The organism is Methylocapsa aurea (assembly GCF_000746085.1).
GTDB classification, from domain to species: domain Bacteria; phylum Pseudomonadota; class Alphaproteobacteria; order Rhizobiales; family Beijerinckiaceae; genus Methylocapsa; species Methylocapsa aurea.
Window position 1 is genome coordinate 113,328 of record NZ_JQKO01000012.1, and the last position, 47,202, is coordinate 160,529.

At 60.7% G+C, this 47,202-nt stretch carries 47 protein-coding genes (1 of these 47 cut by a window edge); 27 read left to right on the forward strand and 20 right to left on the reverse strand.

What is annotated here, in order from left to right; genetic code table 11:
* The 4 genes in view from DL86_RS09935 to DL86_RS09950 are tightly spaced (at most 57 nt apart) and all read left to right on the forward strand, a layout consistent with a single transcriptional unit that may run on beyond the window.
* Positions 1-763, forward strand: the end of a protein-coding gene (locus DL86_RS09935) for a cbb3-type cytochrome c oxidase subunit I (RefSeq protein WP_036260780.1). The gene continues 1,004 nt to the left of window position 1, outside the view; only the last 763 of its 1,767 coding nucleotides appear in the window; the start codon falls outside the window, past its left edge; its stop codon occupies positions 761-763.
* Positions 763-1,485, forward strand: coding sequence for a cytochrome c oxidase subunit 3 (locus DL86_RS09940; RefSeq protein WP_051953122.1), 723 nt, complete (start codon positions 763-765; stop codon positions 1,483-1,485). The genes DL86_RS09935 and DL86_RS09940 overlap by 1 nt, the downstream gene beginning before the upstream one ends.
* A 57-nt stretch (positions 1,486-1,542) precedes the next feature.
* Positions 1,543-2,265 (forward strand): heme-copper oxidase subunit III family protein, encoded by a 723-nt coding sequence (locus DL86_RS09945; RefSeq protein WP_036260781.1) that lies wholly within the window; start codon positions 1,543-1,545, stop codon positions 2,263-2,265.
* 10 nt (positions 2,266-2,275) lie between these two features.
* Complete coding sequence (locus DL86_RS09950; protein ID WP_036260782.1) at positions 2,276-2,611, forward strand: cytochrome C oxidase subunit IV family protein; 336 nt, start codon at positions 2,276-2,278, stop codon at positions 2,609-2,611.
* Positions 2,612-2,647: 36 nt separating this feature from the next.
* On the opposite strand, the gene DL86_RS09955 is transcribed toward DL86_RS09950, so the two are convergent.
* Together DL86_RS09955 and DL86_RS09960 are read right to left on the reverse strand one after the other, a co-directional pair.
* Positions 2,648-3,178: a hypothetical protein gene (locus DL86_RS09955; protein WP_051953124.1), complete on the reverse strand. Its 531-nt coding sequence runs from the start codon at positions 3,176-3,178 to the stop codon at positions 2,648-2,650.
* Positions 3,179-3,298: 120 nt separating this feature from the next.
* Positions 3,299-4,516 (reverse strand): polyhydroxyalkanoate depolymerase, encoded by a 1,218-nt coding sequence (locus DL86_RS09960; RefSeq protein ID WP_036260784.1) that lies wholly within the window; start codon positions 4,514-4,516, stop codon positions 3,299-3,301.
* A 277-nt stretch (positions 4,517-4,793) separates the two neighbouring features.
* Here DL86_RS09960 and DL86_RS09965 point away from each other — a divergent pair, with 277 nt between their 5' ends.
* The gene (locus DL86_RS09965; RefSeq protein ID WP_036260785.1) at positions 4,794-5,447 is read left to right on the forward strand and encodes a glutathione S-transferase family protein; all 654 of its coding nucleotides are present in this window, start codon (positions 4,794-4,796) and stop codon (positions 5,445-5,447) included.
* 61 nt (positions 5,448-5,508) lie between these two features.
* Here DL86_RS09965 and DL86_RS09970 read toward each other — a convergent pair whose 3' ends face one another.
* Together DL86_RS09970 and DL86_RS09975 are read right to left on the reverse strand one after the other, a co-directional pair.
* Positions 5,509-6,270 carry an ABC transporter permease gene (locus DL86_RS09970; RefSeq protein ID WP_036260787.1) on the reverse strand — a complete coding sequence of 254 codons (762 nt, stop codon included), beginning with the start codon at positions 6,268-6,270 and terminating at the stop codon, positions 5,509-5,511.
* Complete coding sequence (locus DL86_RS09975) at positions 6,267-7,193, reverse strand: ABC transporter ATP-binding protein (protein ID WP_036260788.1); 927 nt, start codon at positions 7,191-7,193, stop codon at positions 6,267-6,269. The genes DL86_RS09970 and DL86_RS09975 overlap by 4 nt, the downstream gene beginning before the upstream one ends.
* Before the next feature lie 355 nt (positions 7,194-7,548).
* On the opposite strand from DL86_RS09975, the gene DL86_RS09980 reads away from it, so the two are divergent.
* Complete coding sequence (locus DL86_RS09980; RefSeq protein WP_036260790.1) at positions 7,549-8,373, forward strand: uroporphyrinogen-III synthase; 825 nt, start codon at positions 7,549-7,551, stop codon at positions 8,371-8,373.
* 158 nt (positions 8,374-8,531) lie between these two features.
* Here DL86_RS09980 and irrA read toward each other — a convergent pair whose 3' ends face one another.
* Complete coding sequence (gene irrA, locus DL86_RS09985; protein ID WP_036260791.1) at positions 8,532-9,002, reverse strand: iron response transcriptional regulator IrrA; 471 nt, start codon at positions 9,000-9,002, stop codon at positions 8,532-8,534.
* A 240-nt stretch (positions 9,003-9,242) separates the two neighbouring features.
* Positions 9,243-10,514, reverse strand: coding sequence for a cytochrome-c peroxidase (locus DL86_RS09990; RefSeq protein ID WP_156964567.1), 1,272 nt, complete (start codon positions 10,512-10,514; stop codon positions 9,243-9,245).
* 166 nt (positions 10,515-10,680) lie between these two features.
* Between DL86_RS09990 and DL86_RS09995 the strand changes: the two genes are divergently transcribed.
* A complete protein-coding gene (locus DL86_RS09995) occupies positions 10,681-12,249 on the forward strand; it encodes an acid phosphatase (RefSeq protein WP_051953126.1) in 1,569 nt (522 codons plus the stop codon).
* A 207-nt stretch (positions 12,250-12,456) separates the two neighbouring features.
* On the opposite strand, the gene DL86_RS10000 is transcribed toward DL86_RS09995, so the two are convergent.
* On the reverse strand, positions 12,457-13,155 hold the full coding sequence (locus tag DL86_RS10000; protein WP_036260792.1) for a pirin family protein: 699 nt from the start codon (positions 13,153-13,155) through the stop codon (positions 12,457-12,459).
* Between the two features lie 110 nt (positions 13,156-13,265).
* Between DL86_RS10000 and DL86_RS10005 the strand changes: the two genes are divergently transcribed.
* The 5 genes from DL86_RS10005 (at position 13,266) to DL86_RS10025 (ending at position 19,090) form a co-directional block, all read left to right on the forward strand.
* Entirely contained in the window at positions 13,266-14,180 is a 915-nt protein-coding gene (locus DL86_RS10005; protein ID WP_036260793.1) for a LysR family transcriptional regulator, read from the forward strand.
* Positions 14,181-14,520: 340 nt separating this feature from the next.
* On the forward strand, positions 14,521-16,110 hold the full coding sequence (locus DL86_RS10010) for a CYTH and CHAD domain-containing protein (protein WP_162180416.1): 1,590 nt from the start codon (positions 14,521-14,523) through the stop codon (positions 16,108-16,110).
* A gap of 411 nt (positions 16,111-16,521) precedes the next feature.
* Positions 16,522-17,550, forward strand: a complete 1,029-nt coding sequence (locus DL86_RS10015) for a glycosyltransferase family 4 protein (RefSeq protein ID WP_036260795.1) — start codon at positions 16,522-16,524, stop codon at positions 17,548-17,550.
* Between the two features lie 64 nt (positions 17,551-17,614).
* Positions 17,615-18,301 carry a class I SAM-dependent methyltransferase gene (locus DL86_RS10020; RefSeq protein ID WP_051953129.1) on the forward strand — a complete coding sequence of 229 codons (687 nt, stop codon included), beginning with the start codon at positions 17,615-17,617 and terminating at the stop codon, positions 18,299-18,301.
* A gap of 180 nt (positions 18,302-18,481) precedes the next feature.
* Positions 18,482-19,090 (forward strand): hypothetical protein, encoded by a 609-nt coding sequence (locus DL86_RS10025; protein ID WP_036260796.1) that lies wholly within the window; start codon positions 18,482-18,484, stop codon positions 19,088-19,090.
* 212 nt (positions 19,091-19,302) lie between these two features.
* Here DL86_RS10025 and DL86_RS10030 read toward each other — a convergent pair whose 3' ends face one another.
* Positions 19,303-20,973 carry an aminotransferase class III-fold pyridoxal phosphate-dependent enzyme gene (locus tag DL86_RS10030; RefSeq protein ID WP_036260797.1) on the reverse strand — a complete coding sequence of 557 codons (1,671 nt, stop codon included), beginning with the start codon at positions 20,971-20,973 and terminating at the stop codon, positions 19,303-19,305.
* Between the two features lie 35 nt (positions 20,974-21,008).
* Between DL86_RS10030 and asd the strand changes: the two genes are divergently transcribed.
* Positions 21,009-21,872 carry an archaetidylserine decarboxylase gene (gene asd, locus DL86_RS10035; RefSeq protein ID WP_036260799.1) on the forward strand — a complete coding sequence of 288 codons (864 nt, stop codon included), beginning with the start codon at positions 21,009-21,011 and terminating at the stop codon, positions 21,870-21,872.
* Between the two features lie 99 nt (positions 21,873-21,971).
* Here the strand turns inward: asd and DL86_RS10040 are convergent, their stop codons facing one another.
* The gene (locus DL86_RS10040) at positions 21,972-23,519 is read right to left on the reverse strand and encodes an esterase-like activity of phytase family protein (protein WP_051953131.1); all 1,548 of its coding nucleotides are present in this window, start codon (positions 23,517-23,519) and stop codon (positions 21,972-21,974) included.
* A 365-nt stretch (positions 23,520-23,884) separates the two neighbouring features.
* Positions 23,885-24,277 (reverse strand): carboxymuconolactone decarboxylase family protein, encoded by a 393-nt coding sequence (locus tag DL86_RS10045; protein ID WP_036260802.1) that lies wholly within the window; start codon positions 24,275-24,277, stop codon positions 23,885-23,887.
* 602 nt (positions 24,278-24,879) lie between these two features.
* Here DL86_RS10045 and DL86_RS10055 point away from each other — a divergent pair.
* The 5 genes from DL86_RS10055 to DL86_RS10075 all read left to right on the forward strand — a co-directional run bounded on the left by DL86_RS10055 (position 24,880) and on the right by DL86_RS10075 (position 29,063).
* A complete protein-coding gene (locus DL86_RS10055) occupies positions 24,880-25,239 on the forward strand; it encodes a septal ring lytic transglycosylase RlpA family protein (protein WP_036260928.1) in 360 nt (119 codons plus the stop codon).
* A gap of 265 nt (positions 25,240-25,504) precedes the next feature.
* The gene (locus tag DL86_RS10060; protein ID WP_036260806.1) at positions 25,505-26,194 is read left to right on the forward strand and encodes a Crp/Fnr family transcriptional regulator; all 690 of its coding nucleotides are present in this window, start codon (positions 25,505-25,507) and stop codon (positions 26,192-26,194) included.
* A 3-nt stretch (positions 26,195-26,197) separates the two neighbouring features.
* A complete protein-coding gene (locus DL86_RS10065; RefSeq protein ID WP_036260808.1) occupies positions 26,198-27,328 on the forward strand; it encodes an ABC transporter ATP-binding protein in 1,131 nt (376 codons plus the stop codon).
* Entirely contained in the window at positions 27,325-28,251 is a 927-nt protein-coding gene (locus DL86_RS10070; RefSeq protein ID WP_036260809.1) for an ABC transporter permease, read from the forward strand. The genes DL86_RS10065 and DL86_RS10070 overlap by 4 nt, the downstream gene beginning before the upstream one ends.
* Entirely contained in the window at positions 28,248-29,063 is an 816-nt protein-coding gene (locus DL86_RS10075; protein WP_036260810.1) for an ABC transporter permease, read from the forward strand. The genes DL86_RS10070 and DL86_RS10075 overlap by 4 nt, the downstream gene beginning before the upstream one ends.
* Here DL86_RS10075 and DL86_RS10080 read toward each other — a convergent pair.
* From DL86_RS10080 to DL86_RS10095, 4 genes are all read right to left on the reverse strand, one after another.
* Entirely contained in the window at positions 29,060-30,982 is a 1,923-nt protein-coding gene (locus DL86_RS10080; RefSeq protein ID WP_051953133.1) for an AsmA family protein, read from the reverse strand. The two genes, DL86_RS10075 and DL86_RS10080, sit on opposite strands and share 4 nt — an antisense overlap.
* A gap of 159 nt (positions 30,983-31,141) precedes the next feature.
* Complete coding sequence (locus DL86_RS10085) at positions 31,142-31,501, reverse strand: response regulator (RefSeq protein WP_245276330.1); 360 nt, start codon at positions 31,499-31,501, stop codon at positions 31,142-31,144.
* 234 nt (positions 31,502-31,735) lie between these two features.
* On the reverse strand, positions 31,736-32,125 hold the full coding sequence (locus DL86_RS10090) for a DUF423 domain-containing protein (RefSeq protein WP_036260813.1): 390 nt from the start codon (positions 32,123-32,125) through the stop codon (positions 31,736-31,738).
* A gap of 56 nt (positions 32,126-32,181) precedes the next feature.
* A complete protein-coding gene (locus DL86_RS10095) occupies positions 32,182-32,901 on the reverse strand; it encodes a hypothetical protein (RefSeq protein ID WP_245276331.1) in 720 nt (239 codons plus the stop codon).
* Positions 32,902-33,136: 235 nt separating this feature from the next.
* Between DL86_RS10095 and mepA the strand changes: the two genes are divergently transcribed.
* Positions 33,137-34,066, forward strand: a complete 930-nt coding sequence (gene mepA, locus DL86_RS10100) for a penicillin-insensitive murein endopeptidase (RefSeq protein ID WP_036260817.1) — start codon at positions 33,137-33,139, stop codon at positions 34,064-34,066.
* A 178-nt stretch (positions 34,067-34,244) separates the two neighbouring features.
* Here mepA and DL86_RS19790 read toward each other — a convergent pair whose 3' ends face one another.
* The 3 genes from DL86_RS19790 to DL86_RS10115 all read right to left on the reverse strand — a co-directional run bounded on the left by DL86_RS19790 (position 34,245) and on the right by DL86_RS10115 (position 36,174).
* Positions 34,245-34,532, reverse strand: a complete 288-nt coding sequence (locus DL86_RS19790; RefSeq protein ID WP_156964569.1) for a hypothetical protein — start codon at positions 34,530-34,532, stop codon at positions 34,245-34,247.
* A gap of 389 nt (positions 34,533-34,921) precedes the next feature.
* The gene (gene msrA / locus DL86_RS10110) at positions 34,922-35,581 is read right to left on the reverse strand and encodes a peptide-methionine (S)-S-oxide reductase MsrA (protein WP_036260820.1); all 660 of its coding nucleotides are present in this window, start codon (positions 35,579-35,581) and stop codon (positions 34,922-34,924) included.
* A 272-nt stretch (positions 35,582-35,853) separates the two neighbouring features.
* Positions 35,854-36,174, reverse strand: coding sequence for a hypothetical protein (locus tag DL86_RS10115; RefSeq protein ID WP_036260822.1), 321 nt, complete (start codon positions 36,172-36,174; stop codon positions 35,854-35,856).
* A 308-nt stretch (positions 36,175-36,482) separates the two neighbouring features.
* Here DL86_RS10115 and DL86_RS10125 point away from each other — a divergent pair, with 308 nt between their 5' ends.
* Positions 36,483-37,199: a DUF1013 domain-containing protein gene (locus tag DL86_RS10125; RefSeq protein ID WP_036260932.1), complete on the forward strand. Its 717-nt coding sequence runs from the start codon at positions 36,483-36,485 to the stop codon at positions 37,197-37,199.
* Between the two features lie 160 nt (positions 37,200-37,359).
* Entirely contained in the window at positions 37,360-37,683 is a 324-nt protein-coding gene (locus DL86_RS10130; protein ID WP_036260825.1) for a hypothetical protein, read from the forward strand.
* A 121-nt stretch (positions 37,684-37,804) separates the two neighbouring features.
* Here DL86_RS10130 and DL86_RS10135 read toward each other — a convergent pair whose 3' ends face one another.
* Both DL86_RS10135 and DL86_RS10140 read right to left on the reverse strand, forming a co-directional pair.
* Positions 37,805-39,508, reverse strand: a complete 1,704-nt coding sequence (locus tag DL86_RS10135) for a mucoidy inhibitor MuiA family protein (RefSeq protein ID WP_162180418.1) — start codon at positions 39,506-39,508, stop codon at positions 37,805-37,807.
* Between the two features lie 584 nt (positions 39,509-40,092).
* Positions 40,093-40,605, reverse strand: coding sequence for a DUF2244 domain-containing protein (locus DL86_RS10140; RefSeq protein ID WP_036260827.1), 513 nt, complete (start codon positions 40,603-40,605; stop codon positions 40,093-40,095).
* 59 nt (positions 40,606-40,664) lie between these two features.
* Here DL86_RS10140 and nth point away from each other — a divergent pair, with 59 nt between their 5' ends.
* Together nth and DL86_RS10150 are read left to right on the forward strand one after the other, a co-directional pair.
* Positions 40,665-41,423, forward strand: a complete 759-nt coding sequence (gene nth, locus DL86_RS10145) for an endonuclease III (protein WP_084572828.1) — start codon at positions 40,665-40,667, stop codon at positions 41,421-41,423.
* Between the two features lie 312 nt (positions 41,424-41,735).
* Positions 41,736-41,999, forward strand: a complete 264-nt coding sequence (locus tag DL86_RS10150; protein WP_036260830.1) for a hypothetical protein — start codon at positions 41,736-41,738, stop codon at positions 41,997-41,999.
* Between the two features lie 167 nt (positions 42,000-42,166).
* Here DL86_RS10150 and DL86_RS10155 read toward each other — a convergent pair whose 3' ends face one another.
* Positions 42,167-43,258: an ATP-dependent DNA helicase gene (locus tag DL86_RS10155; RefSeq protein ID WP_036260832.1), complete on the reverse strand. Its 1,092-nt coding sequence runs from the start codon at positions 43,256-43,258 to the stop codon at positions 42,167-42,169.
* Between the two features lie 392 nt (positions 43,259-43,650).
* Between DL86_RS10155 and DL86_RS10160 the strand changes: the two genes are divergently transcribed.
* The 4 genes from DL86_RS10160 to DL86_RS10175 form a co-directional block, all read left to right on the forward strand.
* Positions 43,651-44,157 carry a DUF3455 domain-containing protein gene (locus DL86_RS10160; protein ID WP_036260834.1) on the forward strand — a complete coding sequence of 169 codons (507 nt, stop codon included), beginning with the start codon at positions 43,651-43,653 and terminating at the stop codon, positions 44,155-44,157.
* Between the two features lie 202 nt (positions 44,158-44,359).
* Positions 44,360-45,388: a hypothetical protein gene (locus DL86_RS10165; protein WP_036260836.1), complete on the forward strand. Its 1,029-nt coding sequence runs from the start codon at positions 44,360-44,362 to the stop codon at positions 45,386-45,388.
* Between the two features lie 230 nt (positions 45,389-45,618).
* Entirely contained in the window at positions 45,619-46,599 is a 981-nt protein-coding gene (locus tag DL86_RS10170; RefSeq protein WP_156964571.1) for a hypothetical protein, read from the forward strand.
* A 314-nt stretch (positions 46,600-46,913) separates the two neighbouring features.
* Positions 46,914-47,202, forward strand: a 289-nt coding sequence (locus tag DL86_RS10175; protein WP_036260840.1) for a transposase, incomplete at its 3' end; no start/stop codon positions are given.

A 47,202-nucleotide genomic window follows, 5' to 3' on the forward strand; every position in this document is an offset into this window, starting at 1 on the left:
CCCGCCGTTCGGATTCTTCTTCGCCACATCGACGCTGATCATCGCCGTCCCGACCGCGATCAAGGTCTATAATTGGGTGTTGACGCTGTGGCGCGGCGATATCCACTTCACCGTCCCGATGCTGTTCGCGCTTGGCTTCATCGTCACATTCGTGAATGGAGGAATCACTGGCCTCTTTCTCGGCAATGTGATCGTCGACGTACCGCTTTCGGCCACTATGTTCGTCGTCGCCCACTTCCATATGGTGATGGGGGTGGCGCCCATTCTCGTCGTCTTCGGGGCGATCTATCATTGGTATCCGAAGATCACTGGGCGGATGATGAACGAGACTCTCGGAAGAATCCATTTCTGGATCACCTTTCTCGGGGCCTACGCGATCTTCTTCCCGATGCACTATCTGGGTTTCATGGGCGCGCCGCGCCGCTATTATGAGATGGGCGAGACGGCCTTCATGCCGGCCTCGGCGATGACGCTCAACATCTTCATCACCATAGCCGCGCTGATTGTCGGCGCCGTCCAGCTGGCGTTCGCATTCAATCTGATCTGGAGTCTTTTCAAGGGCAGGGAGGCCGGCGGCAATCCGTGGCGCGCCACGACGCTGGAGTGGCAAACGCCGCAAACCCCGCCGGGCCACGGCAACTGGGGCAAGGAATTGCCCGTGGTCTATCGTTGGGCTTACGACTACAGCGCGCCGGGCGCCGATGGGGGCTTCCTGCCGCAAAACCAGCCTCCCGCCGCGCCAGCCAGCCGGGCGGCCGCGTGATGAGCATCATGTTCGTCTTCCTCGGCGTCATAGGAACCATCGCGGCGTGGTGGTTGTCGCGGCAAAGGCTGGCGTCGAAGCCCTGGCTGGAGGTCGGCGCGATCGATGACGCAGGCGCATCGAGCCTACCCGCCGCGAAGATCGGCTTAGGCGTCTTTCTCGCTGTCGTCGGCGCTTTATTCGCGCTGTTTTTCAGCGCTTATGTAATGCGAATGCACATGGTGGAGACGAACCTCGCCGATTGGAAGGCGCCGCCTTTGCCAGGCCTGTTGTGGCTCAACACCGGTGTGCTGATCTTGAGCAGCGGCGCGCTGCAATGGGCGCGCGGCGCCGCCCGCCATAGGGAGATGGAGGCGCTTAAAGCGGGGCTGATCGCGGGAGGCGTTCTGTCTCTCGCCTTCCTCGCCGGCCAGCTGCTGGCGTGGCGGAACCTCGTCGATGCGGGCTACTTCCTGGCCTCGAACCCGGCCAACGCCTTCTTTTATCTGATCACCGGCGTGCATGGGCTGCATGTGCTGGGTGGTCTGGCGGCCTTAGGCGCAACCCTCGCCAAGGCGTGGGATGGCGTCGCCTTTGACCAGATGCGCTTGAGCGTCGAGCTATGCGCCATCTATTGGCACTTCCTCCTCTTGGTCTGGCTGGTTTTTTTCGGTCTGCTGTTGCTGACCGATCCAATTCGATCGGAGAGTGGCCTTATCGCCGCGATTTGCCGCGTTTTCTGAGGGCTGTTTCGCCGCATGACTTTTGGAAGATTTGCAGTTGGAGAGGACTAAGATCCCATGACCAAAACCGCGTTGACCAACATGGGAGAATCCATCGCGCGGCCGACCGGCTGGGCGGGCTTTTCCGCTGACTGGACCTCGGACCAGCGGGCGTTCAAGAGCGCCTCTTGGGGCAAGGTCATGATTTGGATCTTTCTTCTCAGCGACACCTTCATCTTCAGTTGTTTTCTGATCTCCTACATGACGGTGCGCATGTCGACGACCGCGCCTTGGCCCAACCCCAGCGAAGTCTTCGCCTTGACGATCGGCGGTCAGGAAATCCCGCTCATCCTGATCGCCATCATGACCTTCATCTTGATCAGCAGCAGCGGGACCATGGCGATGGCGGTCAATTACGGCTACCGGCGCGATCGCGTCAAAACCACCGCTTTGATATTGGCGACGGCGGCGTTCGGAGCCTCATTCGTCGGAATGCAGGCTTTCGAATGGACCAAGCTGATCACCGAAGGGGTCCGCCCCTGGGGCAATCCCTGGGGCGCGCCTCAGTTCGGCTCCAGCTTTTTTCTGATCACCGGCTTCCATGGGACCCATGTGACGATCGGCGTCATTTTCCTGCTGATTATCGCGCGAAAGGTTTGGCGCGGAGATTTCGATCACGAAAGGCGCGGCTTTTTCACCAGCCGAAAGGGGAGCTACGAGAACGTCGAAACCATGGGCCTCTACTGGCATTTCGTCGATCTCGTGTGGGTCTTCATCTTCGCGCTTTTCTATCTTTGGTGAGGAGAACATCATGGCGCAGGAAACGACGCATGCCGAAGCGCATCAACCTCCGATCAAGCTCTTTCTGATCGTATGGGGATGGCTGTTCGTGCTGAGCACATGCTCCTATCTCGTCGACTATTTTGGCTTCGAAGGCTATCCAAGATGGTCCTTGATTCTGCTGTTCATGTTTGCGAAGGCAGGCCTGATCGTCGCGGTCTTCATGCATATGGCTTGGGAGCGCTTGGCGCTGGTCTACGCGATCCTGGTCCCGCCGGGCGCGGTGCTGGTATTTGTGGCGATCATGATATTCGAATCGGATTACACGCACGCCGCCCGGCTGATGTTTTTTGGCGCGGGATCTTAACCGCGAGCGGCGCTAAATCGCGAATTCGGAGCCGCGCTATTTTTGCGCCGGCGCGAATTTTTGATCGCTGAAAGGAGAGGATGTTGGGGTCTGAATCGCGATAAAGCCGATTCCCGCCGCCTGGTGGCAGCTATTGCAAGCTGTTGTGAGATCGGTGAAGCCTCGTTTGACCTTGCCTAGATCGTTTGCCTTGACGGCCTCTTGCAGGGCGAGGAGCGGCTTCACCACCGACCCAATATATTCCACCGGCAGATTGCGGTAGAGCACGGCCGCCTTGTCGAAACTGTCCTTGAGCTGGCTTAGTTCATAATTCAGCAGCTCCCAATTCTTCGACCTGATAGCGTGCCAAAGTTTGATATGCCGCCATTGAACGTTCGCCATAATATCGCCGAGGCTGGTTAAATAGGTCTCGCTCGACAGTCCCGCGCCGGAAGGGGGCGGCGCGGCGAAGAGCACATCGTCGCCCAGGGCGGGCGGAGCCGAAACAATTGGCGAGACGCCGGCGAATAAGATGCCGCCGAACAAGGCCGCGCGCAATAAGACCGCTCGCGATGTAGGTTGCGTCATTATGTCCTCTCCAGAGCATGATCCCAAAAGGGTGTAGACCTTTTTGGATTAGATCATGCCTCGAAACAACAAGATAGAGAGCTGTCAAGAACATCCGCTCGCCGGCGCCGCTCTAAGCCTTCAGCTCGTCATCTGAATCATGTCGCGTAGTTTTGGGTAGATTTCAGTGTTCCAGCGCCGGCCATTGAAGACGCCGTAATGGCCGACTCCTGTCTGCACATGGTGCGCCTTCATATATTGCCTCAGCCCCGAGCAAAGCTCCTGGGCGGCGAGGGTTTGGCCAAGGCCGCAAATGTCGTCGCGCTCGCCCTCGACAGTCAGCAGCGCGGTGCGTTTAATGGCGCGCGGGTCGACCCTGCGGCCATGCACTTCGAGTTTGCCGAGCGGCAAGACATGGTCTTGAAAAACCATCTTCACCGTTTCGAGATAGAACTCCGCCGGCAAGTCCATGACCGCGAAATATTCCTCGTAGAATGTCTGCAGGACTTGAAGCTTGGTCAGGTCGCCGTCGGCGCGGGCCTCCGCCATATCCTTGAAGGAGCGAAGATGGCGCTCCAGATTCATTGAGATGAAGGCCGCGAGTTGCATGAATCCTGGATAGACGCGGCGACCCGCGCCCTTGAAGCGCCGGGGCACTTTGGCGGTCAGATTCTGCTCGAACCAGGAAATCGGCCGTTTGGCGGCCAATTCATTGACCTTCGTCGGGTTGACGCGCGTATCGACCGGCCCGGCCATCAAGGTCATGCTGCGGGGCTGGGCTTCGTCGCGGTCTTCCGCCATCAGTGCGGCTGCGGCGAGAACCGGGACGCAGGGCTGGCAGACCGCGACGACATGCGCGCCAGGGCCCATGACCCGCAGGAATTCGATCACGTGATCGACAAAGGAATTGAAATCGAAGCGGCCCTCGGCGAGAGGCGCATCGCGAATGTTGCCCCAGTCGGTGATATAGACATCATGGTCCGCGAGCATTGTCTTGACCGTCGCCCGCAATAAGGTCGCGAAGTGGCCTGACAAGGGCGCAACCACCAGGACCCGTGGCTGCGCGGTCTCGAGGTCCTTCTTGAAATGGAGCAGCGTGGCGAAGGGCGTCGAATGGACTGGTTCTTCGCGCACCGGGACCAGACGATCGCCAACGCGGGCTGAATCGATCGCAAAGGGCAGCCGCGCATGGGTCACCGTTAGATTGGCGAAGGTGTCCAAGGCGCCGGCGAGATTGCGGATCGGCCAACCTGGCGCAAGCAGGGGCCAGGGCAAGCGCAGAGCGGTTCCGGCAGCCGCGGCGAGCGGGCGCACAAGATCGAGGAAGTCCGCTTGCGCTCCATAAGCTTGATAAATCATTTCGGCCGCACCAAAATCAGAGACGATTCAAGCACGATGTCTTGAATCGGAATCAATCATACGCTCCGCCTCGTTGTTTCGTTTGTCGTCTCGACGCGTGATATTGCGTCAGTTGGAGCGATTCCCGATCAGGTGGAATTATCTGATCGGGAATCGCTCAGAGTCATAAAGGGTTGGAGCATGATCTGATCGAAAAAGTCGGTCAACTTTTTTAAGAACATGCTTTAGGCTATGCAGGTTTGGTCCGGTTCACAAGTCGGCGGCGAAGGGGCATGCAGTGGACGACGCCACCCTCACGATCAGCAGCAAGAATTATTCCTCATGGTCGCTGCGCGGCTGGCTGCTGACCAAATTTTCGGGGCTCGCCTTCTCGGAGAGGATCATCTCGCCGGACGATCCCGCGATGCGCGCCGAACTCCTCCTGATGTCCTCGTCCTTTCTGGTGCCTTGTCTGAACCATGATGGGATGAGCATTTGGGACACTCTGGCCATCGGCGAATATCTGAACGAGATCAAGCCCGAGGCGCGTTTGCTGCCGGAAGGCCGAGCCAGGCGCACCTATTGCCGTTCGATCAGCGGCGAGATGCATTCGGGCTTTGGCCCCATGCGCTCGGCTTTGCCGATGAATCTGCGCGGCGATTTTCCCAACTTCAAGGTCTGGACGCGGGCGCAGGCCGATATCGATCGCATCGCCGCGATCTGGCGGGACTGTCTCGATCGCTATGGCGGGCCTTTCCTGTTGGGCGAGCGCTCGATGGCCGACGCGATGTATGCGCCCGTCGTGACGCGATTCCTCACCTATCACGTCGCGGTGGACCCGATCTGCGGAGCCTATTGCAAGGAAATCATGGCCATGCCCGAGATGGTCGAATGGAGCGAGGCGGCCAGGAGCGAACCCGACGACGTCGAGGAACTCGAAGTCGAATTTTGAGCGCCGTGATCGCCTTCGGCGTCTCGGCTCGCGAGGGCAAGGGCGATCGCAAGCGCGGCCCTCAGGCTCTGAGCTTGTAACCTGTCTTGAAGATCCACCATACCATCGTAAGGCAGGCGATGAGGAAAGCTGCGGTCATGCCGAGGCTGATGGCGACGCTGACATCGGAGCTTTCATAAAAGCTCCAACGGAACCCGCTGACCAGATAGACGACGGGATTGGCCAGCGTAACCGTTCGCCAGAATGGCGGGAGCATGTCGATGGAGTAGAAACTGCCGCCAAGGAAGGTCAGCGGCGTGATGATCATCATCGGCACCAGCTGCAGCTTCTCGAACCCGTCGGCCCAAATGCCGATGATGAAGCCGAACAGACTGAACGCGACGGCGGTGAGGACGAGGAAGGCAAGCATCCACAGCGGGTGGGCGATCTCGAACGCCACGAATAATCGCGCGGTGGCGAGGATGATCAATCCCAGCAGGATCGACTTGCTGGCCGCCGCCCCGACATAGCCGACGACGATCTCGACATAGGAAACCGGAGCCGAGAGGATCTCGTAGATCGTGCCTGAGAATTTCGGGAAGAAGATGCCAAACGAGGCGTTGGAGAGGCTTTGCGTCAGAAGCGATAGCATGATCAGTCCCGGCACGATGAAGGCGCCATAGGCGATTCCGTCGATCGCCGTCATGCGCGAGCCGATGGCTGCGCCAAATACGATGAAATAGAGTGAGGTCGAGATGACCGGCGAGACGATGCTTTGCAGCAGCGTGCGCCAAGTGCGCTCCATCTCGAAAAAATAGATCGCGCGGATGGCGTGGAGGTTCATGGGCTGGCCCTCACCAGGCTGACGAAAATTTCCTCCAGCGAGCTTTGGCTTGTCTGGAGGTCCTGAAAATCGATTTTGAGGTCGCTCAAACGCCGCATCAGCGGGGCGATTCCAGTCCCCTCTCCTTTGGCGTCGTAGGTGTAGACCAGTTCGCTTCCGTTTCCTGAAAGCTCCAGCCGATAGCCGGCGAGTTCGTCTGGAATGGCGTCCAGCCGATCCAACAAATGGAGGATCAGCTGTTTCTTGCCGAGCTTGTTCATCAGCGCGGCCTTATCCTCGACGAGGATGATCTCGCCCTTGTTGATCACCCCGATCCGGTCGGCCATTTCCTCGGCCTCCTCGATGTAATGGGTGGTCAGGATGATGGTGACCCCGGTCGCGCGCAGCGATCGCACCATCTCCCACATGTCGCGCCGGAGTTCGACGTCGACGCCCGCCGTAGGCTCGTCAAGAAACAGTATTTTCGGCTCGTGCGAGAGCGCCTTGGCGATCATCACGCGGCGCTTCATGCCGCCGGACAGCGTCATGATCATGCTGTCCTTCTTGTCCCATAGCGAGAGGTCGCGCAGCACCTTCTCGACATAGGCCGGGTTCGCGGGCCGCCCGAACAGGCCGCGGCTGAAGCTGACGGCGGCGAAGACCGTTTCGAACGCGTTGGTGGACAATTCCTGCGGGACCAGTCCGATCTTGGCGCGGGCGGCGCGATAATCCTTGACGATGTCGCAGCCGTCGGCCCTGATGACGCCGCTGCTCGGATTGACGATGCCGCAGATTATATTGATCAGCGTCGTCTTGCCGGCGCCATTTGGGCCCAGCAGGGCGAAAATCTCGCCCGGCCGAATCTCCAGATTGATCGTCTTGAGGGCCTCGAAGCCAGAAGCGTAGGTCTTGGTGAGACCGGAAACGGAAATGATCGGCTGCACGGGGGTCCTCGATTGAGAGGGTCGACGGCGAAGACGGATTTGTCGGCCTGTCCTGAACCTGCGGGACGAAGTCCTCGGGGGTTGCGCCCGGACGGGCGGCGGCGGGTCATGGCGAGAGAAGGATTTGCAGGTCTCCGACGCTCCCTTTGATGAATATCCCGATTGCGAAGAAAGGTCAGCCACCTTGCGCGCCGGCGACCTCATGGGCGCCGCCGCGGAGCCATTGCCTTTAATCCTTTTTCCCGGCGCTCCCTGCTTCTGTCGCCGAGCAATTCGCCTATAGTAAGGATATTGCATCAATTTTCCGGGAGCAGCCGTCCGCCATGCAGATCATTTCTTTCGCTAAGGGCAGGCCATGACGCAGGAACTGCTTGGCCGGCGCGTCCTCGTTCCAGAATCCCGGGAGCAGGCCGTGTTCGTGCGGATGCTGGAAGAGCGCGGCGCGATCGCCGTCACCTGCCCGATGTTCGCGATACGGGACGCGCTCGATCCGGCGCCCGTCGCGGACTGGCTAAACCGCTTTATCGTCGCGCCCTGCGACGACCTGGTCATTCTGACCGGCGAGGGATTGCGGCGCCTGGTGAGCGCGGCGGATCGAACCGGGGCGAAGGACGCTTTCATCGCCGCGCTTGGACGCGTCCGCACCTTTGTTCGCGGTCCGAAGCCCGTCCGCGCATTGCGCGAAATCGGGCTCGAAGCGGGCGCCATCGCCCCGACGCCAACCACGGCCGGAGTGATCGAACTCCTCGCCGGCGTCGTTCTCAAGGGCCGGCGCGTCGGCGTTCAGCTCTATCCGGAGCAGGATCCCGGCGCGCTTTTCGCGGCGATCTCGGCCGGCGGCGGCGCCGTGGACCCGGTGCTTCCCTATTCCTATGATAGGGAGGCAAGCGATGGCAGCATTCTCGAAGCCATCGCCGGGATGGCGCAGGGCCGGATCGACGCGGTCGCCTTCACCAATGCCGGGCAAGTCCGTCGGTTCGTCGAGGTTGCGCGCGCCCACCTCAAGGAGACGGAGCTTCGCGAGGGTTTGACGCGCGCGGCGATCGCCGCGGTTGGGCCTTTGGTGGAGGAGGAGCTCGCCAAGGCGGGCTTTCATGCCGCCATCGTCCCTGCCGGCGGCCTCTTTTTCATGAAGCCGCTGGTCAAAGCCCTGGCGGATGCAATGGGAAACTCGGTTTAGCGTCGCCGCGCCATTATTTTCGAAAACCGGCGCCCGCCTTTCGAAAATAATGCCTCAACTCATGTCTTGCTGCGATTGCCTCTCCGCCAATCAAATCCGGTGCGCCGCCGAGCAGGAAGGCTGGCGGTGGAGCCGGCTGTAACGATCAGCGAATGCGATCAGGCGCTAAAGGGGACCGATCCGGATTTCGGACGCAGGCGGACAACGACATCGACCGCGACGATCTCATAACCCTCGGGCGGTTCGAGATCGCCCGCGAATTTAATTTCGTCCGTGGCTATATCGCAAACTTCGCCGGTATCCTCAAAGAAGAAGTGGCCATGATCGCTGGTATTGGTGTCGAAGATCGTCTTCGTGCCTTCGATCGCAAGACTGCGAATCAAGCCGACCTGGGCGAACAGATTGAGCACGTTGTATACGGTTGCGAGTGAGGCCGTCATGCGGGCGGCATGCGCCTCCACGGCCAAGGCATCCGCCGTCACATGCCTGTTCCCCTTGCTAAAAAGGAGCTTGGCGAGTCCGATGCGCTGCCGCGTTGCCCGAAGGCCATGCTTTTCAAAAAGGGAGCGACTCCGACGGACCGCCGGTTCTGACGCCGTCGGGCGCTCTTCGTCCATGGAATCAAACATAAGCCCCTCGCTTTCCCCTCTTGACCGGCTATAATAAAACTATTGTCGCGGCGGGCACAATGATAAAAGCATATTTTAGACTAATTCTAATCTATGCAAAAGCCTTCCAGGCCGCTTCCCATCCTTAGCCTTGGCTTCCACTTCTTGCGGCCGAACCTTGGCCGCGCAGGATTGGCGGCGGATGGGGGTTTTCTCCGCACTCGATGGCCGTCCGCGCATCCCATCGCCATGACTTGTCGGTCAGCGGCCCGCGGCCTCGCGGCTCGGCGATGCAAATCCATCGGTCAGGGTTTCGAGGAAGGCGGCGATGTCGTCGATCTCCGCCTTCGAAAGCGCCGGGGCGTCGCCCGGATTGCCGCCGAATGGCGGATCATTATTGATGTTCTGATGATATTGCGCGGGCAGGTCGTCGAATTTGGCGATGGCGCCGTCGGCGCGGCGCGGATACCATTTTTCCGGCTTGACGTCGCGCTCGACATAGAAGGCAATCGCTTCGCGAAGGCTTTGCGCGCCGCCATTGTGAAAAAACACCTGGCGCAGGGCGACATTGCGCAAGGTTGGCGTTTTAAAGAGGCCGCAATAATCAGCGCGGTCACGGAAATCGGCGCGCTCGGGTCCACACAGGCCAAGATCGAAAAAGTCCGGATCCTGATTGGCCGGGATGTCTATATTGCGCGGCGCGCCTAACGCGATCAAGCCGTCGTCGGTGAATTGGGGAAGCGTGCCGGGCTTTCTCGGCGCACTGATGTGGCAGCTCGCGCAATTGCCTTTTGCGGGATCCTCGAAGAGCGCGAGCCCGCGTTTTTCGGCTGCGCTCAACTCGGCTTTTCCTCTCAGGAACGCATCATATTTGCTGCTATAGGGAAAGAACTCTTCGGCGGTCTGCTGATAGGCCTCGAGCGCCTTGGCGGCGGCCGTAAGCGCGCCTTCGGGACCCTGCGGCATTCTCTGGCCCAAAATGCCGCGCAGCGCCGCGCCGTAGTTCGCCTCCAGCGCTGCGACAAGCGCGGCGCGATCATCGTTCGCCATTTCGATTGGCGAGAAAAGCGGAATCAGAGCCTGCTTGCTCAATTGGTCGACGCGTCCGTCCCAGGTCAGACCGCCGGTGGGTCCGGCGTCGACGCTCTCGTCGCCTTCGTCGTCCGAATCGTGAAAATGCTCGGTGAACTGCGGCGTCGCCTGTTTGTAGGTGAGGGTCGGAACGGCGCGAATGCCGGATCGGTCGAGGTTCCTCCCGCCCAATTGGACGCTAAGCGCATTGGCGGGCGCAAAACCATGCGCGGGGTCGTGACAGGCGGCGCATGACATCTTGCCCGAGCCCGAAAGCGCCGGGTCCGCAAACAATCGCCGTCCGAGGTCGGCGAGCTCCTTGACCTGCCGATAGACTTCGGTGCGCGTCAGGCCGCTGGAGGCGTTCGCATCCGGGCGCTCGCCCGCGCCCGCGCCGCGGATCGGCGCAAGACAGATGAGGGCGAGCATGATGGCAGGCGTCGAAGCGCGCCAGAAAGGCATTCTCATTGCCGCCTGTTTCGAAGTCCGACGATCAGTTTCACCCGACGATAGATCGCGCCGCATGACAGCGCGATGACGGCGCGATCCCTCGCGCTTTGTCAAAATGCTGTAATGCGCGGCTTCTAAGTCCAACGCATCGTTCAGGCTTGCGTTGGGGGAAACCGCGATGAAGATACGGCTTTGCATATTGGCGGTCGCCGCCGCCGGGCTGACGTCCTTGGCCTTTGTCAGCGAGTCCAACAGTCAGAGCGTCACGGAGCAATCGATCGTTTCCCGTCGACTTCGTGAGATCAACACCGTCGTTGTAATTTACGCGGAAAATCGCAGCTTCGATAATCTCTATGGCAATTTTCCCGGCGCCAACGGGTTGAAGACCGCTTTTCAGCAGATGACCTTGAACCGCCAGAAGGATCGCGACGGCTCGGTGCTGAAGGAATTGCCGCCGATCTGGAACGGCCTCACCGCCCCGGGCGTGGTTCCCCCAGTGACGCAGGCGCAGACCGAACATTTGCCCAATGCCCCCTTCGGGATCGACGATCCGCAAGGCTTCAACCAGCCTTTGAGCGTCGCGACTCGGGATCTTGTGCATCGCTTCTATCAAAACCAAATGCAGATCCATGGCGGCAAGAATGATCGTTTCGCCGCCTATGGCGATTCCGGCGCTCTGGTCATGGGGTATTACGACGGCTCGAAACTGCCGCTCTGGGCGGTCGCCAAAAAATATACGCTCGCCGATAATTTCTTCATGGGCGCTTTCGGCGGCTCGTTTCTCAACCATCAATTTCTGATTTGCTCATGTGCTCCGACCTATCCACATGCCGATCAAAGCCCGGCGAGCGGTTCGGTCTCGGTCGTCAACCCGGATGGCGTCTCGCTGACCTTGGCGGCGAATTCACCCGCGTCGGCGATCGATGGGACGCCCAAGTTTGTCAAAGACGGCGCCCTCACCCCCGATTTCTATGCGGTGAATACGATGCAGCCGGCCTATCAGCCGAGCGCCATTCCGCCGGCGCCCGGGGGCGATCCGGCCTATGCCGACCCGGCCAGCGCGTCGAGGCTGCCGCCGCAGACCAGCAAGACCATCGGCGAACTCCTCAGCGCCAAGGGCGTCACCTGGGCTTGGTATGCGGGCGCGTGGCAGACTACGCTCGATGGCGCCAATGCGTCGCCGACGCCGAACTTCCAATATCACCACCAACCGTTCAATTATTTCGCGGCCTACGCGCCCGGCACGCCTGCGCGGGCCGAGCATCTGCTGGATGGCGGCGTTGCCGGCGCTAAATTCATCGCGGCGATCGACGCCGGCGCGCTGCCCCAGGTCAGCTTCTACAAGCCGCAGGGCAATCTGAACGAGCATCCCGGCTATACAGACGCCCTCTCCGGCGACCAACATATCGCCGACGTCATCTCGCATCTGGAGAAAAGCCCGCAATGGGGCCACATGCTGGTCATCGTCACCTATGACGAAAACGGCGGATTTTGGGATCATGTCGCGCCTCCCAAGGCGGATCGCTGGGGCCCGGGCAGCCGCATCCCGGCTTTGATCATCTCGCCATTTGGCAAGAAGAACTACGTCGATCACACCCGCTACGATACGACCTCGATCTTGCGCTTTCTCACTAGACGCTTTGATCTGCCGGTTCTGCCTGGCCTGCTGGCCCGCGACCGAGCCATGTTTCGCCAGGCCGGACAGCCGATTGGAGACTTGACTCGCGCGCTCGACTCCTCACGCTGAGCCGACCTTCAGGAGGCCCGGCGAAGGGCCTCCTTTTCGTTTCATGGAAGCTCCTGCGCCTGGTCCGCGAACCCATGCCCGACGCCCGCGGAAAAAGCGCTAGCGCGCTTTCAGTTTCGGCGGAATCAGAAAGCAGCTTTAGGTCTTTGTCTTGTCGCATTTTCTTAACGCGAACCGGCATCCACTTCGCTCGAAAATGCTCTAAATTCAGGCTGCGTCGACCAAAACGATCTCAGCATCTTCGAGCGCGCGCACCCGCAGAACCGCCTCCCCATGAGCCGCCGCCCCGTCGCGGGCGTTCAGTTTCACCCCATTGACTTCGATGGCGCCCTTGGCGGGCACCAGATAGCCGTGGCGGTCTTCGCCAAGCGGATAGTCCGCCGTTTCCCCAGCTTTCAAGGTCGCGCCGAGAACGCGGGCGTCGGTCCGGATCGGAAGGGCCTCGGCGTCGTCCTCGAAGCCGCTCGCCAAGGCCACGAACCGGCCGGAGCGATCGCCCTTCGGAAACGGCTTGGCGCCCCAGGAGGGACTGCCGCCGCGCCGGTTCGGGAGAATCCAGATCTGAAACAGGCGGGTCGCGTCCCGCTCCTGATTGGATTCGGCGTGGCGGATGCCGGTCCCGGCGCTCATCACCTGGACGTCGCCGGCCTGCGTGCGGCCCTTGTTGCCCAAGCTGTCCTCATGCGTGATCGCGCCTTCGCGGACATAGGTGATGATTTCCATGTCGGCGTGGGGATGCGGCGGGAAGCCGCTATCCGGGGCGATGGTGTCGTCATTCCAAACCCGCAGGGCGCCCCAGCCCATCCGGCTGGAGTCATGGTAGCCTGCGAAGGAGAAGTGGTGCTTGGCGTCGAGCCAGCCATGATTCTCGCCGCCAAGGCGCTCGAAAGGTCTGCGTTCGATCATCGTAGGTCTCCGTTGCGGAGGATCGAGGCGTCCGCCGCGCAGACAAATATTGTATCCATCGCGTCGATCTGAAATAGAAATGATGGAAACGGACCGTTTCCAGTTTAGCGATGACCAGACTTCCAGATTTTGAGGCATGGGCAATTTTCGCGAAGGCGGCCGAGCTTGGCTCTTTCGCCGGCGCGGCCATGGATCTCGGCGTGTCGAAAGCCACCGTCTCGAAAGCCGTGGCGCGGCTCGAAGCCAGGCTGGGCGCGAGCCTCTTCCACCGCACGTCCCGGCGCATGTCGCTGAGCGAAAGCGGGCGCGCCTGCCTTGAGCGCGCCGCCCTGATTCTCGCCGAGGGCGAGGCGGCCGAGGCTGAGGCCATGGCGCAAGCTGGGACGCCAAGGGGCCTCGTTCGCCTCGCCGCGCCGATGTCCTTCGGGGTCGCTCATCTCGCGCCGGCGCTGCCGGAGTTCTTCGCCCTCTATCCGGAAGTCTCGATCGAACTCAGCCTCGACGACCAGCTCGTCGATCTCGTTGGCGAAGGCTTCGATCTGGCGCTGAGGATCTCATCGCTTGCCGATTCCACCTTGTTGGCGCGACGCCTTTGCTCCGTCCGGATTGTTCTGGTCGGGGCGCCCGCCTATTTCGAGCGGGCCGGCCGCCCCCGCCATCCCAAGGATCTCTCCTCCCACGCTTGTCTCATCTATACCTATGCGCGCGGCCGCGACGTCTGGCGCTTCGTCAACGAGACCCGAGAGGAATTTGCCCTGGTTGCGCGCGGACCTTTGCGCGTCAACAACGCCGATGCGGCGCGACCCGCGCTGTTGGCTGGCCTCGGGATCGCGCTGCAGCCGGAATTTCTGGTCTGGCGCGATCTCGCCGAAGGCCGGCTGGAGCGGGCGATGACGGATTGGGCCGCGCCCGCCATCGCGCTGCATCTCGTCGCGCCGCCCGGCCGGCTGCGCCCGGCGCGCGTGCAGGTCTTGATGGACTTCCTTGGCCATCGCTTTTCGCGCGCGCCATGGGCCGTAGCTTAGCGAATGGCGAGCGCCTTCGGCGGAGGGCGCGGCAAGAAATAAAAGCGCGAGCTTGATGCGAAGGCTGCTGTTTTCGTTTTCGAAAAGCTTTCAAAGGCCTTGCGTTTTGCCTTCCTGCGCGTCATCATTTTTTAAGAACCTGCGCGCCGCCGGTTGATTTCAGCGCTGCGAAACGTGGTTTCTGCACTCGCGCCGGACTCAAAGGCCTGCGTCGAATTACGTGGCAATGCCGATATGACGCCTCTACCGCGCGCGCTGGCTTTACCCGGCGAGTAGTCTTGACAAGACTGTCATGGACTTGTCACAATTTGCAGCGCAAACCTTCCAACATGGCCTTGAAATGAACGCGTCGGACAGCGAGGCGGCAACCGGCGTTTCCACGGCCTCGCTCGCCGCCGAGCCCGGCCGAGAGTTGGAGATCAAATTCAAAACCGACGCGGCCGGCCTGAAGCTCGCGCTCCGCTCGGAGCTGCTTTCGACCGGCGCGGCGGATGCGCCAAGCCGGACCCTGCGGTCAGTCTATTTCGACACGCCTGCCGGGGATCTCCGCAAGCAGAGAATGGTGCTGCGGGTGCGAACGATTCGCGCCTCGCATGTGATTGGCTTGAAATGGGCCGGACCTCTTGCAGACGGGCCGTTTTCCCGCGGCGAGATCGAGGTTCGCGCGCCGGGGCTCGATCCCGACATCGCCCTGTTCGACGCCGAAATCGCGGGCGAGGTGAGCCGCATCATCGATGGGCGCCCGCTCGAGCAAAAATTCGAGACGCGGATCAGGCGGCGGGTCCGTCAACTCGATCTCGGACGCGCGCAGGTCGAGGTCGCCTTCGACGACGGATTCATTATCGCGGGCGACCGTAAGCAGCCGCTGACGGAAGTCGAACTGGAATTGAAGGGCGGCGAGGAAGGGCCGCTCTATGAGCTCGCGCTCCAGGTCGCGGCGGCCTTGCCGTTGCGTCTCGACATGATGAGCAAGGCCGAGCGCGGTTTCATGCTTGCGGCGGGAGACCGGCCGATGCCGGTCCGCGCGGCGGCCTTGCGCTATCCCGAGGAGGCGACGCTGGACGACGCCGTCGAGATTGTGACCGCCAGCGCCCTTGGCCAATTTGCCGCCAATTGGCCTGCGTTGACGGAAACGCGCGACCCCGAATCGATCCACCAGATGCGCGTCGCCCTTCGCCGCTTGCGCTCCGCCCTGGCCTTCTTCAATCGCGCGCTTCCTTGCGCCGAATTCGAGCTCTTTCGGGGCGAGGCCAAGCGAATCGCTTCGGCCTTCGGCCCCGCCCGGAACTGGGACGCGTTCCTGGATCTCGTCGAAAAAGGGCCGCTCACGCATCACCCGCGGGACGAGAGTTTCACGGCGCTCTTGACGGCGGCGGAAGATCGGCGCCTGGCGGCCTATGCGATCGCGCAAGGCGTGATCGCCGATCCCGCGACGACCCGATTCGTTCTGAACTTGCGCGCTTTCGTGGCCCGGCGCGCCTGGCGCAGCGGCCTCTCCGGCGCCGAGCTGCCGCGCCTGACCGAGCCGGCCAAGCGCTTCGCCGCCGAAACCTTGGAGCGCCTTCACAAGCGCGCGCTCAAACGCGGCCGAGGGCTTCTGGAAATGCCGCCAGAGGAGCGCCATCAGCTCCGAATCGCGCTGAAAAATCTTCGCTACGCGGCGGAATTCTTCAGCGTTCTATTCGGCGGTGGGGCAAAGTCCCGCCCCTACATCCGGGCGGTGGCGCAACTGCAGGATGGGCTTGGCGCCTATAATGACGAGGCGAGCGCGGCGCAGCTCCTGCAAGACCTCGACGCGGCCGCCGGTTCCCAGGTTGCGAAAGCGTCGGGCGTCATTCTTGGGTGGTGCGGGCGAGGCGCCGTCATCGGCGACGCCAATTTAGGAAAAGCATGGAAATCTTTCAAACGAACGCGCTTATTCTGGCGCTGACCGGATTGGCGACTGGCGCTCAGGGCCAGCCCTTGCGGATCAACATCCGATCGAAAAAGTCCATCTCCCCTTTGCTCCTTTGCTCCCCGATGCATCGCCGCGGCCTCTGGCGACATCGCTGATTTTAACAAGTCAATGGATTGAGCGCACGCGTCAAAACCCGGACATAAGAATAGCGCGGCATTGTCATACGGTTGAAATATGAAGTTGCGATTGTTGCCGCCTGCCATTCGGCAACGAGATGGAGACGCTTGGCGGCCGCGGATTTGGGGCCGGCGTTCCCACTCAGTCGATTATCCATCTCGGCTCCCGAGCGTGTCGCAGCGCCAAGGTTCGTGACTTTCCTGGCTCCCGCGATCTGGGAGCAATTGACTTCGTTGGGGCATCGATGAACGAGGCGCGCGCCCGCTAATGAGAGTGCTTATCGCAACCGATGCTTGGCATCCCCAGGTCAATGGCGTGGTGCGCACCTTGACGTCGCTCGCTCGCAGCGCGCGCAGTCTTGGCGTCACGATCGATTTCCTGTCGCCGGAGGGATTTCCTTCGGTTCCTTTGCCGACCGATCCCGGTTTGCGCTTGGCTCTGCCCGGACGCAGGGAGGTTGCCCTGCGCATCGAGCAGGCTCGGCCGGACGCGATCCATATCGCGACCGAAGGGCCGATCGGCCATGCCGTGCGCGCCTATTGCATCAAGAACAAACTGCCCTTCACGACAAGCTACACGACGCGGTTTCCCGAATATATCTCCGCGCGGCTTCCGATCCCGGAGAACTGGTCCTACGCTGTCCTGCGCCGCTTCCATTCGGCGGCCACCGTCACGATGGTGTCCACTCCTTCGCTGATGGTGGAGCTCGCGCAGCGCAATTTCAAGAACCTCGGCATGTGGACCCGCGGCGTTGACACGGATGTGTTCAACCCGGAGCATGCGATCGATCTCAATCTTCCGCGCCCGATCTTCATCAGCGTGGGACGAATCGCGGTCGAGAAGAACCTCGAAGCCTTTCTCTCGCTCGATCTGCCTGGCTCGAAGGTTGTGATCGGGCAGGGGCCTCAGGAGGCGGAATTGCGGCACCGCTTTCCGGACGCAAAATTTCTCGGCCTGATGGAAAACCGAATCCTGGCCGCTCATATGGCCGCCGCGGACGCCTTCGTGTTCCCCAGTCGGACGGACACGTTCGGCCTCGTGCAGCTCGAAGCCCTTGCCAGCGGCGTTCCAATCGCGGCATTTCCGGTGGCCGGCCCGAGGGACGTTGTTCAGAACAATCCGATCGGGGTGCTGAACAACGATCTTCGCGCCGCTTGCATGGGCGCGCTTCAAATTTCGCGGGAAGCGTGTCGCGCCTTCGCGCTGACCCGCTCTTGGGAAAATAGCGCCAAGCAATTTATCGGCCATATGAAGCAATTGTTGATCGGCAACGCGCGCAAGCCGCGCTCGGCATAGAGCGCAAAGCGCCGGTTTTGGCGCAGAGGAAATTGGCCCCGGGCGCAATGGGGCGGGAGGGGAAATGGGGACGGAATTCAATAAGGATGCGGTCGAGAAGGCCTATGCGCGCTGGGCGCCGATCTATGATTTCGTGTTCGGCGCATTGTTCGCGCGCGCGCGTCGGGCTTCGATCGATGCGGCCGAGCGCGTCGGCGGACGCATCCTCGAAGTCGGGGTCGGCACCGGCATTTCACTTCCCGACTATGCCCGGACGACGCGCCTCGTCGGAGTCGATCTCTCCGAGCCGATGCTGCGCAAGGCGCAGGCGAAGATCAAGGAATTGCGCCTCACCAATGTTGAGGGACTGGCGCTCATGGACGCCCAGCGGCTGGCGCTCCCGGACGAATCATTTGACGTCATCGTGGCGCAATTGGTGATCACCACATGTCCGGATCCGGAAGCCGCGCTCGATGAGCTCGCCCGCGTGCTCAAGCCGGGGGGCGAGATCGTGTTGATCAGCCGCGTCGGCGCCGATAAAGGGCTGCGCCATATTGTCGAGCAAGGGCTGACGCCGATCACCCGGCTCCTCGGCTGGCGGTTGGAATTCCCCTGGGCGCGCTATGAGCGCTGGGCGGCAAAACCGCACGGGGTGCATCTGATCGAGCGGCGCGCCATGCCACCCTTCGGTCACTTCTCGCTCATCCGCTTCGGCAAGGTTGGGGCGAGCGCCAAGCAGGAGAATCGCTTGGAGGCGCCCGTCGCAGGCTGAACCCAGCATTCCGACTGCGCTTCGTAGCGATGCGCCGCTCGGACTTTGCCCAACAGCGCTTGTTTCCACCGCTTGATAGCCAGCGGGCGGGACTTTCGCATCCCTCTTTCAGAGGTTGGGCAAGCGTTCCGGAACGATCACATTGAGTGAGTTGACCATAAGTAGAGAATGGGGAGGATAATGGCTGGATTTCTTGAGGTTCTCAGAACGCAGCGGTGGGACGATCATCGCTATTATCACCACAGCCGGATCAACCAGTCGCTGCATCTGGTCAGCGCGATCAGCTTCCTGTGCGCCTATGTGCTGGTGTTCACGGATCCGGTGGCTGCCGCATTAGCTGGTTGGCTGGCCGCGATGACCACCCGGCAAATCGGGCATTTCTTCTTCGAGCCGGATGGCTACGACGAGGTGAATCAAGCGACCAACGAATACAAGGAAGAAGTCAAGGTTGGCTATAACCTGAAGCGCAAGGCCGTCCTGCTGACGATATGGGCGCTGTCGCCGGTCGCGCTCTACTTCTATCCTACCTTGTTCGGGATCTTTACGCCGCCGGTCAATATGGAAGAATTCGTGCGGCACGTCGCTATGGTCTGGCTTTTCCTCGCCGCCGCCGGACTCATCTACCGGACCGTGCAGCTGTTCTTCATCAAGGACGTCCAGACCGGCCTAGTGTGGATGACGAAAATCCTGACCGATCCTTATCATGACATCAAGCTCTACCACATGGCGCCGCTCTACCTGCTGCGTGGCGAGCTGTTCGATACGATGACGCCTGAGCAGCATGTGTAAGACGGGCGCATTTTTTTGAGCGACGCCGGCAGAGGCCCGTCCGGTTCTCGCTGAGAAAATGCCATAAAGCAAAGAGCCTAGGCCATTTTCCGATTCGAGAATCGGAAAATGGCCTAGAGCGTTTTTCGATCGAATGAAATCTTCCGATCGAAATGTGGACGTGCTCAAATTCAAGGAATTTGAGCACGTCGCCCTTGATATAAGCCGGCCCGTCAGCGATTTCGCGTAAAGCGCCGCGCGATCATCTCTCGCAGGATTTGGCGTTTGATGGATTTGTTCGTCGCCGCCGGATTCGTCCACCACCAGCCGTCTTGCAGCATCGCTTTGGCGGCGGCCGCGAAGCGATCCACGACAGCGTCGAAGTCTGAGTCGGAATAGTTCAAACTGAAGATGAGCCGCCCGGTTCCGACCCAACTCAGGGCCAATCCCTCGGCGCGCAGGTAGTATTGAAACATCCAGTTGTAGCGCGAAGGCTGGGTGTAGCAGACAGTCCAAATCGAAGACATATTTTCCACCCGCACAGGCGCGCCGTCCTCGCGCAGCCGCTGATTGAGGCGTTCCGCGCGATCATTCCAAAGCTGATCCAGATTCTGGTACAGCGCGCCGAACGCCGGGGTTTCGATCCGCTCCAAGAACTCGCACATGGCGCCCATGACATAGGGATGCGAGTTGAAGGTCCCGCGGGCAAAGCAGATATCGACAGGCCGGTCGTCGCGGTAACGCTTCATCAAATCCTTGCGACCGCAGAGCGCTCCAACCGGCAGGCCGCCGCCGAGCGTCTTTCCATAGGTGACCATATCGGCTTGGACGCCGAAATATTCCTGCGCCCCGCGGGGCGCGAGACGAAAGCCGACGAAGACCTCGTCGAAGATCAGCGCGATGTCGCGCTCGGCGCAGACAGCGCGCAGCTTCTTCAACCAATCGGCATAGGCCTCCTTGTCGAAATGCGCGCTTCGGGCGCTATCGATCAGGCTTGAATCCGCGGGCGCGCCAGCATTCGGATGCAGCGCCTGCAGCGGATTGATCAGCACGCAGGCGATGTCGCGGCGATTGCGCAGGACCCGCAAGGCATCCTCGGACATGTCGTTCAACGTGTAGGTTTCATGCGTCGGAGTCGGGTTGCCAAGTCCCGGTTGGACGTCGCCCCACCACCCGTGATAGGCGCCGCAAAAGCGCACCAGATGTGATCGGCGCGTGTGGTAGCGGGCGAGCCGCACCGCCTGCATGACCGCCTCGGTTCCGGACATGTGAAACGATATTTCGTCGAGCCCGGATATTTCCTTGAGCCGCCTGACGTTATAGGCGATCACCGGATGGTAGCTCCCAAGAACGGGACCGAGGTCGCGCACCCGCTGGCTGCCCCGCTCGATGCACTCCTTGTAGAAGTCATATCCGAACAGGTTGACCCCATAGGAACCGGTCAGATCATAGAATCGATTGCCATCGAGGTCGGTCACGGTCACGCCGGAAGACGCCTGGACGAAGGCGCCGGCGGAGAGGTGTTGGCGCACAAAGCGGCTGTACTGGAATGGCGCCCGATAGACGTCGGTGAATTGCAGGTCGGAGATGCTTTCCTTGATTTCCGCGGTGAGCTTGTTGGTCTCCTTAAATCGCTCCTGATAGAGATTGGAGAGACGCATGAAGCCGGCGCGGCGGCGAGCGGCGATTTCTTCCGGCGGCTCATCCGAGCGGAAGAAACGCTCCTCGTCATACTCATAGAATGGTATGAGCGAGGCGACTCGTCGCGCCATCCGAGAATGACCCGTCAACGACCGGTGCTTTGCCTTTGAGAGCTCGAGCCGCGTCTTCAATTTTGTCAGGGCGACCGTCAATGCGGCTGCGCCAAGCGCGGACAAGCCCAATGTTGTGTAGCTGACTTCCATCCGTTCAAACCCTTTTGAGGCAAAGTAACCGCATCATGACCATTCGCTCCCTGATTGCCACGCTCAGCCAGCAGGAGAATCTCAATTTTCTCCTGACCAATCGGATTCCGCGCCGTCTGGCGACCCAATTCATGGGTTGGTTCAGCCAAATTGAGCAGCCATTCGTGCGCGATCTGTCAATTGGCGTCTGGCGGCTTTTTTCCGATTTGGATCTGAGCGAAGCGAAGAAGACCCAATTCAAAAGCATGCACGATTGTTTCGTCAGGGAGCTGAAGGACGGAGCGCGGCCCATCGACCCGGATCCGGCGGCGCTAATCAGCCCGTGCGACGCAATCGTTGGCGCATCCGGTTCGATTGTTGGCGTCGAACTGATGCAGATCAAGGGATTTCCCTACACGTTGCAAGATTTGCTTCGCGATCAGGCGCTGGTCGATCTCTACCGCGACGGGTTGTACGTCACGCTGCGGCTCACGTCCAGCATGTATCATCGTTTCCACGCGCCGCACGACTGCCGCGTGGAGCAGGTGACCTACATTTCAGGCGATACGTGGAACGTCAATCCGATCGCCCTCAAACGAGTCGAAAAGCTCTTCTGCAAGAATGAGCGCGCGGTGATTCGAACCCGGCTGGCGGCGACCGGGCATGTCGTCACTTTGGTCCCGGTCGCGGCCATTCTTGTCGCCAGCATCCGGCTGAATTTCCTAGGCGCCCGGCTCGATCTCCGGCGTGGGCCGAACGTCATTCCTTGTGACGCGGCGTTCCGCAGGGGCGAAGAAATGGGCTGGTTTCAGCATGGATCGACCATCATCGTCTTCGCGCCGAAGGGCTTCAAGCTCAGCGAAGGCGTGCGTGCGGGAGACGCCATCCGCATGGGTCAGCCGCTGATGCAGCTGCCCTGAGGCCGCCCGACAATCGCGCCCTGATCGGCGCGTTCCTCCGTTGGGGCCGACTCAGTCCTACGGCGCAGCGATCCGCGCCGTAGGACTGAGCGCGTTATCTTATCTGCCGGAGCGGCTCGATGGAGCGTAAGTGGGCAGGGTCACGCGATACGCAAGGACGAGCGAATCGATATTGGCGCCCGATGCGTCCTGATAGGGTTGGCCGGCCATGTTTCCGAGCTGGGTGATGAAGTCATTGTCGCTGCCGACGAAGAGGAAATAGTCGTTGGGAGCCTTGTGGTCGCCAACCGGCGCCACCGCTATGCTTTCCCATTTTTCGTATAGATCATTGCGGTCGTTCGGCAGGCCATTGTGCAGGCCAAATCGGTTCAACTGCGCGTTGTCGTTGATGTCGAGAAATTTCTGATAGGCCGCCGGCGTGATCGCGCTATTTAGCACGCCCAGGGGCGCGATTGGCGTGTCGGCCTGATCGTAGGCGGTCCCCGCAATATTGGTGGCGTCCGCTATGTCGATGAGGTCGACGCTACGATAGACGGAGGCCGGGCTGCTCGCCGTGAAGCCGGCGCCGCTGTCTCTGGCGAGCACAAGGAACTGATGATTGTTGAGCGCAAAAAGCGCGCTTTGCGCAGCGATCAAAAGCTTGGGCGTCGCCGTCGTCTGGTCCTGAAAGAGCGGTAGCTGAACGACATATTCGCCGACCAGCTTTGGCGCGCTATCGCGCAAATCATAGGCGAGCAGCCGAGTGTTGCGGCGCGTCGTCTTGATCTTGTCGGGATTGAGGTCCTGCATCAGGGCGCTTTGCAGCAGCACGAAGAGGGTCTTGTGGTCCGGGCTCAGGGCGAGGCCCTCGAAGCCTTGATTGTTCTGGCGGCCAACGACCGGATTGCCGGGGTCGGGATTGTAGATGACGCCGACTGGCGGGCTGTTCGCCGAAAAATTTTCAACGAGATCGCCATTGCTGTTCAACCGCTTCGGGATGAAGGCTTCGGGCGGGCGAATGGCGGCAAGCAGCTTTCCGGCGAGCGTGTAGTGGTAGATATAGGGGCCGTATTCGTCGCTCACCCATGCCGTCTCGTCGCCGGGAAGGACCACTCCCTCGGCGTCGATGCTGATGTGCCCGTTCGGTCCGATTGGAAGTTTCGGAAGGCCTCCCTGCGCCGCCTGAACGCCCGAGGGATCGAGGCCTGTGGTGAGGCCGTCCTTGAACAGGATCGAGGAGCGATAGTGGAGCGTCAGCTGGTTCTGATTTGCGGTGCTCGCCCCATAAAACGGCGTGAAGGAGAGATCAAAGCGATCCAAACGGCCGCGGAAGTCCGTGGTTCCCTGTGTGTTCCATCCCCGATCGGGAACCGCGTAGAGCGTGGCCGAGTAGCCGCGATTCGCGTAATCCTTCCAGCTCTTGAGGTCGAGCGTCATGCCGGAGCCAAATCCGCCGAGGGTCTCGCCAAATTGATCCACGGCATTGGAAGGAATTCGCGCCACGCCGACGAGCCCCTTATTGACGAAGGTCGCCCCTTGGAAGGCGACCGACTGCGCTGCGGCGGAGCCGCCCGCCAGAATAAGGAGCGCCGCGAGGCTGGAGATCAACCGGTTCCGGCCGCGCCCGAGTGCGCTATCGCTGCAATCGGCAAAGTGTATTGCCCTCATTTGTCTGCCTCTGGTTCTGTTTGATGGCTTGCGTTTGCCGATCGGCGACCTGCGCGACAGCGCGTGCGCATTGCCCTCGGCGCGTGTCTCTTGAGCAGCTCAGCCGAATAGGCGCCGCCGCGTCCCTTGCGGCCGCGCGGTTCGACGTCGACGCGGCTCCACGGCGCTTCAGTTTAGCTTTAGGCTTGAATATGCGTCAGCAATATTACAGTGAGGCGAGCCCTGGGGCGATCTCAGAGGGGATGCCGCACGGCCAAAGCCCATCGCGTCGATCTGCGCCCGGCGCTACTTTCGGCAGGCCTGCTCTGAGCGCATTTCCGATCAAGGCGAATTCGTTGGCGGGGGTTTCGACCGGTCAAACCGCATTACGGCGTCTGAAATCGATCGTCCACAGGGACGCCATATCCAATCGCAATGCGGTTGGTTTCATTGGCGAGGCCCACCACGGCGCGCAATTCCGCAAATTGCTCATCCGTCATCCCCTTGGCGCGCGCCGACGCAGTATGGGACGCGATGCAATAGGGGCAATTATTGGTGATGCTGACGGCGACGTAGACCATTTCCTTCGTCAACGGATCCAAGGCGCCGGGAGCCATGACCTGCTTAACATTGTCCCACAGGCGTTTCAGCGTCGCCGGATGAACGGCGATCGCCTTCCAGAAATTATTGATCCAGTCGACGCCTCGCGTCGCTTTAATGTCCGCATAAACAATTGCGACCTCCGCGGAGGCGTCGCCTTCCTCGATGAGCGCGGCCAATGTGTCGTCTCCCTGGCTGGCGAGGCGCGTCTGCTCGCGTTTGAATAGCCGCGCGAAAGACTTCTCAGACGCCCACGATGGGCATGAGCGTCAAGAGTGAGCCAAGTCCAGCGCCATTTCAACCTGATCCCTCGGGCGGCCAAATCTCGTCAGCTTTGGCGCCGAACGCCTGGGCGCCGCTTCGAGCTCAGCCAAACGGCGCTCCAGCGGTTGAAGGGCGCCTCGTCGTCGGTCGTTGCCGCGAGATCCCCAGCACGCGCAACAGGCGCAAGCTTACCGCTATGTCGTTTACCGCATAGTGGCGGATCTGCTCGAAAGCCGTGTCGAGCAGATGATCCAAGTCGGTCCAGGGAAATGCTTGTCTAATCTTCCGCTGATTGCGCAGGCTCGATTCGTCTCGATTTGTCTGTCGCAAGGAGCGCATATCCGCGCGGCGTTCTTCAAGGCTGAATCCCCGACGGCATAACCCTCTTCGAGCCCTAGATGCGTCCTAATGCCGCGTCGACATTGGCGCAAAATCTGCGCTGGCGGAGGGGCAATCTTTTTCTGAACACAATTTACCAATATCGCACCCAATCCGCAACAAGAGATTGGGTAAACTGTTGAAAATTGTCAATGCATCATGCGTAATTATCTCGTCTATCGTTCTATTGTCAAATGTATCCTGTGCTTTCTCTGCTGAGGCCTCTTTCATTAATGCCTCGTTCTACTCGTCAGGGAGCCTGACAGCTTCCGGAGAGCGCTTCGATCCAAGTGGATTTACTGCGGCCAGCAGGACGCTACCTTTCGGCGCGCGGCTTCAGGTCACCAATCCTACGACCGGGCGCTCGGTGGTCGTGCGAATCAATGATCGCGGCCCCTTTATTCGCGGCCGGAGTCTCGACCTCGCCATGGGCGCCGCGGAGGCCCTGGGGATCATCGGACAGGGCGTCGCGAAGCTCAAAATCGCCCGCCTGGACTGAACGTCGATCCCGTTCCCGTTCTTAGGCACTTAGTGGTTCCGGTCGGCGCGACGCCGGCCGGAAGCGGCGGCGTCCAAACGCCTGCCTCCAAATTCCGACGCGCCAGCCGCGGTCTTAAAGCGTCGCCGTCTTAAAGCGGTGGACGACAGAAATGTCGGTCGCAAACCCCGCCGAATTGCGCGAAATCCGCCGCGGCTTGTGCTAGCGTGAATTAAGGCTTCGCCGAAGCCGGGCGAACACCTCTTTTCGATCCAGGCCAGAGGCCATGCAGACCCTCGCGCGCGTTCCCTTTTTCAAGGATGTCACGGATCTCGATTTTGAGCGCTTCGACCGACTCTGCCTCTGGCGGCGCTACGACGTAGGCGAACTCGTCGTCGATTTCGAAGACGAATCCTCGGATGTCTATTTCATCATCGCTGGCGAAGTTCGAATCTTGATCAGGACCGTGGCGGGCAAGGAGATCATTCTCGGCGAGAGCCGGGCCGGCCAGTTCTTCGGCGAGATGACGGCGATCGACGGCGCCAAGCGCTCGGCCAATGTGACGGCCCTGACCAAGTCAGAACTCTGCATCATGCCCGCCAACGTGTTTCGCGAGGTCATATTCACCTCGAAGACGACCTGCGACAGAATCTTGCGCTTGTTGACCGGGCGGGTGCGCGAACTCAATGGGCGGATCACCGAACATTCGATTTTCGACCTGAAGCACCGCCTCTATTCGGAGCTATTGCGGATGGCCCATCCGCGCCCAGCCAAGCCAATGGAGCGCGCGGTGACGCCGCCGCCCTTCCATCATATCCTTGCGGCGCGGATCGGCTGCCGGCGCGAGCAGGTGACGCGCGAACTCTCGGCTATGGCGCAGGAAGGCCTGATCGAAAAGACCCGCGGCGCGCTCGTCCTCGTCAAGCCGCACGTCCTGCAAGCGCGGCTCGACGAGGCGATGCGCGAGGGAGGCTGAGGTTTGTCCTCCACGCATGACAGCAGCGCCCCCTTCGTCCAGTTGGAGGGGGTGACGAAGCGCCATGGCGGGGTCGCGGCGGTCGATGCTCTGTCCCTCACGCTGCGGCGCGGCGAATTCTTCGCCCTGCTGGGTCCCTCCGGCTGCGGCAAGACCAGTCTTTTGCGCCTCATCGCCGGGTTCGAGACTCCCGACGAAGGACGGATATTCATCGACGGCGAGGACGTCACCGGAACGCCGCCGCATCGGCGGCCTGTCAACATGATGTTCCAGACCTATGCGCTGTTTCCGCATATGAATGTCGCGCGCAACATTGGTTTCGGCCTCGTCCAGGAGGGCATTGCGCGGGCCGAAATCGCTCGCCGCGTCACGGAAATGCTGCGGCTGGTCCAGCTTGAGGGACTAGGGGAGCGCCGGCCGGATCAATTGTCGGGCGGCCAGAAGCAGCGCGTGGCGCTCGCCCGCGCCCTCGTCAAGCGGCCAAAGCTTCTCCTTCTCGACGAACCGCTCGCCGCGCTCGACCGGCGTCTGCGCGAGGAAACCCAATTCGAGCTCATGCATCTGCAAGAACGGCTCGGCGCGACCTTCCTTGTTGTGACTCATGATCAGCGCGAGGCCATGGTCATGGCGAGCCGCATCGGCGTGATGCGGGCCGGCCGGATCGAGCAGATCGGCGCGCCGGCCGAGATCTACGAAAGGCCGATTTCGAGCTATGTCGCGCAATTCATCGGCGAGATCAATCTGATCGAAGGAGTCGTGAAAGGGCAAAGCGCGGAAGGCCCGCTCGCGGAGGCGCGGTCAGGCCTCCTTGGCGTTTCGATCGCGGCCGGCCTCATCGACGTCGCCTGCGCCGTCGCGCATGCGCCGGGGAGCAGGGTTGCCATTGCGGTCCGGCCAGAGCGCATCCGCGTCGCGCCCTTGGACCGCGCGCAAGAGTTTCCAAATGTCCTGACCGGGGAAATCGAGGAAAGCGCCTATCTCGGCGACATGACGCTCTATCGCGTGCGGCTCGCCGGCGGCCTCGTCCTGCGCGCGGCGCATCAGAACGCAAGGCCCGGCGCGCATTCGTTCGAATCGGGCGACAGGGTCGCCGCGAGCTTCGCGCCGGACGCCGGAATCGTCCTGCCGGCATGACCAAGGCCCAGCCCCCTGCAAATTTTGAGGCCGGGCTTGGGCGCTGGCTTGTCCTCGCCCTCCCCTATGCTTGGCTGGTCCTGTTCTTTCTGGCGCCTTTCGCGCTCATCCTGAAGGTCTCGCTGTCCGAGCCGGAGCTGAGCCAGCCGCCCTATGCGCCGGTTTTCGACTCGTGGGACGCCTCGGTCATTGTGGACAAGCTGCGCAGCTTATCGCTTGGCGCCTATGCCAGGCTTATCGAGGATGCGCTTTATCTGCGCTCCTATCTCGAGTCCGCGGCTATGGCCGGAGCGGCGACCTTCGCAACTTTGCTGATCGGCTATCCGCTCGCACTCGCCATCGCCCGCAGCCCGGCGCGCTGGCGGCTTTTGCTCCTGACGCTGGCGATCGCGCCACTCTGGACGAGTTCGCTCGTCCGCGTCTATGCGTGGATCTTGATCTTGAAGGACGAGGGCGTTCTCAATCATGCGTTGATCGCGCTCGGCCTGGTGACGGAGCCGCTGCATATTTTCGCGACCAACTGGGCGGTCCTTATCGGCATCGTCTATGCCTATCTGCCGTTCATGGCGCTGCCGCTCTATGCCGCGATTGAAAACCAGGACAGGCAGCTGGCGGAGGCCGCGGCCGATCTCGGCGCCGGCGCCGGCGGCATTTTCTGGAGGATCACTTTGCCGCTGTCCCTGCCTGGCGTTTACGCCGGCGCGCTGATGGTTTTTATCCCCGCCGTTGGGGAGTTCGTCATTCCCGACCTTCTCGGCGGCTCCGACACGTTGATGATCGGGACCACGCTGTGGAATGATTTTTTCGTCAATCGCGACTGGCCGGCCGCGGCCGCGGCCGCCGTCGCGCTTCTTGCCCTGCTGCTTGGTCCGCTGCTGTTTTATGAAAGGATGCAAATGCAGGCGGGAGCGAATCGCCGATGAGGATACGCGTGACGCCGGCGCGACTCATTGCGCTGAGCCTGGGATTCGCGTTCCTTTACGGCCCGATCGCGCTGGTGATCCTCTATAGTTTCAACGCCTCGCGACTTGTCACCGTCTGGGGGGGATGGTCGCTGCATTGGTACGGCGCGCTTTTTTCCAACCGGCAGCTGATGGCGAGCGCCGCGACGAGCCTTGAGGTCGCGCTGGCCTCGGCCGCGATCGCGACGGTTCTCGGCGTCCTGGCGGCGCTCGGCCTGGATCGCTTCGGGCGGTTCCGCACGCGCGGGGTTTTCGCCGCCATGCTCTTCGCGCCCTTGGTCCTGCCCGAGGTGATCGCGGGCCTCGCCTTGCTGCTGCTCTTCGTCGCCCTGGGATTGGAGCGCGGTTTCGTCACCCTCGTCATTGCGCACGCGACTTTGAGCCTCCCCTTCGTCGCGATCATCGTGCGGGCGCGGCTTGCCGCCTTCGATCGCTCGCTCGAGGAAGCCGCGCGCGACCTCGGCGCCGGCCCGGCAACGGTTTTTCGCGCGGTCACCTTGCCGCTGATCGGCCCCGCGGTGGCGGCCGGCTTTCTCCTTGCGATGACTCTCTCGCTCGATGATCTCATCATCGCCAGCTTCAATTCGGGGCCGGGATCGACCACCTTGCCGATGCGCATCTATAGCGAGGTGCGGCTCGGCGTGACCCCGCAGATCAATGCGATGGCGACGCTGCTGATTGCTTTTGTAGGCGCAAGCCTGCTTCTGGCGACGCTGGTAGGAGGCCGGCTTCCGGGGTGGTCCGCCCCCTCGGATGAGGGCCGGAGAAGCTAGTTTTCGCCTCCCGCGCCAGGCGCGGAAGGTTTGTCTGCATCGGGCTTGCGGGACAGCAGAGGCGCGGCCGCGCCGGAATGGCGGATGAGGCTGCCGACGTCGGGAAGGAACGCCAGATCGTCCCAAGGGCCGATCACGTCGAAACGAAACGTCGGGGCTTCGCGCCTCGGATTTTCACCGCTGGCGGATGGGGTCGCGACGGCATGGAGATTGAGTCCGCGCTCGGCGAGATCTGCTACCCCATCGAAACGGAGAGCGACGCTGGGGCTTTGCAGCGCGCCCGCCTCGATGTCGGCCAACCCATTGGCGATTCGGAGGCCGAAACTCGCGCTTTCGAACGTGGTTCCTCCATGCCGGATGTCGGCCGCGAGGGCGAGCGGTCTTTTGTCGATCCGGCGCAGAGCCTGCTCGAGGTCGATGCCGCCGACTTCGCCATGCGCGAGCGTGAATTGCGCCTGTCCGTCCAGATTGCGCATGAGGTCGCTCATGCTGGCCCCGGAGCTCTCGATATTGCCCGAGCTTGTCATCGCCCCGGCGAATTTCGAGCCGCCGATCCCACCCGGCGCCGCGGCGGCGATGTCGACGCCGGAAAGGGCGCTGGAGGCGCGCAGGATGAGGCCTGACTCGTCGGCGGAGGCGAAGGACGCGCGGCCCTTAATTGAACCGCGATAAGCTTTCGCCTGGGCCAAGTTGAAATCCAGGCGGCTATCCTTGTTCATTACGGAGAAGGCGGCGTCCTCGATCGCAAAGCGAGGCAAAATCACGCGGGCGGCCGAAACCCGAAGGTCGAGATCGACGAGGCCGAGCACGCTCAAATCGAAAAGATCGCGGCTCCATTGTCCATCGCGCCCCACCATCGTCGGAAGGGTCGAAAGGAATGGCCGCAAGGACAAAAGATTCGTCGCCAAAGTGCCCGACGCAAGCGGTCTTTTTTCGCCGGCTTGAATCGCCAGCGCACCCTCGAAATCATTGCCGTCGAGCCGCAAACGCAAAGCCGAAAACGCCGCGTTCGAGGCGCCGATGCTTGCGTCGCATGTCAGCGCGAAATCATCGAAAGGGCCGGGGAGCCGGACAAAATATCCGCTGGACTCGACGAGTTTGCGCACCGAAGGCGCCGAGGCGACGATATGGCCGGCATATTGCGGCCTCGGCGCGCTCGCGAGGGCGCCTTCGGTCGAAAGCGTCAGGGCGGGGCTCGCGATCTGGAGACTGATCGCGGACTGGCCGCCGCGCAAGAGGTCGGACGGCCGCGCTATGCGCGCGGCGATGTTCGCGGTTTCGCCGCGAAATCGCGCTTGCCCGGTCACGCTCGCCGCAGCTCCGAGCTTGCGCCAGTCCAGCGTCACGTTGATCGCGTCGATCAAAATATCCGATGTCGCGAGTTTGCTCTTGAGACGCGCGCTGCCGTTGATGAGCGAGACGGCGCCGAGCGTCGCCTCATCGGCTGAAAACGCCTGAGCGCTGTCGGATTTTGCATAGGCGGCGCGGCCGATGGCGCTATCGGCGGGCAGCGGCCGGCCGTCGAGGTCGATGACCATTTTCGGTTGGCCCAGCGAGGCCCAGGCGATCTCGAGCCTGCCGAGGAAAAGTGGGGCGACGCGGAAATAGCCTTTGAGAACGCGCGCATCGATCGAAAGCGCGCCGGAGGGGTCCGTGAAACCGATGTCCTCAATGTTGATATGAGGCTGCGGGAGAACGACGAAAACCGCCTTTCCCTGCGAAATCGCGACGAGGCCGGTCATTTGGCGAATTTGCGCGACGATCTCATCGCGAAGGGCCTTTGTCGAAAAAACCCACGGCGCCGATGCAGCGATAATCGCGACAAAAGCGATCAAGACGCCGAAAACCCCTAAAGCGCGCGAAATGCGTTTGCGCGACGGCCTCGAGGGAGCGGAAGCGAGCGGCGCCATTTCGGCCATGGCTTTCAATTGCTCTCAGTGTTGTCGTTATGCATTATATAAGAGCATATTAAGAGCAGCCGAAGAGTGATGTGAACTTTGACTATGGCGCCTTCATGGCGAAAAATACGCTCTTCGGCGAGGCGGGCGCGTGGATCAGCTGCGACGATTGCGCTGAAATCAATCGCCATGGGGGCAATGGCCCACAGCGCCGAATTCCTCGCGCAACATGCTGGCGAGATCGTCAATCCCAAATGGCTTTTGCAGAACGGCCCGGTCGGCGTAGGCGGCCGGTATGCCTGAGCGGCCATATCCGGTGGTGAAGATGAAAGGGCAGGAGCGTTTGGCGAGCAGGTCGGCGACCGGGTCAATTCTCTGCGAGCCGAGGTTCACGTCGAGAAGAGCGCCGTCGATCTGTTCGCGGCCGATCAATTCGAGCGCCGCCGGCACGTTGCCGACGCAGCCCGCCACGGTGAATCCAAGTTCGAAAAGGGTGTCCACGAGCGTGAGCGCAATGAAAGGCTCGTCCTCAACGATCAAGATCCGGGGCTTTGAAATGGGGGCCGTTGAGTCGGCGAGCATCATTTTGGGACCTGAGTGTTGCTATAAACTGTGCCTTGCCAATTCGATAAAGTCCAGAAAATCAATCTCTAGTAACGAGATGTTCAATCCGGCAAGGCGCCTTGAGCTGTCGCGCTCAAGAATGCGCGACCCAGATAAACTGGCAAAAAAGGCGCGCATAAGAACGCGCGCATTAGGGCAAATGCTTTAGAGTCAATGTTCTCTTGGTTCTCTTGGCGGCAGGGCCAAGACGGACGCGGCCGCGACCCATGCCCAGCCAAGAACCAGCAACGTCCCTCCGATCGGCGCCGCCATTGGAAAGAGTTTGGCTGCGGCAAGGGTCCGCATGGAAAGATCGCCGCAAAACAGCAAACTGCCAAGCAGGAAAATCGCCGCCGCGCCAAGGAACTGGCCGCCCCGGCGCGGCGCGGCTAAGGCGAGGCCGCAGACCGCGAGCGTCGCCGCCGCATGGAGCATGAGGAAGTTAGCCGCTGTTTCAAGCTGCGGACCGCCGCCCCCATGCGCCGCTAGGGCGGCCAGGATGACCCCGCCGCCGCCGGCCAGTCCCGCCAAGGCGGCCAGGGTCAATGCAATTTTAGGCATGGCATGTTTTCCCAAGGAGGATTTCGCTCCGCCGGCCGAGGCGAAGCCGCATCTTTTCAGGCCCGCCGCGCAATCGCCTCGAGCTGACGCCGGTAATCGGCTTCGATTTCGATATCGGCTGCGTCGGCGCTCGCCAAAAGCAGAGCGGCGATGAAGCTTTGGTCATTGGTCGGGTCGGCGAGCGCCGCTTCGATCGGCGGGATGCTTGTGCGCGGGCGGACCAGATTGAAGCGCTGCTGGTCGATCGCGGCCGACCATTGCCGCCGCAGCCATTGGGCAAGAATGGGCGCCAGCTCCTGGACGAAATTCGACGACCGCAGCCGTTGCAGCAGGCGCAAGCCGGCGTTCCAAATATCCTTGGGGTCGAGGGCCTTGCCTTCGATCATGGCTTTCAGCGCCTGGCCCACCGCGTCATCAAGGGTGACGATCGGATCGATCGTCTGCAGGCAATGGGCGATGGCCGAGGAGCCGGGATAGAGAGGACCCATTTGCTTGGTCAGCAGCTGATGCAGCTTGACGACGGCGTCGTGGTCATGGTTCAGGCCAGCGGCGATGCAAAAAGCCATCGCGGTATCGTCGGCGACTTCCCGAACGCTCTCTTCGCGCAAATCGACGGCGGAGAGATTTGGGATGACGCCCCTTGGGAGGGAAAGCTTTTCAAGCGTCGGAAGCACCCGCAGATAGGCGGTCGCCTCGAGCCAGCCCATCAAATGCTGCGCCAAGGCGGAAGGATCATGGCTGCTGATCGCCGAATTGACGCTTTCTTTTCGCTGCATTGCTTCTGACATGGCGGGCCGCTCTCGTAACTGATTGTCACCCGATTTTGGATGAAAGGATGGCGTAAACCCAGGCGGGGCGGGTTGCAAATGACGCCGCCGCAGGGATTAAGCAAATTTCGACGGAAGTCGGCGATGCTCGCTTTTGGGCGTGGCATTATTCATTATCGGAAGCTTCGGAGCTTGCCGATGAAAACGAAGATCCCGCCGATAAAATGAAAACGGAGGAGCGGCGATGCTGTTGGGCCTTGTTTCAAAGCGGACCGCGCTTGCATTGGCTTGCGCGGCGATGGCCGGTGCGGGATCGGCGCAAGAGCGCGGGACGCTGGAGCCGAAGCCGCTGCCGCAGCTCGCGCATCCGGAGGATCCGGCTACGCCGGCGAAGGAATTGTTCGGGCGACAGGCCGAGGCGGCGCCTTTGGCGGCGCGCACCATCGGATTTTATTCGCGCGGCTGCCTCGCGGGCGGGCGGGCCCTCCCGGTCAATGGTCCCGCCTGGGCGGTCATGCGGCTTTCGCGCAACCGGAATTGGGGGCATCCGGCGCTGATCGCCTTTCTCGAACGTTTCGCGCGCAGGGTCCCATCGGTCAGCCACTGGCCGGGAATCCTCGTTGGCGATCTGTCGCAGCCGCGCGGCGGACCGATGCTGACCGGGCATGCCTCGCATCAAATTGGCCTCGATGCCGATATCTGGTTGACGCCAATGCCCAATCGCGAGCTGTCGCGCTACGAACGGGAGGAAATGTCAGCGGTCAATGTCGTGCGCGCCGACCGCCTCGACGTCGATCCGGCCAAATGGACGCCCGATCACTTGGCGGTCGTGAAGGCGGCGGCGCAGGCGCCCGAAGTGCAACGTATTTTTGTCAATGCCGCAATCAAGAAGGCGATTTGCCGCGAGGCGGGCGGCGATCGATCCTGGCTGACGAAAGTGCGCCCCTATTATGGACATGACTATCATTTTCATGTCCGCCTTGTTTGCCCCGAGGGCGAGGACGCGTGCCGCGATCAAGATCCCGTCCCGCCTGGTGAGGGCTGCGACGGATCGCTCGCCTATTGGTTTTCCGACAGGGTCCTGCATCCAAAGCCGGCCCCGATAAGGCCAAGACCGCCGCTGACCATGGCGCAAATGCCGGCCGAGTGCAGAAGCGTCTTGCTGGCGAAATAGCGCCAGGTAAGTGAAGGCGCTCCCAGGCAAAAAAGAGCGCCTTCCGGTTGGCCGGAAAGCGCTCGAGTTTTGCTTCGAACTTCGCGCGGACCTTGCGGCCGCTTATCTGGAAATCATGGTCGCCATCTTGGATGGCGTTCCGGTCTCGCCGCAGCCAAACCGCTCGGAGGCGAGTCGCCTATTCGATTGGCTTGACTTTGATGTGATGCAGCTTGGTCTTGTGATGAACGCTCACGCTGCGTCCCATGACGATTGGAGCCTCCCGCTTGACCTGATGGGCGGCGGAGGCCGCGGGAGCCTTGTCTTCCTTGGCGTCCTTTTTGACTTCTTTCTTAACCTCTTTCTTAACTTCTTTCTTGACTTCCCTGGCTTCGGCTGCGCCGCCCGAAATCTGGCCGACGAAGGCGGCGCTCATCGAAACAAAGCCCAACAGGGCGAGGGCGGAAAAAATCTTGCGGACTGACATAGAATGGCTCCAAAAACGCCACGCGCCGCTTCGGCGGAAAGGTGGGGGATCGTGGCTGCACAACGTGGCAGCGCCGGAAACGTTGCCTCGAACTTTGCGTTAAAACCGCTCTCAACGCCTTTTTTGGCGGTGAAACCTTAAGTAAGCGTCTCCGGGCTGGGTTTCCATGATGCCTCAAAGCAGGATTACGAAGTTCCGATGACGTATCGGTGGGGCTCGCGCGACGCCCCGCCGGCGGGCTCTGAACTTCGTCTTGGCTGAATCCGCGCCGGCGAACCGGCGCCCGCGCAATAGAAGCCAGTCTGGCCGGAAAAGAAGTGCGCTGCGTCACCGGCCTCTCGGCCTATGAGGCGCGGGCCGTCATTTCGGAAATTTTGCCCGCGCTGGCTTTATCCGGCGGCGAGGCGAACGCCGACCGGGCAAGCGACGCCCGTGCCCCCCACGCCGCAATAGCCGTCCGGATTCTTGGCGAGATATTGCTGATGATAGGCTTCGGCGTAGTAAAAGATCGGACACTCCAATATTTCGGTCGTGATCGCGTCAAAACCTTGCGCTGCGAGCGCCTTGGCGTAGAGATCCTTACTTGCCTGCGCGGCGGCGCGTTGATCGGAGTTCGTGACGTAAATGCCGGAGCGATATTGCGTGCCGACATCATTGCCCTGGCGCATGCCCTGGGTTGGATCGTGACTTTCCCAAAAGGTCTTTAGCAGCGCCTCAAAGGAAATCCGCCGCGGATCGAAAGCCACGAGCACGACCTCATTATGGCCGGTGAGGCCGGAGCAGACTTCCTCATAGGTCGGATTCGGCGTGAGGCCGCCGGCATAGCCGACCGCGGTCGCATGGATTGCGTCGCCGAGCTGCCAGAACTTGCGTTCGGCGCCCCAGAAACACCCCATCCCGAACACGGCGGTTTCGATGCCTTGCGGGAAAGGAGGGGCGAGCTTGTGGCCGTTGATGAAGTGAAATTCGGCGGTCGGGATAGGGTCCGGCCGGCCGGGAAGAGCCTCGGCGGCGCTCGGCAGCGCGAGATGTTTGCGGAACGAAAACATGGGTCGCTCCCTTGGGCGAGATTTAAGGTGGCGCACAATGGGCCTAAGCTCATCGGCCCGCAATGGGATCTATGCGGCAACGCCAGGGCCTGCGCCCCATCTCTTTGTTTAGATGAATAATTTTATCTAAAATGTGCGGCGCCGTTTTGGCGTCCCGGTCCAGAGCGCTTTCAGTTTCGGCGGAATCAGAAAGCAGCTCTAGGTCTTTGTTTTGTCGCATTTTCTTAACGCGAACCGGTATCCACTTCGCTTGAAAATGCTCTAGGTCCTCATCAGCGGCTCGAATATCCGATTTTTGGCTCGGGTTCACGGGCTAGCCAGAACAGCAAGGCGCCGAAGGCGCCGATGACCAGCCATATCGGCAGTTGCAGAAAATTGACCAGGATCAGATCGAACAGAAGCGGCGGCGCATGGGTCTTGACCGCTTCCTGGAGCGCGGCAAATTTTACCGGCGCGAAAGAGGCGGCGGTCTGGCCAAGCTGGGTTACGATCAGGCTCTTGGCCGAGATCGAGCGCGTCGCGTCGATAATCAGGGCGGCGAAGGCTGTCGCCAGGATAAGAAGGCCAAAAAAGCGCAACGCGAATCGAACCATGAGAATTTATGAATCCGCTCCAGACCAAGGCGCATCCGCCATGGCGCTCATATATCAAATGCGCGGGGTTTGCCTACCCCGCCCGCGCCTCACCGCAGGAGTTCCGCTTGCCGAAAGGGCCACGCCGAAAGCGCCTTTGCATTGCCTTCAGGCGCGCCGACGCCTATATGTCGCGTCTCTTCCCGTCACGGCTAAAGATTTGAGCCTAGCTCGTGAGCCTCGCCCCCGGCGCGGCGGGGAGCGCGAAGCGGCGCGTCCGCGAAAGCCGCCGGATTTTCCTTGAATTCGAGCGCAAAGGAGAAAAACAAATGAGCAATGCGCCGCTGATGCCCAAAGCCACCGCAGTCTGGCTCGTCGAGAACACGTCGCTCACCTTCGATCAGATCGCCAATTTCTGCAAACTTCATCCTCTCGAGGTGAAAGGGATCGCCGACGGCGAAGTCGCGGCCGGGATCAAGGGGCATGATCCGATCACCTCCGGCCAATTGACCCGGGAGGAAATCGCGGCGGCGGAGAAAAACGCCAGCCGTCAGCTTCAGCTCGCGGTCTCGAAAGTGCGTCTGCCGGAGCCAAGCCGCAAGCGCGGCGCGCGCTATACGCCTTTGTCTCGGCGCCAGGATCGGCCCAACGCCATCCTTTGGCTGGTGCGCAACCATCCCGAGCTGAAGGATGCGCAGATCATGCGCCTCGCCGGGACCACGAAAACGACGCTGCAGGCGATCCGCAACCGAACCCACTGGAACTCGGCGGCCCTGGCGCCGGCCGATCCCGTCACCCTCGGGCTCTGCTCGCAAATGGATCTGGATTTTGAGGTCAATCGCGCCGCCAAGGATCGTCCGCATGTCGAGGAAGACCACGGCCAGACCCTTGTGCCCGCCGAAATCACCACGCGGGCGCCCCATGACGAGCCTCGAACCGAGGCCGAGGTTTTTGGCAATGCGCCCGCCAAGAGGCCGGAAGAGGATGCCGATATTGACGTCGATTCGGTTTTCGCGAAGCTGAAGGACATCAAAGTCAGGGAATAGGCTCTACAGCTTTTAATTGAAATTTATTCGATAAAATCCTTATAGGGGTGCTTTTTCCCGCGCGTTGGGATAATGTTAAGGCGAATCGCGGCATCGATGAGCGCATCTTGATCGATGCATTCGCGTCCCGCCGCCATGATCGAACGCGCTGGAGAAATTGATGCAAAGCCTCAACGGATGCGCGCGCGGCGCGGGGTTCTTAGTCCTCGCGCTTTTGGCGGAACTGGGCTGCCGGCCGGCTCGCGCGGCCGATCTCGATGGGCCCTATTATGCGCCGCCGCCTCCGGCGGTCGCCTATGGCGGCGGAGTCGGCGTCGATGCGCGGTGCAGGATCATACCGGCGCCGGAATTGAATCTTGTAGGCGACACCGCGCGTTTTCGTCCCCAGGCAGTTTGCCAATCGCGCGGCCTTTATGCGGATTCGCTTGGATTTCCGGAAGCGCCAGTGTTTTATGGTTTCGGTTACGGCTACCGGCGGTATTAAGGGCTGATGCCGAAATGGCGCAGGCTGTTGGATGAGATCATGCCTTCAAGTAATAAAGTATAGAGCATGGTCCGTTGGGTTTAGTGCGCCAATTCTTAATTGAATCAGATTAGCTGGACCGTCATTTTGGCGGGAGTGGCGCAGGCTCAACCGTGACATCCCTGTCGGCTGGCCATTTCATCTTATAGCCGAGGCGGATCTCGCGCTTTTCCTGCGGCGCATATTCATAAGTCCAGCTCATGACGCCGCGCTTGTCGGCGACGATTTTCTCGCTCGGCGGAGTCGTCGCGGGCAATTGCTCGACCGAAATCGCAGCATTTTCGGAAAAGGGAATGGCGTCGATCAGGGTGATTTTCACTGGAAAATCATGCAGGTTTTCGATGCTTGTCTTGAACTCGCGAGTCTCGGTCTTGGCCTGAGCGAACCAGGTCGGTTCATTCTCCTTGCGCCGGACGGGAACCCGCGCGACCTTCACGCGGTCATCAGCGCCGAAGGAAATTTCCAGAAAGTCGCCCGCCGGGACGAAATCGATCTGGCCGGCGCCCACGTAGGAGCCATCGCGATAAAGCGCGACTTCGCCGGGGAGCAAAGGCGCCTCATTATCATTATCATTTGTGAACCGGGCCACGAGATAGGCCGTCGGGTCAAGCGCGGGAACGGTCTTGAGCGAAAGGTCCGGCGCAAGGCCACGCGCGGAAATCGGCGCCGTCTTGACCGCTCCATCGCCGGCAAGACTCGTGCGTCCGGCGATTTTGAAAGCGGCGTTGAAGGGCCCGGCGTCGATCGCCGCTTGGCGCTCCCCTGCTTCTTGCGGAGACGCTGGCGCGCTCATCGGCGCGCTTGCCCGTTCACTTTGACCGTTGCCGCCTGAAGGCGGCGGCGCAGCGGCGGATTTCATCCCGGGACGCGTCCCAGAGGCGATCGGGAGCTCGCGAAAGCCAATCCTCTGCGGATTGAGTTCCGGCGCCATCGCGCCGCGATCGGCGCGAATGGTCGAGACGATCAAAGCGACATCGGTCCAATCCTCGCCTGTCGTTTGGGAAATCGCCGCGCGGCGCGAGAATTCGAGCTCGGCTCGCCTTCCTCCGCCGCCGGTTTCCAGCCGGGCCTCATAGCGCGGGCGCCAATTCGCGCCGCCTATGCGATAGGTCAGCGTTATGCGCGCCCTTGAAGCAGCGCCGACCTCGGTCTCCACCGATATTTCCCGCGCCGGTTGGGACCTGGCGGCGGGCCGCGCCCGGGCGGCGTCGATCGCCAAAATAGCCTCGTCGAGTTCGCGGACCCGCCCGCGAGCCGAGCGCAACTCGTCGCCGAGCTTGGCTAGGCCGGAGCCAATCGCGCCCCAGGCCTTGGTCCAGTCGGCGACGTCAAGAGGTCTTGACTCGTGTCCAAGCTTTTCTGGACCCGCTTGCGAAAACCGCAGCATCATCGCCTTCTCGGCTTCGAGCGCTTCAAGGGTCACCTGCCACCCCTCCCGCTCCGAAAGAAGCTCCTTCAACCGCGCTTCGATCGCATTGTCGGGCTTGGCCTCGGCGCGGGTCAGGCGGCTTGTGACTGAACCCAAAACGAGCGCCCCGCCGACCTGTCCCGAGGTTTGCCCCGAGACTTGCCCGGATACTTGCAATGAAGCCGGATCGAGGCCGATCGGCAGATTTTTGAAAATCAGATTGGTTTGGCCAGGCGGAAGCTCGACCTCGGCGACCCGGCTGACCAGGGCCGTGTTGGGGAAAATGGTCACGGCGTCGATTTTCGAAAGGACGTCCATGTCTGCGGCGCCCGCCGGAAGGGAGGCAAGCAGCCCGGTTGCCAGAATAAACCAGCGCATGAACATTCCTTAAAATTCCAGCCTTAAAATTCCACGCCGGCGCAGGATTTCTTCAAAAGCCGGCGGGCTTTTTGATGCGACGAGCATCGTCCTTGAAATGGGCCATTTTCAGGGCTCGGCGGCGCGGCAAAGCGGCCCTGCGAGCCGGGCGGCGTCAAAGAGGCGATCAATTTCTTGAGATCGATTTTGAAATTATTTTCTTGGTTTCGAATCGAAACAATCAGCCGGCCGCCACGAATTCGACAAAAATGTCCGAAAGCACTGTGGCGGGTAGCACGTTTGGGTCAAGAAATCTGGCCGCGCTTGGAGTAGCACTTACAACGCGAAGTTCGTTGCCTCGCATTTTCCGGGGTTTTCCCGCGATCTGCCCGAAACAGGTGACGGGAAACCATTATCCGGGCCGGTCGCCCCTCCCCCCTGGGGCGACCGGATTTCCAGTCGGCCCTTTCTCGATGCAGGGACATCGGCGGGACATCCCGCGGAGCCCAGCGGCTTTTTCCGGCCCTTCGCGCGTTCAAGCCCGTCACGCCCATTTGAATCTTTCACGCAGGCATTAACGCCAGATTAAGCGCGGCAACAATTTTTCAGGAAAAGCGCGGACCGCGCCGCGCTTCGGCCAGCGCCCTGGAAAGCGCCGTGGCGAAATCGGCCTTCTCTCCAGGCCCGAGAAAGGCGGCGACCTCGACGCTCCTGCCGCGCGAGACGAGGGCGAGCCGCTGGGTTCCAAATTCCTCATGCTCCTCGCGTTCGAGCCGGACAAAGGCGGGATTGAAGCGCCATTCCGCCTTCTGGCCCTTGGCGCTCACTTTGGCGAGCCGAAGTTCGAACGCCGTCACATCGACCTCCTCATAGGCGCGCGCGGCGCGGAAACTCGCGCGGAAGGCCAAATAGAAAAGCGCCACGTCGAGCCCCATGAAGCCGGCGACCGGCCAAGCCCCGAATAATACAAAGGGCACGCTCGAAAACAGGCTCGCGCCCGCAAAAACCATCATCAGCAAATGAAAATTGCGCCGCGTGAGCGACCGGTGCGGCTTCAAACGCGCGGCGAAGAGCCTCCGGTTTTCAGGATCGGCGAGAATAGAGTCCTCGAAAGACAATTGGCGGCGCCCTTCTCACTTCAGGTCATTGAAACTATAACGCGCGAATGGCCAAAAATATGCCACGCAAGACGCCCGCGACGATAGATCCGGATGGCCCCCCGGCGCCGGCCGCCGCCCCGAAGCCTGTGCGTAAAACAAGCGCGAAGAATTCGCCAGCGCCACGAAACAAGCGGCAAAAACCGCCGGATCCGGCGCTGGTCGCGGAGATCTTTCGTCGTTTCGAGGCTGCCGATCCGAATCCCAAGGGCGAACTCGATTATGTGAACCCCTACACTCTGTTGGTCGCCGTCGTGCTTTCCGCGCAAGCGACCGATGTCGGCGTCAATAAGGCGACGCGGGCGCTGTTCGCGTCGGCCGACGCGCCGCAAAAAATGCTGGCGCTCGGCGAAGACAAGCTGCGCGACATGATCAAGACGATCGGGCTTTTCCGGACCAAGGCGAAACATGTGATCGCCTTGTCGGAGCGGCTGATGAAAGATTTCGGCGGCGAGGTTCCAACGAGCCGGGAGGCCCTTGAAACGCTCCCTGGCGTTGGCCGCAAGACCGCCAATGTCGTCATGAACATTGCGTTCGGAGCGCCGACCATAGCGGTCGACACCCATCTTTTTCGCGTTTCGAACCGCATCCCCCTAGCGCCGGGCAAGACCCCGCTCGATGTCGAGCGCGGCCTCGAGAAGATCATTCCCGATGCCTTCAAGCGGCATGCGCATCATTGGCTGATCCTGCATGGCCGATATATCTGCATGGCGCGCGCGCCTAAATGCGCGGTCTGCCTCATCTCCGACCTCTGCCAATGGCCGGACAAGCGGGCCTAGAGCCTATTCCGAACAGATTGGTTCAATCTGTTCGACGAGAATATGCTCAGACTCTTTAAACACTGGAGCGATTTCTGATCGATCGAATGACTCCATTCGATCGGAAGGCGCTCTCGGGATCGGCATAATCCGCCCGACGGCATGCTTTGTGCCTCTCCGCTAGATGTCGCGTTTCGGTTGGGGCGCCGCCTGCCGACGGCCAGAGCGCCCAAGGCATCGGGTCGCCCAGCGCAGAGTTCATCCCCGGCGAGAGGCCGGGACTGGGGCTGATCGCCATGAGCAGCCGGCCTCAGGAATCACAGGAGAATTGCAATGAGCGAAGCACACAGCGCCGAGGACAGCGCGCACTATATTTTAACGATTTTCAAACGGCACAGACGCCTGACCGGTCAAACCGAATTAATGGCCAACTTCACATTGCCATTTGCCCAGGATGGATGGCAACTCAGCGATTTCTCCACGGGGCAGCAATATGCCGTCGATCAGGGATGGATCGAAATCGGTAAAGATGACAAATTTCTCCGTCTGACCGAGGCGGGCAACGCGGTGGCGTTGGTTGTAGCTGCTGACGCCTGACGCGAAAGGCATTGCGCGCGCAAGAATGGTCTGGATTACGGCGCCGCGCCCGCTCCATTTTGGTAGCTAAGCTTACATAGTCTTGAGATCGGCGTGCAAGAAGCAACAATTGCGCACGCCGACTTGGCTGCCGAAATTCGCCATCATGGCGAGCGACAGCGGTTGCCTTAAATGACGATGGTGAGGCGTTCGGCGGCGCGGGTGATGCCGGTATAGAGCCAGCGATTGCGATGTTCGCGGAAGGCGCCGCTTTCATCGAACAGCACCACAGAATTCCATTGCGATCCTTGCGCCTTGTGCACGGTCAGCGCATAGCCGTAATCGAACTCGTCCGATTCGCGGCGCAGTTTCGGCGCGAGGCCTTCCTCGACGCCTTGGAAAAATTCCGGCAGGACGCCGATCCGCAGCGGCTTGCGGGTCGGATCATCCTCCGGCACGACATTCAGCGCCAGTTTCTTCTTCCGGGTCGTAGCTGTCGTCTTGACGATCCAGATGCCGCCATTCAACAAGCCCTTTGTCTTGTCGTTCTTGAGGCAGACCAATTTATCGCCGGCTTCGGGAAAATCGGTCCCCCGCCCAAACAGCTCGCGCATTCTTCGATTGTAGGAGCGGCGGGTGCGGTTCAGCCCGACAAGCACCTGATCGGCGAGGGTCACCGCGCCCGAATCGATCTCGCGCCGCTCGATGACGCGGCTCTCGCCATAGGCGCCGAGCGGCAGCCGGCCGCCTTCGCGCACGAGCATGGACATCTGGATGATCGGATTGTCCGCCGCTTGGCGATGAACCTCGGTCAGCATCACGTCGGGCGCGCCATCGGTGAAAAAGCCGCCGCCCTTGACGGGAGGCAATTGCGCCGGATCGCCGAGGACAAGCACCGGCTTGCCGAAGGAGAGGAGATCGCGGCCAAGATCGGCGTCGACCATCGAACATTCGTCGATGATGACGAGACTCGCCTTGGCGACGCTGCTTTCCTCGTTGAGGACGAAGGTTGGCTCCTCCGCATCGGTTTCGCGCGGGCGATAGATCAGGCTGTGGATCGTGCGCGCGTCCTTGCAGCCCTTGGAGCGCAGGACCAGCGCGGCCTTGCCTGTGAAAGCGGCGAAGGCGACCTCGCCGTCGATGTCCTGCGCCAACTGCTTGGCGAGCGTTGTCTTGCCGGCGCCGGCATAGCCAAACAGCCGGAAAACCTGCGGCTCGCCGCGCTTCAGCCATTCGGCGACGGCTTTGAGGGCGCCCTCCTGCTGCGGCGACCAGCTCATGGCTGCGCCCCGCCGGCCGGCGCAAGAAAAAGAAACAAAGACAAGTTCATCCGGGACTCCAGCCGCAAGAGCGCTTTCGGCATCCGCGGAATCGGAAAGCAGCTCTAGATCTTTGTATTATCGCATTTTCTTAACGCGAACGGGCATCCACTTCGCTCGAAAATGCTCTAGATCCCGGCATTCGACGCGAGTCGGTCTGGCGAGGGTGCGGGGTCTTTGCCGCCAGCGTCAAGGGGCCATGCTGCGCCGCGCTCCTCGACCTGCGTCCCTACAACTGTTCGGCGGCTTATTGCCTTGTGGCGCGGCCGCCGCGCTTGCGGTACCTTTGGGAAAGCGCCAGCAGGAGCGCACGTAAGGGCGAAGATGGGGGAGCGAACATGCGGGGAGCAGTCATGAGACGATTTTGCGTCGCCGGCGCGCTTTGGTGCCTGGCCGGGGCGGCGATCGCGGAAGAGACTTTGGCGCCACCAGCCGGAGCCAAGCAATTGCTGGAAGTCGGCGCCGATGGCGTGCAGGTCTATGTCTGCTCCTTGGTGGAACAGCGCGACAAGGCCCAAATTTTCGTCTGGGTTTTCGATGAGCCCGAAGCGACCCTCTTCGACGCAGAAGGCCGGCAGATTGGGACCCATTCCAAGGGGCCGACCTGGACGCTGGCCGACGAATCCGAGATCACCGGGGAGGTCGTCGCCAAGAAACCGTCTCCACAGCCTCGGACGATTCCCTGGCTTTTGCTTAAGGCCAAGTCGCATCAGGGCGCAGGGCCCTTTGCCGCCGCCACATTCATTCGCCGAGTCGAGACGAAGGGCGGCGCGGAGCCCGTCGGCGGCTGCGATGCGGATCACAAAGGCGACGTGGCGCGGATGCGCTATTCCGCGACCTATCAATTTTTCGGGCTATAGAGCGGGCCTTAGCGTCGGAGGGCGCCTCAGTTTGGGGTTGCGCAGTGGGTGGGTTTCGGCCAGTCCGCTCCCGGGCCTGCAATTTGGAAAGCGGCCATTCTGTCTATGGCGTGGCCTGGCCGAGAGCGGTCAGTTAGCTTCAGGCCGCAGGGCTGCGGCAGCCATTGCGCTTCAATGATCGAATCGCGTATTCCAGTGAAGCATGACCTACGTAACCGCAGATGAGCTTCGGTCGCACCTCGCCCGCTTCGAGGAGCGCCGCGCTCACTACGAGTGGCAAAGTAAGAATGCCGCGGGTCGGCTACCTCGACACGAAGTATGGCGCCACAGCTATCTAGCCGATCCTTATCTAATCGGAGCGCCGGCTGATCGAGTAGCAGCGCGGTGGTGTGATATATTCATCAACGCGACCGAACTTGGAAGTGATGGAAAACTGGGGCTGTTGCCTTTTCAGACCACTGACGAATTCTTGCAAAAGTTTACTCACCTCATCGAGGAATACGCTGTTAGGGGTGGTGTTCCAAATGACGCCGTAGGGAAAGCGAGGACGCCGCTCCTGCGCTATTTTGAAAATGGCGATCCAATCGCGCTTAAGATGTTTGATGGTTATATTCCGCCTACTTCACCATTTCTTGTCAAATACGGTCGACGTGAGTTTCTTGGGCCCATGTTTCGTTCGGGCAAAATCAGGATTTCTCCTGCGGCTTTCTATAATGATGTTAAACACAACGCTGCTGTCCGCGACGATGAAATCAGCCGCACATTTTTTATCCCGACCTATCGCGAACGCTTAGAGGGTAAAGACCATCTAGATTTCCAAGGACATCGAATTAGGTTCGGTGAGGACGATATAATCCATCCGGTCGTGGTAGAGGATTACTTTCTCTTCAGCCTATGCGATCATATTTATTATCGACTACCGACCGATTTTGGTGCTGACGCGGCACTTGTTCTCCGAGATCCGATCCGCTTCACCCAGCGTATAATTTCGGCCTTCTTGTCGCGATGGTCCGAATGGGAACCGATGAGTGGGCCGGTCACATATTACGACCCATATCGCGATTATACGAAATTCAAGATTCCCGAAATGGCGAAGCATTTCGGCTATGCTTATCAGCGCGAGGTCCGCATTGTCTTACGGTCGAAGCGGCGGATTCTCACCACGTTGCAGCCCGAATTTCTAACGATCGGTGGGATGGAAGATTACGCCGACCTAGTAAGCGCCGACTAACGTCTGCGGGGCTCCACCGGCAAGAATTCGGGCCTATGAAGAGGACGTCCGCTTACAGAAGTGTCTCGCGGGATGCCCATTGACTGACGTGGGCGCGAAATAGAAGCAGCTGGCCGGAAAGCAGAAGGGCGACTTTGTAGTGATGACCGCTCCGACACGCAAATTGAAGTAAGATCAAAAACAATATCGTATATAGAAATGTTATATGCTGGCGATGGAGTATGCGTTCGATGTTCGATCATCCCCTAATTCAGATCTATGCGTTCGAGGACACTCCGCTTGATCGGGACCTCAAGCTAATTGATGAGAAGTGGATGGTCGAATTTGAAGCCGCCCTGATCAAGTCCGTCGATGAAAGTGGTGAAAGTGCATATTCGGTCGGCTATTATTCTCCTGCTGCCGCCAGTGCCATCGACTCTGAGTCGATGGAACTGGCGTGGTATCCCAACACCCACGACCGTTTTCATCAGGTCCGTATCTCGCTTCCTCGATCTGCGTTCGTTACCTGCGTGGGGAGTTGGCAGTACGATTACGATCCATTGATCTTTGTCAGAGGCGATTGGCTTACCAATTTGCACCTCCGTTCACATTCCGTTTTCGCGCTCATCGACGCGATAAACGTCAAGAAGGCGCTCGCCAGCGGCACGCTGACACGCGTCAAGCTGATCGAATTGCGTGACCGGATCGATGAAATCTCCTCCGGCAATCCAACAGTAGCGTTCATGTCCTTTGCCGATAGCCTGCTGCTAAAAAGCAATTACTCGGTCGGCCAGTATGACAGCAATATCAAATACACATATGAGCCGGAGAAGATCATTCGCCTGTTACCTGACGTACGGGCTGCCTATCAAAGGGTGCTAGGGCTGGATATCTACGCTGTGATCACGCAGGGTAGCAACGAATATTACAATGATGACCTGCTGCACATTTCGAGCACTCATAACCATATTTCGTTCAACAGCCTCGGTCTGCCATTCGCGCAGACGCAGGCTATTGAGCATTGCGCCCGAGCGGCGCTTAGAACTGGCATCCATCCTGCCGCAGATGTTTATCTAGAGGAAAATTTCTATCACTCGCTGCGCTTTAGAAGAGAATTCGCCAAGAATAACGAACCAAAATTCCTTTATAAATCTCCAATGGTCACTGGAAAAAGCTATTATTTTCCAATGAGCCTCCAGAAGCTGACCGACAATCTGGAACGGCTGAAATAGCCGCTATACACCTAAGCATTTTGTCTTCTAACCGGTATTTGCGTAGCAAAAGCCTAGTCGTGTCAACTGCCTGAGCTGAGCTTGATGCACACAACTTGATTTTCGGTCGGCGTCCGATGGGTGCAATGTCAGCTTTCCAGAAGCGCCAAGTTTGCATTGAACGACCGAGACGGGCGCTCTGCAGTGGGACCCCAACTTCGTGAACGGCCGCTTCGGAGAATCGGAAGCTGGTCTTGGAACGACGAGGTTGGGTCCAGACTGTGTAAAAAGGGCCCCAAATTTGCTAGAATCGGCTCGATATAAGAGGGCCGGTCATGGGGCGTTTCGTCGAGGGTGAAGACCGACGGCAGTCGTTGTTATTGCCGGAGACGCTCGACGATTACGTGACCGAGGACAACCCTGTCCGGGTGGTCGAAGTCTTCATTGAAGAACTTGATCTCGGGGCGCTTGGCTTTGGGGGCGTTCACCCGGCGGCGACAGGTCGGCCCGCCTATCATCCGTCGACACTGCTGAAGATCTACCTCTACGGCTATCTCAATCGGATCCAGTCCAGCCGCCGCCTTGAACGGGAGGCCCAGCGCAATATCGAGCTGATGTGGCTCA

What these genes read in the sequence shown, in the direction of transcription:
- DL86_RS10060 (WP_036260806.1), top strand. Translation starts at nt 25,505, where the DNA reads ATGCAGACCCTCGCGCGCGTTCCCTTTTTCAAGGATGTCACGGATCTC.
- DL86_RS09970 (WP_036260787.1), bottom strand. Translation starts at nt 6,270, where the DNA reads ATGAACCTCCACGCCATCCGCGCGATCTATTTTTTCGAGATGGAGCGC.
- DL86_RS10025 (WP_036260796.1), top strand. Translation starts at nt 18,482, where the DNA reads ATGGCTGGATTTCTTGAGGTTCTCAGAACGCAGCGGTGGGACGATCAT.
- irrA (WP_036260791.1), bottom strand. Translation starts at nt 9,002, where the DNA reads ATGTTTGATTCCATGGACGAAGAGCGCCCGACGGCGTCAGAACCGGCG.
- DL86_RS10130 (WP_036260825.1), top strand. Translation starts at nt 37,360, where the DNA reads ATGCAAAGCCTCAACGGATGCGCGCGCGGCGCGGGGTTCTTAGTCCTC.
- DL86_RS10090 (WP_036260813.1), bottom strand. Translation starts at nt 32,125, where the DNA reads ATGCCTAAAATTGCATTGACCCTGGCCGCCTTGGCGGGACTGGCCGGC.
- DL86_RS10165 (WP_036260836.1), top strand. Translation starts at nt 44,360, where the DNA reads ATGACCTACGTAACCGCAGATGAGCTTCGGTCGCACCTCGCCCGCTTC.
- DL86_RS10150 (WP_036260830.1), top strand. Translation starts at nt 41,736, where the DNA reads ATGAGCGAAGCACACAGCGCCGAGGACAGCGCGCACTATATTTTAACG.
- DL86_RS10010 (WP_162180416.1), top strand. Translation starts at nt 14,521, where the DNA reads ATGAACGCGTCGGACAGCGAGGCGGCAACCGGCGTTTCCACGGCCTCG.
- DL86_RS19790 (WP_156964569.1), bottom strand. Translation starts at nt 34,532, where the DNA reads ATGTCAGTCCGCAAGATTTTTTCCGCCCTCGCCCTGTTGGGCTTTGTT.
- DL86_RS10135 (WP_162180418.1), bottom strand. Translation starts at nt 39,508, where the DNA reads ATGCGCTGGTTTATTCTGGCAACCGGGCTGCTTGCCTCCCTTCCGGCG.
- mepA (WP_036260817.1), top strand. Translation starts at nt 33,137, where the DNA reads ATGCTGTTGGGCCTTGTTTCAAAGCGGACCGCGCTTGCATTGGCTTGC.
- DL86_RS10005 (WP_036260793.1), top strand. Translation starts at nt 13,266, where the DNA reads ATGACCAGACTTCCAGATTTTGAGGCATGGGCAATTTTCGCGAAGGCG.
- DL86_RS10020 (WP_051953129.1), top strand. Translation starts at nt 17,615, where the DNA reads ATGGGGACGGAATTCAATAAGGATGCGGTCGAGAAGGCCTATGCGCGC.
- asd (WP_036260799.1), top strand. Translation starts at nt 21,009, where the DNA reads ATGACCATTCGCTCCCTGATTGCCACGCTCAGCCAGCAGGAGAATCTC.
- DL86_RS09960 (WP_036260784.1), bottom strand. Translation starts at nt 4,516, where the DNA reads ATGATTTATCAAGCTTATGGAGCGCAAGCGGACTTCCTCGATCTTGTG.
- DL86_RS09980 (WP_036260790.1), top strand. Translation starts at nt 7,549, where the DNA reads ATGACGCAGGAACTGCTTGGCCGGCGCGTCCTCGTTCCAGAATCCCGG.
- DL86_RS10000 (WP_036260792.1), bottom strand. Translation starts at nt 13,155, where the DNA reads ATGATCGAACGCAGACCTTTCGAGCGCCTTGGCGGCGAGAATCATGGC.
- DL86_RS10075 (WP_036260810.1), top strand. Translation starts at nt 28,248, where the DNA reads ATGAGGATACGCGTGACGCCGGCGCGACTCATTGCGCTGAGCCTGGGA.
- DL86_RS10125 (WP_036260932.1), top strand. Translation starts at nt 36,483, where the DNA reads ATGAGCAATGCGCCGCTGATGCCCAAAGCCACCGCAGTCTGGCTCGTC.
- DL86_RS09950 (WP_036260782.1), top strand. Translation starts at nt 2,276, where the DNA reads ATGGCGCAGGAAACGACGCATGCCGAAGCGCATCAACCTCCGATCAAG.
- DL86_RS10040 (WP_051953131.1), bottom strand. Translation starts at nt 23,519, where the DNA reads ATGAGGGCAATACACTTTGCCGATTGCAGCGATAGCGCACTCGGGCGC.
- msrA (WP_036260820.1), bottom strand. Translation starts at nt 35,581, where the DNA reads ATGTTTTCGTTCCGCAAACATCTCGCGCTGCCGAGCGCCGCCGAGGCT.
- DL86_RS10170 (WP_156964571.1), top strand. Translation starts at nt 45,619, where the DNA reads ATGTTCGATCATCCCCTAATTCAGATCTATGCGTTCGAGGACACTCCG.
- DL86_RS10095 (WP_245276331.1), bottom strand. Translation starts at nt 32,901, where the DNA reads ATGCAGCGAAAAGAAAGCGTCAATTCGGCGATCAGCAGCCATGATCCT.
- DL86_RS10160 (WP_036260834.1), top strand. Translation starts at nt 43,651, where the DNA reads ATGAGACGATTTTGCGTCGCCGGCGCGCTTTGGTGCCTGGCCGGGGCG.
- DL86_RS10070 (WP_036260809.1), top strand. Translation starts at nt 27,325, where the DNA reads ATGACCAAGGCCCAGCCCCCTGCAAATTTTGAGGCCGGGCTTGGGCGC.
- DL86_RS10030 (WP_036260797.1), bottom strand. Translation starts at nt 20,973, where the DNA reads ATGGAAGTCAGCTACACAACATTGGGCTTGTCCGCGCTTGGCGCAGCC.
- DL86_RS09990 (WP_156964567.1), bottom strand. Translation starts at nt 10,514, where the DNA reads ATGCCTTTCTGGCGCGCTTCGACGCCTGCCATCATGCTCGCCCTCATC.
- DL86_RS09955 (WP_051953124.1), bottom strand. Translation starts at nt 3,178, where the DNA reads ATGACGCAACCTACATCGCGAGCGGTCTTATTGCGCGCGGCCTTGTTC.
- DL86_RS09940 (WP_051953122.1), top strand. Translation starts at nt 763, where the DNA reads ATGAGCATCATGTTCGTCTTCCTCGGCGTCATAGGAACCATCGCGGCG.
- DL86_RS10015 (WP_036260795.1), top strand. Translation starts at nt 16,522, where the DNA reads ATGAGAGTGCTTATCGCAACCGATGCTTGGCATCCCCAGGTCAATGGC.
- nth (WP_084572828.1), top strand. Translation starts at nt 40,665, where the DNA reads ATGCCACGCAAGACGCCCGCGACGATAGATCCGGATGGCCCCCCGGCG.
- DL86_RS10115 (WP_036260822.1), bottom strand. Translation starts at nt 36,174, where the DNA reads ATGGTTCGATTCGCGTTGCGCTTTTTTGGCCTTCTTATCCTGGCGACA.
- DL86_RS10155 (WP_036260832.1), bottom strand. Translation starts at nt 43,258, where the DNA reads ATGAGCTGGTCGCCGCAGCAGGAGGGCGCCCTCAAAGCCGTCGCCGAA.
- DL86_RS09945 (WP_036260781.1), top strand. Translation starts at nt 1,543, where the DNA reads ATGACCAAAACCGCGTTGACCAACATGGGAGAATCCATCGCGCGGCCG.
- DL86_RS10080 (WP_051953133.1), bottom strand. Translation starts at nt 30,982, where the DNA reads ATGGCCGAAATGGCGCCGCTCGCTTCCGCTCCCTCGAGGCCGTCGCGC.
- DL86_RS09995 (WP_051953126.1), top strand. Translation starts at nt 10,681, where the DNA reads ATGAAGATACGGCTTTGCATATTGGCGGTCGCCGCCGCCGGGCTGACG.